The following is a 42,905-nucleotide window of genomic DNA, read 5'->3' as shown; positions in this document are numbered from 1 at the left end:
AAATTCACTTAGCCGTAGATAGTGGTGGCCTGCCGATTTGCTTTGATTTATCAGAGGGACAACGCCACGATATAGTGCATGCCGAAAGCTTAGTTGAGCAACTCGATGAAGTTAATACCATCGTTTGTGATAAAGGATATGACAGCGAACCTTTCCGTACTTTTGTTAAGGAACGTGGCGGAGAAACGGTAATTGCTAAACGCAATTACGGACAAGATATAGACAAAGACAGTATGGATTGGTGTTTATACAAGTATCGTCACTTGGTCGAAAATGCCTTTGGGAGAATTAAGCATTATCGAGCTATTTCAAGTAGATATGACAAGCTAGAAAGGAATTATGCCAGCATGTTATCGCTGGCATTCATGTTAATGTGGCTACCGATGTATTGTTGAACGCGAAATGTACAGCAAAGATCAACACGCCCTAGTTAAGAAACACAAAATTGTTAAGCCAAGCGCTTGATAGTAAACCGCTTCATTGTTTTTCGCACCAAGTTGATTACCCACCAAAACAGCTGCCGCATTCGAAAGGCCAATCAATAAACTCAATGAGATAGATTCAACCGGCGTCATGACCGATAGCGCAGCCAGACCTTGAACGCCCGATTGCCCCATGATCGCGTGGTAAGCAAACAAACCACCCGCCCATGCTAAGAAGTTAAACGTGGTCGGCAGAGACAGCTTCAAGAAGCGAACCACCTTATCAATCGAAGCTGCCGCTTTAATATCGCAAAACTTAAATGCTAATAAATGCTTAGAGAAATAGAGATAACCAAACAAAGTCGCGACTTCTCAATCGCGCCACTCAGTACCGTCGCAATCGCCGCACCTTTGATTCCAAGCGCAGGAAAGCCTAAGTTACCGAAGATCAGCACCCAGTTTAAGAACACGTTAGACAGGATGCCGATACCGCTGAAAAATGTACTTAGCCCGGGTTTGTGCATCGCTCTCAAACCCACAGCCATACTGCTGACACACGATACCGCTAGCATGCTAAATGACGTAATTACGATGTATTCAACGCCTAAGTTGATGACCTCTTGAGAGTCGGTCGTCACGCCCATGATTTGTGCAGGAAATGAAACGAAAAACGCGATAGTCAGTAAAGCAAACAGTGTCGACACCAGCCACGTCAGCGCAGTGCTTTCTCTCACACCTTGTCTGTTACCCGCGCCCCAATATTGAGCAGTAAGAAGAGCACCGCCCGTGGTAACACCCACCAGCATAATGGTCGTCACGAACATCGCTCGGCTCGCCACCCCCACAGCTGCGATGTCTGCTTCGCCAAGTTGGCCCAACATCAATACATCCACCAAGCCTCGGCTTGAAAACATAATGCTCTGCAAGGTGATGGGCAGTGCAATCGCAATAAGCCTGCGAACAAAATCACCTCGTGTGTGATGAATAATTGAAGAGAGCAACATTGAGAGATACCTAAACGGAACGTATTGATGAATAAAGATAAATATCGCGCTATTATATCAATGTTCGGTTTTTAACCACAGATATAAATGGAGTAACAATGAAGAAAGTACTGGTTTTAGGCGCTTCTGGATATGTTGGTTCGCAACTCCTCCCTCTCCTGCTTGAGCAAGGCTATCAAGTCACGGCAGCAGCAAGGCATATCGACTATTTAAAGGCACGGACCGAGCCTCACGAAAGCTTATCGCTTGAGTATCTTGATCTGGCCGAGCAAGCTGCGACACAAGCCTTAGTCCCCGACTTTGATCTTATCTTCTTTCTCGTCCATGGCATGGCGGAAGGCCACGACTTTATCGATTATGAGCTGAACTTAGCCCGTAACTTTGTTTCTGCTCTTGGGCCAAAGAATCAACACGTCATCTACCTGAGTTCTTTACAGCCTCAGACTGGTGATTCAGAGCACCTTCAAGCGAGAAAGAAAACCGGCGAATTGCTTCGTAAAGGGCCTGTACCCGTTACCGAACTTCAAGCTGGCGTGATCATTGGCCCAGGATCTGCGGCATTCGAGATCATGCGAGATTTCGTGTACAACTTGCCGATTATGATTGCGCCAAAATGGGTTGACTCTAAAGCCAACCCGATTGCTTTGCAGAACCTGAACCACTATTTACTAAAACTCGCACAAGACACGCCTAGCGAAAGCCAAACCTTTGAGGTTGGCGGGCCGGATATTGTCTCTTACCGAAACCAATTTGCTCATATTGCTAAAACCGCCGATCGTCCACTCAAACTATGGGCGACATCGCTACTGACACCAAAGATTGCTTCATATTGGTTAGGTGTGGTGACTTCTGTACCGTCTAACATAGGTAGAGCACTACTTGCAGGCTTAAAGCACGACTTCATCGCCAGTTCGACCATCATTAGAGAAAAGTACCCTCAGAAGCTTATCTCGTTCGAAAATATGGTTGAACAAGCCATTCACGCTGAAGGAAACTTTGTCAAAAGCAATGTATGGGGCTTTGATAAAACCGCATTCAAACGCTGGCAAGCTGGGTATGGCTATTACCCGAAGAAAACAGGCGCAAGTATCACCTCAAGCGCTTCATTGGAATCGCTTTGGCATGTTGCTCAGCAAATCGGAAGCCCGAAGCAAGGTTACTTCTTTGCTAACACTTTATGGCGCACACGCGAATGGTTGGATGTTCTTTTCGGTGGCGGTGTACCGGTTCGACAAATGCCAGAAGGGCCCAACCTAAAAGTCGGTGACAAAATCGATTCATGGAAGGTCATTCGCTGTGAAGAGAATCAGTTTTTATCTCTGCTTTTCGGTATGAAAGGCCCCGGTTTAGGGCGACTCGAGATTACTGTCTCTGACCACGGTGACTCTCGCGAGCTGAATATCTCGGCTTGGTGGCATCCAAAGGGGTTTCTAGGGTTACTGTATTGGTTTGCTATGATGCCAGCCCACCTGTTTATTTTTAAAGGCATGGTGAAGGCAATTGAGAAGCAAGCTAAAGAACAGGATTAAAAGCAGATGCGGGATTCGAGTGACGAGATGCGAAAAGATTAAAAGCAGATGCGAGATTCGAGTGTCGAGATGAGAAAAGATTAAAAGCAGATGCGAGATTCGGGTAACGGGATGCGAAAAGATTAAAAGCAGATGCGGGATTCGAGTGTCGAGATGCGAAAAGACTAAAAGCAAATTAGCGACACGCGCTATGAGAGGCAAAAAAAGAGCGGATAATTCCGCTCTTCATATCTCTCATCTCGTATCCCGAATCCGTTACTAGCCAATAACGCTAATTGGGATCTCTGCAAGTTGGTTGCCTTGGTTAACAGGGTAAACGATGTATTCACCGTGATACTTCACCGCAGACTTATAGTCCGTTACTTTGTGAAGCATGAAACCCGCTTCCATCGCTGCTTGAATGAACTCAGCGTGGTTACCACGAACAAACCAGTTCATTGGCTTAACCATCAACTCACCGTCGAAAGAGTCGTCACACTGTTTGCCACACAAAGCAAAAGAGTGCTCACCATCGGTGAAGAATTGAATCTTGCCGCCAGTCGTTAGCTCATCTTCACTCGATACGCTCCAACCCATCTCGTACATTTTGTCCATGAATGCTTCAACATCACTGTCTTTAAGCACTTTAGGATCTTCGCCTTCAGGGAAAAAACGCCCGTAAAACGCAGAAATACGTTTAAAGGTAAAAGTTAAATCAGAGTTATTGCCTTTTGAGCGACCCTGTTTCTGCCAGCGAACCAAGTCAGGCACAATCACGCGATCATAAGCTTGGGATTTAATTGCCTTTGTTACCCAACGAACCAAATAAAGGTTGTTCGCGATAGGTGCATCAATGGCCTTGCCAGACTTATGTAGAGCATATAGCTCGCCTAGCGCATCATTCACTAACTTCTGAATTTCAATATAGTATTTTGACATTATGCCTTCTTTCCTAATGTCCAATATAGTAATGCTGACATTACTGCACATGCAGCCATTACCATAGCCATAGACCCAGCACTGTCACTTGGCAGCATCGCAACGATAGCCCCAACGACAGAACCAGTACCAAATCTTAATGTTCCCGCAAGCGATGAAGCCGTGCCTGCCATGTTTGGATAACCACTGAGCAATAGACCCATAGAGTTACTGCCGATAGTAGAGATGGTGCCAATAAATAGCATCACAAACGGCACGATTCCCCAAAGCCCGAGATCCAGCGCCCAACCGACAAGTAAACCTACGCCAGCCAGTAATTGGATGACCAACGCTGCCCTCAACATTGTATGAGAACCGACCTTCTTAACGATTCGACCATTGATTGTCGTCATCAGAATCATCGCAACAATGTTCAGACCAAATAGGTAACCAAACAGGTCAGGACGTACGCCATAGACATCAATGTAGACAAAAGAGCCTGCAGTTAAGAATGCAAACATCCCAGAGAACGAGAATGCACCCGAGAAAATCAAGCCCATAGCGGTCGGGTTTTTACATAAACGGGCGTAATTACGAATCGTGGTTTTAAAGCGCAATGGTTGTCGGTTTTCTGCAGGAAGCGTTTCTGGGATCTTCATCGATACCGCCAGAATCACGATCACCGCAAAAATAGCCAGAACCCAGAAAATTGAACGCCAACCGAACCACAACGCTAAGTAACCGCCAATCATCGGAGCAACCAATGGCGCAACTGTCATCACCAAAGTAACGAAAGACATGGTTCTTGCGAAATCTTCACGATCGAACATATCTCTTACCACCGCTTGGATGATAACGGCCGCCGCAGCACCAGCAAAACCTTGAGCGGTACGGATGTAAGTCAGCGCTTCAATGCCATGAGTTGTCGCACTCACCATAGAAGCGATAGCAAACAAGAACACACCAATAAGCAGTACAGGCTTGCGACCATAGCTATCCGCCAACGGGCCATGCAGCAACTGCCCCAGCGCGAAACCTGCGGTATAGGCTGTTAGCGTGATTTGTACCTCACCCGCCGTCACACCAAGATCTTTAGCAATGGTCGGCATCGCTGGCAGATACATATCAATGGCTAGCGGAGTAAGTGCACCAATCGCACCTAGAATCAAAAACAGCACTAAGCCTAATTGAGGTGTTTCTAGTTGGGAGCTTTGGCTCTGTGAGGTCGATGTTTGCATGGTTCTCCGAATGTTCAACTGATAGAGCTAGGGACTAGCGTGAGTACGCGAGTCAAAGATTGGCTGAGACTTTCCTAGTACCAGTCAACATCATCAGCCGACGCTATCCATGGTCGGCTTTACAACGAAAGGGCTATTTCCAGCAAAAGTGGTCTCTTGTTAAGAACAATTTCTTGTTAAGAGCAACTTCTAGCTAAGGACTACTTCCAGATTGAATCGACTTCTTCTTGCGTTAGGTAACGGTATTCACCTAACTCTAAAGATTCGTCCATCTCAATTTCGCCAATACGTTCACGGTGTAGTGCTTCTACCTTGTTACCAAGAGCAGCAAACATACGTTTAACTTGGTGGTATTTGCCTTCGTGAATCGTTAGCAGCACTTCACGCTCTGCACGAACTTCTAGGTGTGCAGGAAGTGTTAGGCCATCTTCGCTCTTAAGCTGGATGCCCTCTTTGAATTTTTCAACGTAATCGTCTTCAACAGGTTCAACCAACCACACACGGTACGTCTTCTCGCACTTGTGCTTTGGCGAAGTGATACGGTGAGACCACTTACCATCGTCTGTAATCAACACAAGACCTGTTGTATCAATATCTAGACGACCAGCAAAGTGCAGCTTGTCCATTTTGATTTCATCAAGTAATTCAAACGCGATACGATTTGCGCCATCTTCATGCGAACAAACAAAGCCTTCTGGCTTATAAAGCATGATGTAACGTGGGCCGTGAACATTCAGTTCATTGCCTTGCCATTCCACAACGCACTCTTCAGTTACCTTGAGTGAACCGCTTTTTTGAATGACATCATTTACTGTCACTGCCTTGGATTTTAATAAGTGTGTTGCTTCTCTTCGAGTGACGCCTAATGCATCGCACAGAAATTTATCTAAACGCATGAATACCTCAACTAATCTAAGTCGGGTATTATAGTCACCTTTGCTCAATTAGTTGAGCTATTTCACACTATTTGTTTTCCTTCTTACAAGACGCGATATGTATACACTCCGCCCGTACCAAGCTGATTCTGTAAAATCAGTGATTCATTACTTCAGAAAACACCAAACTCCGGCAGTGCTCGTGCTTCCGACAGGTGCAGGAAAAAGCCTTGTGATTGCAGAGTTAGCAAGGCTTGCGAAAGGTCGAGTGTTGGTGCTTGCTCACGTAAAAGAGTTGGTTGAACAGAACCATGAAAAGTATGAAGGTTACGGGCTGAAAGGCTCGATTTTCTCTGCGGGTTTAGGACGCAAAGAGACCGACCAACAAGTCGTGTTTGCTTCGGTGCAATCTGTGGTGCGAAATCTCGATTCATTCTCTAACCAATTTTCGCTGTTGGTTATCGACGAATGCCACCGTGTTCCCGATGAAAAGACCAGTAGTTATCAGAAAGTCATCACTCACTTACACGAGAATAATTCGGGCATCAAGGTGCTTGGATTAACAGCGACCCCATATCGTCTTGGGATGGGTTGGATTTATCAATACCACACTCGCGGTCAAGTGCGTTCAGATGAGCCACGTTTCTTCCGCGACTGTATCTTTGAGCTGCCGATTCGTTACCTGCTCGATGAAGGTTTCTTAACTCCTGCACGCATGATTGATGCACCCGTGTTGAGCTATGACTTTTCGCAGTTAAAGCCCGCGAGCACTGGTCGCTACAAAGAAGCAGAACTCGACATGGTGATCGAGCAATCGAAACGAGCGACCCCACAGATTGTCGATCAGATTATTCACCTAGCCCAAGATAAACTAGGCATCATGGTATTCGCTGCGACCGTTCGACACGCGCAAGAGATCCTCGGCTTATTGCCAGAAGGTGAAGCTTCAATTGTGATTGGTGATACACCAACTCTCGAACGTGACCAAATTATCAGCGACTTCAAAGAACGTAAAATCAAGTTTTTGGTTAACGTATCGGTATTAACCACAGGTTTTGATGCGCCACACGTCGATTTAATCGCGATTTTGCGCCCGACAGAATCCATCAGTTTGTATCAACAAATCGTTGGCCGTGGCTTACGCCTATCTCCGGGTAAAAAAGAGTGTTTGGTGCTCGACTATGCGGGCAACAGTTACGACCTCTACCAACCTGAGGTTGGCGACCCTAAACCCGATTCAGACAGTGAAATCATCACCATCCCTTGCCCTGCGTGCGGCTTCAATAATAACTTTTGGGGCAAGCTAGACAGCAATGGCTTCTTGCTTGAGCACTTTGGGCGCAAATGCCAAGGCTACTTTACCGATGAAGACACGGGCGAGCGCGAGCACTGTAATTATCGCTTCCGAGCGAAATATTGCGGTGAATGTGGTGCTGATAATGACATTGCTGCGCGCATTTGTCATGAGTGCGATGCAACCTTAGTCGACCCAGACAAAAAGCTAAAAGAAGCACTGAACCTAAAAGATGCCTTGGTATTTGAATGCTTGGAAATGGACCTCAACGTGCTTAAAGACGAGAAAGGTAAATCACAACTTAAGGTCACCTATCGCGGAGAAAACCAAGCGCAAGTGCATGAGTTTTGGTCATTAACCAGCAAAAAGCAGAAGCAGAACTTCAAAGACCAGTTTGTTCGCCCTCACCTTGCAGACAGACATCGCCCTTTCGAAGAAGCCTCACCGACGAAAGTGGTTGCTCACCAACATAGATTCCGCCCACCTCAATTCGTGATTGCCCGTAAAGTCGGACGCTTTTGGAAAATGAGAGACAAGATATTCGAAGACGAACTACAGCAGCGTTAAGGTTAAGAATAAAAGTAAGTCTTACGTTCTTAACACTCGGCAATTAATCTTATGTATTAAAGCCTGCGCCATTTAAGCGTTAAGTTTTTCGGTATCAAATTCTCATTATTAATCAGGTTCACTTTCTGTTCAGAATTACTTTTTTATACTGAACGCTATCAACCTTCTCTAGGATTCGCTATGTTTAGTAAAGCTATGATTTCTTTGTTTTCTATAAGCTTAGGCTTATTTGTTTCTGCTGGCGCATGGGCTGACTCACATCATAATGGTCATGAATTAGTGCAGGACGTTCATAAAGCAGGAACCCGTATCGAATTTGAAGAAGATCAAGACGAAGTCTACGAAGCTGTACGCGAAGGCTATATTCGCCCTTTCTCAGAAATGTATGCGGCCGTTGAAAACGATCTTCATGGCAGAATCATTAAAGTAGAGCTAGAAGAAGATGACGACATTTGGGTGTATGAACTAAAAATCAATTACCAAAACAACATCATCAAAGTCGAATACAACGCTGAGACGTTAGAAATGCTTATGATCAAAGGCCGCAACTTTAAAGACGCAATTAAACACGGCGACTAGTTACGTACGACGAAGAGCTAAGCACGACGAACAGTCATTAGAAGAAATTAGAAGAACAATTATGAAAATTTTAGTCGTTGAAGATGAGCCTCGTTTGGGCCAACAAATTATTGAAACACTTGAGGGGGCCGACTGGGTTCCAGAGCTCTCTCAAGATGGTATCGACGCACTCTACCGTGCAACGTCAGAAGAATGGGACGCGATTGTCCTCGATTTAGGTTTACCTAAGCTTGACGGCCTAACGGTATTAAAAGGCATTCGAGACGAAAACATCAACACGCCAGTGATTATCTTAAGTGCTCGTGACACGCTAACTCAACGTGTTGAGGGCTTGAACGCCGGTGCTGATGACTACCTAACTAAGCCATTTGAGATGGTCGAGCTGATTGCCCGTATCCGAGCTCAACTGCGCCGAGCATCAGGCAGTGCTGCTCCGATACTTCAAATCGGTGATCTAAGCCTAGACACACGCAGTTCTAAAGTGTTGTGGCAAGGTCAAGCAGTTAGCCTCACGGCGCTGGAATATAAAGTTGTCGCGTACTTCATGCATAACCAAAACAAGGTTATCTCGCGCACTGAGTTGGTTGAGCATATCTACAAGCAAGACTTCGACCGAGACTCAAACACGGTTGAAGTGTTCATCGGTCGTATTCGTAAGAAAATCGCACCAAAGATCATCAAAACCGTTCGTGGCCTTGGCTACCAACTGAATGCTGAATAGCTCAGTCGTCAATCACGCCAAGAGCAACCATTAATTAAGTGGACAGCCTGTTCTGATCATCGCAATACGATAAGTTACGATGAGCAAAGGCAGGTTGGAAATGCATGAATCTAAAGAAACGAACACTTAAAAACATCAGTTTAAAAAGCCGCTTGCTCCTTGCTGCGGCTTTTTGGCTAGGTGCGATGATATTAGCGGCTGGTGTCGGGATTCCGAAACTGGTTAACGACTACCTCGTCGATGACATGAAGCAGCAGCTTGGCTTAACCATGGATGAGTTAACCGCCAATATCGAAACCAATGACAGTGGTAACCTGATCATGGCAGAGCGTCTGTCTGATCCTAGGTTCAACCAGCCCTACAGTGGTATTTATTGGCGCGCCGCTACCCAAGAGCAGATCATTCGATCTCGCTCGCTATGGGATAAAGACCTCACCATCAAGCGTTCACCGATTCACACATCAGTCAAAGGGCCAGAGAAAGAAAAGTTGATTTACATCGAGCAAGATATCTACCTGCCTGAACTGAGCGACCCTGTCACGATCACCATTGGTATTGATGAAGATCCATTAGAATCCACACTGACAGAGCTTACTGGTCAAGTCTGGTTGATCCTAATGTTGCTGTTTGTTGGCGTGCTGATGTTGATCGGTATTCAAGTCAGTTGGTCGTTATTACCGCTCAGCAAGATGCAACGCGAACTGGTAATGCTAAGAAACGGCGAGCAAGAAGGGTTAAGCGATAACTACCCGAAAGAGGTTTCTCCATTAGTCTCTGACCTCAATGCCCTGCTCTTTCACTATCAAGAGTTATTAGAACGAGCTCGTAACCACGCGGGTAACTTATCTCATGCGTTGAAAACACCGCTTTCAGTTCTAAAAAATGAGATAGAGCGACTTCCAGAGGATGACAAGGCACTGCTGCAACAGCCCATTCATCAGATTCAAAGCCAAATTGATTATCACCTTGGCCGCGCTCGTATGGCAGGTGCAATGAACATTCTTTCGGTGAAGTCTTCACCTTGTGAGCGTGTCGAAGCTATCTCAATGGCGTTTGATAAAGTCTACGCTGCCAATGAAGTCACCATGATTAACGAGCTAGACTCTGAGATTGAAGTGGCAGTAGAAAAAACCGACCTTGATGAAATGGTCGGCAACCTACTCGAGAACAGTTACAAGTGGGCGGGCAGCATTATTCGCGTCCATGCAAATGAACTCGACGATGGCAACATAGAGTTGGTGATTGAAGATGATGGCCAAGGCATTCCTGAAGAGAAGCTTGAGCAAGTGACCAAACGTGGCGTCCGACTTGATGAAACCACACCAGGAACAGGCTTAGGGCTTAATATCGTAAATGAAATGGCACACAGTTACCGAGGCAGCCTAACGCTCAGCAAGAGCTCAATGGGCGGCTTAAAAGCTTCTCTGGTGCTTAAAGTAAGTAAAGGCTGAACAAGCTAAGTAAAAGTTAAACACAATAAGCCCTAACGTAATGCTAGGGCTTAATTCTATCGACCTTATATACAACTCTATATATCGTTCACAGCAACATCCAAAGCTTGTGAATCATCACGGTAGGTTGCTACTCCGATCATCAAGATCCTGCCATCAGTATAATAGTCATGATCGTCATCGATCACTTCCACCGTTGCTAATGGGTACTTGTCTAACTCGATGTCTGGTAGTAACGTTCGTATCTGATTAGCAAGCCGATCTCGCTCTTCATCAACATTAGGGTCAATGTTATGAAGCACGGTCACAATGCCTGAGTAAGGCGTGACTTTAAGGCCATCATCATAGCTAATTGCGCCTAACCACTGAGGCTGGTTAGTTTTAATATCAACACCTGCACGCCACCAACGAATATGGCTGCGCTTCATCAGGTTACCCGGCAATTGAAAAGCCATATCTTGCGGCTTGTCTCGCCAATATAAATCAGACACTGGCGGCGTTTTTTCTCTAAGCAATGCGAGATAACCAACCCATTCAATCTCATTTCGAGAGAAGGTTTGATTCTCTATCCAGCCTAATTGCTTCATTAAGTCTCTTGGGGTTGCTCCAACATAAATTACGTTGATCGCTTGCGCCGAGTAGAACGAAGATTTACCGGGGAACGCTTTATAGGTAACCGAGTTCCAGTCGACTTTGTTTATTTGAGCCGTCTCTGGTTGATTCTGAAAGTCATCCGCTTTCCAGAAAAAGTGAGCGTAGTTCGCAAACAATACCCACGCCAACAACAGCGCACTAGACTTAAGTACTAAGCATCGCCACTTCATTCGGTAACCGATAATGGTGAAGACTAATACCGCGAACACACCAACGATCAAGCTATTATGCTCCGAGATAAATATCTTAAGGCTATTAAGCCACGGAAAGTTCTCAACGCCATGCGCTAGTAGCATGCCCCAAGCAATAAACTGCCCACCACCAAGAACCAAGCCTATAAAGGCCAATAAACTGAAATTACGCCACGGTACACGATGCGAGCCAGCTATAAATGGCACGACCCAAGCGATTGGCCCTAATAGGCGAGCAAAAATAATGATGTATGTGCTTTTTCGAGCAACCAGATAACGACAACGCGCAATCAATCTTTTGGTTTTAGGACGAAACTTAATGAGTCTTCGTTGCGCTTTGGCACCGTATTTATAGCCTATAAAATAACTGAGTTGATCACCAAGCAAGCCACCTAGCATCACCATCACCAAAGCCATCCATACACCCGAATACAGTTGAAAGCCCGCCGCGATATAAAAGGGCTCTCCCGGTACAAATAGGTTTGGGCCAATGAGAGCATCACCCAATGCTCCCAGAAACAGCCCTAGTCCATCAAACATAACAACCTCAATGCTTACTGTTCTTTGTAATGACCGAACTTGTAGTTCATCTCGTTGTTACGCATTTCGCCTTTAAAGAAGCGTCTTACATTGGCTTTAAGATAAGTAGAGCCTGTCTTCACAACGCCATCTTGATCTAATCGACGTGGGTCAAAGCCAAAGGTCATATTTAGGAATCTAAATCGCCATGTTTTGCTCGCACGTTTTACATAATCACAGTCCTCACAAAGGACAATCTCTTCATCGAAACCACCGATCTCTTCATGTGCTCTTTTGGTTGAGAAAATACACGCGCCAATCGCGGTTGGGAAAAAGAACTGCGTCGCAAATAAGCCCGCATTAAACAGCCCATAACCGAGTTTATGAACCAGTTGCAGCCCTTTTGAACTCATGTACACACCCGCCACTTCAAGCTTCTTCTCTTCTAGTTCATAAAGCGCTTTCGCAAGGAAGTTTCGAGGCAAGCTCACGTCAGCATCTAAGAAAAGGATTCGGTTGTATTGCGCCAATGAAGCACCCGTGTTTCGGCCAAGGCTCACACCACGGTTTTCCATGTGATGCACCGTTAATTTTGGCAACGCGTTTTCATAAGCTTGCGCCACTTCTCTGGTGTTATCTTCACTGTTCGAGTCGACAACAATCACTTCAAACTCTTGGTGGGTTTGCACGCTCAACTCTTCCATTAAGCGGCTAATGCGTTTCTCTTCGTTTAGCGTAATTACGACAATGCTTACCGGTTTCATATTTTCACCTATTCATTCTGCTGTTTAATTAACACTAAGATTAACGAACTAAGACTTAACCAAGTCTTAGGCAAACATTCATTTTCCGTTCATTAACTTGATGATTTAGCAGTGATATAAATAGATAAGGATTGCGATGTAAAAGGGAGTAAAATGCGCTAAACAAGCGTTAGCGAACGTTTTATCTCCAAACGAACCCATTATCGAAGGAAATTCACTTTGAGATGGGCTTCTGACTTGCTCATATTGGAATGTGATGTTAGTATCCGCGCTCGCTTAAGCATGAACTTTTATGTTTAAGCATTACCACACACTCAAGGTCGCATTGAGGTGTGAAGTTAATTTTTACTAATTTGAGAGTAAAACTATGAAATTTGAAGCAGTAGTACGTACTGAACTAGGTAAAGGTGCGAGCCGCCGCCTACGTCACGCTGGTAAATTCCCAGCTGTAATCTACGGTGGCGAAGCTGAAGCTGTAGCTATCGAACTTGTTCACGCTGACGTGATCAACCAAATGGACAAGCCTGAATTCTACGAAGCAATCACTCTACTGATTGACGGCGCAGAAGTTAAGGTTAAGCCACAAGACGTTCAACGTCACGCGTTCAAGCCAAAAGTTGAGCACATGGACTTCATCCGCATCTAATTCCCTACCAAGGAATAAGATTGGATTAATCCAGCCTTCTGCATAGAAAAGATAATCGATCTTACCAGTCGAGAAATCTAGAAATTCGAAACCCCGATGCTACCAACATCGGGGTTTCACCGTTTTTGAGCCCTCAAAAAACGTCCAAAACATCTTATCGAATCCAAACTAAAGATACCTACCCACGCGCTCTACTTCTTTCAAAGCAATACCATCGGCTGCTATACCAACAGGAGCTGAACCTAGTGAATACCACTTAACATCATCAGTCTCTTGAGCGGTGATATCTCCTTTCCAGTCACTCACGATAAAATAATGAATCAACTGAAGTTCCTTCGTAGGATGGTAAAGCGAACACAAGTATTGGTAATCAATCGGAACAACATTAAGTTCTTCATCAAGTTCACGAAACAGCGCCTGAACCTGGTTTTCACCGTGTTCAATATGGCCGCCAGGTATAGTGATTAAACCGGGATCGGTCTCCCTAGACTCACTACGCTTTTCTAGTAATACCTGCGATTCCTTCAGCATGATAAAAGAAACACACTCGTGGACATCCATCTAATTTTCCTAAAGCCGTTACAAAGGTAGTTAAGTTTGTTGTTCTAGCTTGTGTTAATGCTTAATTTACAACAAGCTTTTTACTCAGCCTTTCATACAATTCAAAAGCTTCTGTTTTAGATATCAAATTTCCGAGAGCGTATTGATGAGCTAGCTCAATATCGTCGCTTTGATTGGAGTAATAGCGCTTGGCGACTGCAGCGCACTGGCTCAGATTGGTGTACCAACTGCCGTCTTGCTCAGCCACAAAATAATACGCCGCTCGCACTAACTTTTTACCAATTACCTTAACGATATCCGCATCAGTCATTGTTTTGAAACTCGAGGGCATTTGCTTAAGAAAAGTCGATAAATCGCCATTAAGAGCTTGGGCTATTTCATTGCTGGGCTTATATCGTGGAAACTTTATAGATAGATCATTCCCCCAAATACAACAGCAACAATGCTTGAGCCAAAACTGCCAATGGAATTCTTCGTTGGGTTGCAGAACATCCCGCAGGAAGCCAGGATCGATATCAAGCTTGGTCACTTGCGGATAGGTTTGGGGTATGGTGTCGGAAAGTAGGTTAAATACTTCCTTTTCTCTCTGACCAACAGGCGTAGCGAGTACGATAGAAACATCCAAATCAGAGCGACCAACAATGGCCGTTCCTCTAGGCACGCTTCCATACAAGTAGATACCATCAACTTGACTTGGAAGTTCTCTTAGCAACGAATCAACGACTGCTGACACCACGTCTTGAAATTCAGGCGCAATGTTCTTTGGCGAATAAAGATTTTGAATGAACCCTTCTCTATCGAGCCCTCTATCTAGCTTCTGCATACCACTTTCCATCACTAAGCCTTTTTCCAATCAGAACGTAGAACCGCCAACACAACTGTATCCCACCATTGACCTTTGAAGAATCGATGAGCTTTAAAACACGCTTCTTGTTTCATTCCCAGTGACTTACATAATTTAATCGCAGCCAAGTTCTTGCTGATGGTTTCGGCGTAGATACGGTGTATGCCTAACTCTGAGAAACCAAAATCAGCGAGGGCTTCAGATGCTTCTATAGAAAGCCCTTTTCCCTGAGTTTCCCTCGATAAAGCACAGCCCATTGAAGCTTGTTTATCGCGTTCAAGACGTAAACAAACGGTTCCAATAAACTTCCCCGAATCTTTGCTTTCAACCGCTAGCTGATAGGACTGGCGTGGTACTTCCAAAGCCTGTGCAACAAACAACTGAGTTAGCTCTCGATATTTGTTAGGTTCACAATCACTTTCATCATAGAAACGCTGATACTTTGCGTCTTGAGAGATCGCAACAAAGGCACACTCGTCTTCGATACTCATATCTCGAAGAATCAACCTGTCAGTTTCCAGCTTAAACATCAAAATTCCTTTTTATCTTATAGCCTTGAGGGAAAAGTCTCGGAGGTGTTTACTCGTATACTTTCCCGTTATGCTTCAACCAACCATGAGTGTGATGATTACGAGGGTCTTTGTGCGTCCAGTGCATTGCGCCACCTTTCTTGTTCCACAATCAAATGTCATTTGGGCTGACTAAATAAGTCCCTATCTAGCGGTGCTTGTATTGAGTCGGACAATAACCTCTCGAAACGTCCGAACTGCGTAGTTTTACATGCTTGGTCGAGCGCCCAGAAACACGTGAACGCCACAGCTTAAAACTGCCAAGCTTGAGATGGCTACGCATAAAACGAATCACTTCCGATTCATTTAAACCAAATTGCAGTTCTATTGCTTCAAACGGCGTTCTGTCTTCCCACGCCATTTCGATAATTCTTGATTCATTCTCTTTAGATAGCATCATGCATACTCTTCCTTAATAAACTGGAAGAAATACGCCCGTCTTAGATTTAAAGATCACAAGTGACTACTTTGAACTCCACGACTTATAAAGTTCAGTAAAACAACAAGCTAACTCAAATTATGGCTATTTGCTTTCCAGCCACTCAGAACGCAATAGACCATACTTAATCGAGTCATAATACTCGCCTTGGTAATAACGCACTTTTCTTAGCCTAGCTTCTTGCTGGAAGCCTAATTTAAGAGCTAGTGACATCATCCGCGGATTACCCGACCAAGTGGTTAAACCGACACGCTCTATCTGCTTGTTTTCGAATAGGTAAGATACCCAAAGAGGAAGAGCTAACGCAGCAATACCCTTCCCCCAATAGTCGGAGTTGTAAATGACTACTCCGACTTCAAGCCAACGTGTCTCTTCACACTCCCAATAACAACTGACGGTTCCTACAGGCACATCGTCTACAACCACCAACTGTAAGTCGGATCCATTGAGTAACCGTTGAAACGAACGGCTTTCAAACTCTTCTAGTGATGGCGGTGAGTATGGAAAATAAGGGCCGTTAAACTTCGTCCACTCATCGTTTGAGATAACCAAGGAATAAATGGCTGCCAATTCGCTTGGCATGGCGGGCCTAATACTTACCTGCATTTTCTCTCCTTGGTTTGGTGCTTAGGTATGGTTCTTGGTCTAAGTTCTAGAGGGATTAGTCGCGACCACAGCAGTCATTAATCTCATAATAACCATTAATAATAAAGTAACTAAATCGGATGACTACCAATCTAGCAGCTAGGCAATCATGGGGTTAAATAAGCTTGTGCGAACTCTCTAAGCACTCTCGCATTATTGTGGTATTTGCTATCCCCGCACTTTGTGCCATCTACTCTGATGTCCGGGCTGGAATATGCAGGTATAACATCTCGCTCATAAGACATCACTGTGCCTCTGTCAGCACAAATTGTACCGAAGGAATATTGAGGAGCTCTTGGATACGTTCCAGAAATGTAACTTTCTATACTATCAAAATCTTTCAATAACGTTTTATAGTCATGATTAGCACCACTTAAATGGCCAATTTCATGCTCCATTAAGTAATCAGGGCAGTTTATCGCTAAAGAAAAAAAGTAGGATACCGAAGAAGACATACCACAATAATCAGACTCAAAGCTAAAATTATAATTAGAAAATACTATCCCAGTAAAAATGGGGACGCCGTCTTCTGTTGTTTCTGGAATCGGTTCTTCCATCGAGAGTTTTAATAACCTCTCTGCTGCGCCCAAATCTTGAAACCAAAGGCTGTCGATTTCAGACGTATAAGTCACCTTAGTGACTTTTCTCTTCATAGGGACGCAGGAGTTTTTTAACACCAGATTCGAATAGCTTTCCCATGTCGCTATTTTAGAGGCTATAAATGCTTTGGAATATTCATCTAACACCGATTCATCAACATAAAGGTGGATTTCTGTATTCAAAACCTCGCTCTGTACACAAGTAGGAAACTCGATGCTTTGAGCATTGGAGAGTCGACTATTGCTCAACACTATAATCAAAATACAACCAACTAACTGGATGAGCCTTTTAAAAGAACTCTCACTGACTCGTGTATTCATTTCCACCCTCTCCCTATATTCAAAACCACAAAGAGCATCAAAAACGCCGTGACTTAAGATTCATATCAACCCCCATTACACATATAAGCATTGGCCTCTCAAAGTAACCTGCACTACCTGTGTTTTTCAGAAAATAAAAAGCTCGCCATACAATGACGAGCCTTGTTGATTATGGGAGCTTAACGCTTATAAGACCTTAACCTTAACAGATCTAGCCACTAAGACAGCTGATCGCGTAAAGCCAATTCAACGTTTTTCAATACTTTGAACTCTTCTCGAGTACAACCGCGCGCCACGGAAACCCAATGGTCGCCAGTTTCATCGGCCCCTTTAAACTCTGCACGCAACTCATATCGTCGCCATGTAACAAACGCCAAAATAAAGGTCAGTGCAAGCATTGGTAAACCGAACTGAGGAACAAATGCCCAAGTCGCCGCCGAGAGGACTAAAGCCAACGAAACGATATTGATTGCGTTTTCTTTAAGACCCAATTGACGAATTTCTAACTGTTTGATTTTACGTAAGCTATACACATCTTTTTTAACTCGGAGTTCATCAGAACCCACCAGAAAGTCTGATGCTTTGTATGATCTACGAAGTCGCACTAAATTCGCTAACCTGTTGCGTGTTTGGTTCTTATTCATCGCCTTTCTCCATGTTATTTAAAGGTTAGTAAAAACTAATATAATCATGAAGTTAATGAACGAATGCTTGTTTTATAAATCAAACCAATATTAAAATCAAGCCTATGCAATTAATAACAATTATAACAACACCACTTAGCATATAAAATTCAAATAAAAAGAAGGCTTATTGAGGAGTCTACTCATCGTAAATCGATGTACTTTAGTTAAGTGAGATATAGGCCGATAATATTTCCAATAACCGACCAAACATACCAAACGGCGGGCATAATTCCTCCTGCTTTGTAACCACTTATTTCAACGCGATTTTTGCGACAAACTTCGTGTTCAAGGAATGCTGAACAGTGGTCACATAACGCTCCACTTGTCATAGGTCGCATAACTCCCTTGCCCACTATCCATCCGGCTTTTAAATACCTGAATCACTCAATTGAACATATCAATATAGCTTATCGATTAAGCAATTGATCTCATAATGTAGAGTCTGTACGCTTACACTATGCACACGGTTACCTAATGAAGATCACGATGAACGAACTACTGACATGCGGTATGGAACAGAAACAACGAACAACGGTGACGAGTTTATTCGCAAGAAATGGATTTAAGATCGCAACGACTGACTTTGATGATGTGACTTTCGAACGTGAAAATGTGTTGGTCAACGTTCGATTTGATTCCTCTTCAAACGTTGAATCGATTTCAATTCTAAACAACTAACGAGATCACTAGCAGGCCGCTAAAATGATTGAATAACCAACATTCGAGTCATTTTAGCGTATCTTGCGACCAGTTCTTTTCTACGTCATCCCATCCTCTTCTCTTCCAAAAGCCTCCGAGTGACAATTAGATCAATAACTCGCAATTCCATCAGCTTGGCTTATATTTATTAATACCCTTTGAACAAAAATTCGAAATGATGCCTATGTTCCTAACTCGGTTAATTTATGTCAGTACGCTTTCCGAATGTTGTGATTCCAAAGCATTGGAGGAGATACTCGCTATCTCGCGAGATCATAATCGGCAAAGCCATTTAACGGGGCTCCTCAGCCATAATCAAAAGTACTTTCTTCAATGTATTGAAGGATCTAGAGAGGCCGTTAACCACACGTACAATCATATTCTTAACGACGAGAGACACAATCACGTCGCAATACTTTATTTTAAAGAGATTGATAGCAGAGAATTTGGAGATTGGTCGATGGGAGACATTCCGCAGTCCAATTTAACCGAGCTGTTGAACTTACAGTTTTCAACATCTGATCAATTTAACCCCTACGAAATGTCTGGCGAAAGTGCTTACCGAATGCTTTTAGAGTTAAAGCAAAATTTGCCATCTGAATAGATCTTCGACCCGACTTAATCCCTAGAGTTAGCAACAAAAAGCCCCAACGTGTGGGGCTTTTTGCGTTTTATTGTAGAGGCGTCTATTCGTTATTCTTCGGTGATCTCTAATCGCTCTCGCTGCTCGACGTCTCTTGTTCACTGCCAGCAAGAGCTTGCTGTTCGGCGGTAATATCAGATTCTTTGAACACAATGAACGCGCGACGGTTTAATGCATCGGCTTTTTCAGAGCGTTCATTAATCGCAGGCTGCAACTTACCAAATGACTTCACTTCCCAGATGAACTGCTTAGGGTCGAGTTTGGTTTTAAGGTATTCAACCACCGTTTCTGCGCGGCGCTCAGCCAGCTTTTCATTGTAAGAAAGTGAACCCGCTTGGTCGGTGTGCCCTGCTACCATAATGCTGCCTTGCAAGCCGCTCAACTTCGTTGTGAAGCCATCTAACTGAGTTAGATCTTCTTGCTTAAGTACTGATTTGTCGAAATCGAAGTGTGGCGTCATTGCCATATAAACTTTACGTTCTGGTTTTGGTGGCTCACAGAAAGGCATCTCTTCGTACTTCTGAGCTTCTTCAAACACAATAAATGCACGGCGGTTCTCCGCTCGGTCTTTATCTGTCTTACCAAACAGAAGAGGTTGAGTCTCACCAAGGTGTTTCACTTCCCAGTCATATTGCGTTGGGTCTAGTTGCCCTTTCAAATAATCTGCGACCGATTTAGCACGGCGCTGTGAAAGGCGCTCATTATATTCGAGAGAGCCCTTGAAATCAGTATGGCCTACAATCGTGATGCGCCCTTTTAAGCCTCTGATCTCTTTAACAAAGGTATCTAAGTTGATCTTGTCGAGGTCGCGTAATTGATATCTATCAAAGGCAAAATGTTCTGCGATGGCAATATGCACCTCACGCTCTGGCGCCAAACACTCGCTGATTAAAAACTTAGACACATCGATGCCAGCAAACTTGTCTCGGTTCTCCTGACTCACGAACGTGGCGGTTGCACAGCCGGACAGCAACAAAGTACTCATCACTGCGCTTATTAGGAAAATAATTGTTTTCATCTTACTCTTAACTGTCACTTTGAATTCTCAACTCTTAACTTTCGACCCACTTGGGCAGGCTTAGATCTTACCGACTAAGTTAATGAACACGCCGGATGCGTCGTAGTCATCATCATTGGTTAAGTCACTATCAAACGCAGAGAAGTTATAACCAATCCCCATTTTGAAGTTCTCGCCGATGTGCTTGTTCACCGAAACTAATGCACCGTGTTCTAGCTCATCGTTGAGAGTGTCTGTTTTCCAGTGGTATTCACCCGTCACATCCCACTCTTTCATCACGCGGTAAGAAGCACTTAATCCGTATAGGTCGATATCGCTTTTGACCAACTCATTCGAACCAGACGCTCGTTCAAAAGCTTGCTGTTTGTCTTTATGGGCGTACTTAGTACCGACGTCCCAGTGTTGGTCGATTGAATAGATCGCTTCAACTTCAATGATCTGGCTGGTTTCATCTTGATAATCCACATCGCGATCCAGTTGATCGAAATCTGCAATGTAGGTGTAGCGGCTCAGTAAGTTGAGTCGATCGTTGTAGATCGGACGATACGCTAGTCCACCGGTCGCTTCAGTGAATTGCGCCATGGTTTCGCCCGTTGTTTCACTTTCGGTGATGGAGTAGTTGTACTTGCCGAACAATGTGTACTCTTCCGTTAAGTGATGCGTGTAACGGTTGGTCGTCACGATTTGTTGCAGCTCTCGCTGAGCGATGTCAGGGTCGTCTTCACTCTTATCCACTCGATATTCAAATTTGTGGCTTAGGGTGATGTCATCTAGGTCAATTGAAGCATTGAAGCTGATGGACTCACGCTCTGTGGTGATGCTCTGGTCATCTTCAATTTCCCCAAGCTGATAACCGATCCCCATCTCGACATCTTCCGTCACGTCGTAACCAAAGCCGTACGAGTCGATACGGCCATGACCGTCGTTTTCATCAACAAACTGGTTCTCTTGGTAAAAATCGACACTGCTGGTGAGGTCTGCACGCTGACCAACAATCACGTTGTTTTGACCTTCGTAGTTATCATCTACATAAGTTACGTAGGTTGAGTGGTCATCGGTTACATCGTAAGTCACAGTCGCTTCTGCTACTTGGCCTCGGTCGCCATCGGTGTATTCGCCGCCAAGAGACAAGTCTTCCAACACTTGGAATTCAGCGCCAATCGACGCGCTGTCGTTTTCATCATAGTCATCCGACTGATCGACGGTCTTTTGCCCTTTAACGTAAACGCTGTTCTCGCTGTCCCACATGTATTCCAAACGCACGCCCGCTAAGGTCGCATCGCTGTGCTCGTCGTTTTGGTTAAGCTCTTCAGTTTGTTGCCCTGCCGCCGAAACTTTGATGTGCTCGGTGATTTTGACTTGAGTCTCGATCTCAATCGTTTCAGTATCTGTTTCTAGATTACCATCGACATCGCGCTCTTCATTGGTCGAGAAGCGAGAGAGAACCGCCAAGCGATCAGTAGCTTGTAAACGAACTTCAGCACCGTATGCCTCTTGCTCTAGATCATCGCTGCTGCTCGCGTAGCTGTATCCCGCGTCTTTGTCTCGGTACCAAAGCTTAAGGTCATTGCCAACGGCACCAAAGATGGTTGGAGCAAGATCGTAAAGGCTAGTCACAGCCGTTATTTGGATACTGTCACCCTCGCGATCTTCTAACGTATCGCCAATGGGCGTAAAGGTTAAACCACCATCGGTAGAGACGAAATTCGACTCGGTTTGCCTGCCTTCACTGTGTGCAAACTCAGCCTTAATGTAGGTACCTTCTGTTGCACGCAACGTTAAGTCCGTACCGTAAGACTCGTAGTCTTGGTTGTCCTTTTCTTGAGTCGCATACGTCACGCCAACACCAACGTAATCGTTGATCCAACCTTTAGCACGACCACCGTAAGACATCGCATCTAATGAATCTGAACCTTGTGGGACGTACTCATAGTCTACAACCAGAAAGTTTTCGTAATCGTCTCCGTTTTCAATCACGCTGCCAAAGCTGTCGGATAGGATGTTGTCGAGTGGCTTGGTCAAAATAATTCGACCTTGGTACGGGTCAAAGTCATAGTCGACGCCCGGCTCAAGTGGGATTTCATTCTGCACTAGGCCAGATTCATCTTTTACTTTGACGTAAACTTTGTCACTTCCCGGTACCGCTTCACCATGACGAAGGAAGTACAGAGAGCCGCCTGTACCCAAGAACTCATCGTGTGCATACAAGGAATCAGCTTCTGCGGTAAAACCGACCATGTTCAGACGATCTTCACCGTATTGTGTAGTATCGCGAGTGCGATAATCAGCTTTGAAACCATAGAGGCTACGGTTGTAATCGTTGTTCTCAGTGCCTGTTAAACCCGTGTTGTAGTTACCCCACAAGTATTGAGACTTATCGTATTCAACATTGAGGTAAACCTTGCCCTTGGTGTTGACCACTTTTTCGATGTTTGAGCTGTCACCATAGTTACCGTAATAAAGCTCATCGTCGTCTTCGAGGATATCGAACACATCCGAATCGTCTGAGGCGAACGGATGTTTGAACATGTCTTTGATTTCACTTTCTCGCGTATCAAAGTGAGTTGTTACACGAAGTTTGTCGCCAAATTTACCCTGACCAAAGTACGCTAAACGACCTTGGTTATAGATGTCATTTTGATACTGGTCATCGACACTTAATGCATCGCTATTACCAGACACATTATTCTTACCAACATAAAGATCAGCCAAACCGGTTTGTGCGTAGTACGTATCTGGAATACGAACGTACAGCTTGTAACGACGTTCATCACCGTTATCAAACACAACCTTGGTAGGGAAAATGTAGGAGTCTGTTGGTAAGTACTGCTCTGCATATAAGTTGCCATCTTCGACATCAAATTCATCTTCACCGATGATGACTTTATCTACGCCTTTCAAGCCAGTGCCGATGAACTTCGCTAAACCCGCATTGGTCGGGATGTTGTGACGCATCAGCTTTGCCTGTCCGTAACTTTTACCTTTGCTCTCTTCATCGTCGTTATCGTTTCGGTCGATATCGACTTCAGAGTCCGGCTTAACTAAGTCAGTCACACCAACGGTGGTCACATCCATGTTGCCATCTTTGTCCCACGCTTTTAGGCGGAACATCAGCTGCTCACCGACCTCAAACTGATAATCAACATCAGTTTGACCATCCCAATTGATGTCAGAGTCGTTCGCCAGTTTATCGCCTTCAAGCACAGCGATTGGCTCAGACAGACCAAAGTCACCCACTCGGTACACTTCCAACTGGTACTTTTTGATGTAGTAACCGTAGTTGGTGGTAATGGTGAAACCGACGCTGTCACGCAGTGTGCCTTGTTCGACTTCTAATTCATCGCTGACACTGACATCTAATACTGGGTCAAAGCGAGTGATGTCACGGCTTGCCCAAATAGCGCCTTGCTCTAAGTAAATACGCGAGCTGTCTTGGTCTTGGTTCGGCTTGGTGATTTCAATGCCAGTCGTCTCAGAACCGAGTTTTTCAAGCTTACCTGTGTCTTTCGCTACCGCCATCACAGGAATGGCCGTTAACACACACGTCGCTAAACGAGACTTACTAAATACTTTCATACAATTTCCAGTTACGGTTCCAATGGCTTACTTCTGTTCACTTTGTTGGTCTTTGCGATGAACGCTAAAGTTGAACTTGGTGAGCTTGTTCGGGGTAATTCGCAACACTTTTGGGTTTTCGCTCACCACTTCCATGGAGGTGGAGAGCGAATCAGTGTCCAACTTCACGAGGAAGTTCTTACCTTTCTTATTGAGTACCCATTGGTCGGGCACGTGGTAACGACCGTACTGGTCTGTGTAAATAACGATTCCCTCAACCGTCATCAACTTAACGCCCGGAATACCATCTTCGTAAATACCTTTGTTCTCGATAACGATTTCCCACAGGTAATCCTCGCCATCGCGATACAGGTTTCTGGTTACGTTGAGGTTTTCCGCGCTCAGTCCCTTTTTCTTGTCCGATTCATGCTTAAACTGAATCTGACCTTGTGCGTCGAACTCGATACGAGAGCCCGCATCGGTTGTGACGTAGAAATCAAAGCTTTGCTGTGTGCGAGTTTTAAATTGAATCACCACTTTGCTGGTTTCTGGCAGTGTTCGGTTCACTGAATGTCCCCAAAGGTCACCAAGCTCCAAACCTTGTTCAAGTGCAGTGGTTATCGCACCATCTTGAATAGCAACGTCTTGACCATCACGAATGATGTGCGTCGAATCAGCGATGTAGCCTTGTGTTGCTAAGTTCGCAGTTAGCTCAACATCAAACGCGGTTGCATCAGCTTGGAATCCATCTTTGTTATGATCTTCAAAAACTTTACCGATGATCGATGAGGTATCGAACACCTTGTCCGGCTCAATGGTCACTTTGGCGGTGTCTTCATTAGAAACAGCCGAGCCATCAACCTTCGCTACTGCGGTGTTGATGTAATCACCAAAAGTGGCACCTACCGAGACACGCAATAAGTAACGAATACGCAGCTTCTCGCCCGGATCAAAGTTCAACGATGTGAACATTAACTTGCCCGTATCTGATGGATCTTGAGAGATAACCTGATCGTCTTCCGTACCGAACTCACCATCAATGCCGCTTAGCACAACTTCTGATGTATCCACGATGTATTTCAGACCACCTGGGTAACGGTCTTCCACAGTCACGTTCTTAAAGTAAGATTCATTGTTGTTCTCAACGATGATCTCGTACTCAACCGCATCACCCACTTGCGCGGTATCTTGCAGTGCAGACTTGGTTAGCTCCAACTCTCCAGAATTATCAGGAATCTTCTTGATATGAGTAGTTACACTGTCGCTGGTTTCGGTACCGTCAGATTCGGTCGCCGTAAAGGTATTGGTAATGTCGTCATCCAAGCCCTTACCTAGCGTACCCACGACCTCAAACGCGTAAGCATTTCGTTTGTTGGATTTCAGGTTAACGGTAGTGTCTAAGTCTTTATTCGACGGGAAAGAATGACGCTGAATAACCGCGCCCGAGTCGTCGACTTCCACACCTTCAATTGTCCAATCGATAAAGACTTTATTACCTGTGCTGTTTTGTAGTCCACTGATCTCATCGGTTAGACGAACATTAGCCGCGTTACCTTGACCGTTGTTGGTCACGGCTAAGTAATAAGTGACACTGTCGTCATCTTCGGTGTATTCAGGCTTATCAGAACGTTTTTCAACAACCAGATCAGCACCCACTGGCGGCAAATCCAAAGCAGATACTTGATCTGCCACTGCCTGCATCGAGGTTTCAGAGGCCAACATGCCTTTAGAACGAGCGCGCATCGCTGGGCTACCAGTTAAGTCGAGGTAGTATCCAAGCACATCGATATTAGTCAGCATGTCTTCGTTGACCGTCAATGTGAACGTGTAATCAATCTTGCCGCCCGGCGATATGTCGACCAAGGTGAACAGGTCTTTGTCGTCATCAAAGGTGCCAGGTTGAGTTTCAGCCCCTTCTGATGTTGCCGTTAGTGTCCATTCATCAAACGCATTACTAAAATTACCATCAATATGATCACCCATGGATTCAGAGAACTGGGTGTAAAGCGCGACATCTTTGGCTATACCTCGGCCTATGTTTTGCACCACTAAGTGATACTCAACCTGCTCTCCCGGCACGTAATACGGGGCATCGGTAAACAGCTCAGCTTGAACCACAGCCGCAACTGTTTGAACTGGAGGACTGATAACATCGCCGCCATCTACTTGCGCAGTATTAATGATGTGTCCGGTCGCGGTATCGACTACGGTGCCTTTTGAGCGGAACACAACTGTGCCGTGCGGTGCAATATCCACACTGTACTCAATCGGGCTAATTTGCTCCGTCGTCGTTCCTACCGTGGTTGACTCAACAACCAAAGAAGTGGTTCCAGCAACAAAAGCAGGCCCAGTGGTACCATCGTAATAGCCCACCTCTATCGTGCTCATGTCATCGACAACACTTAAATCGCTGATGTAGTTGTTAGAGGTGTTTTCAATGGTAATCAAGAATTCCAGCTCACCACCCGGCTCATACTCGGTTTGTACGTTAGTTTTCGTCGCAACAAACTCAGAGTCTTTCGGTGTCATGACTACCGTTGAGTCTTGTGGTGTTCCGTTATAAGTGATGGTTGCCGTGTTACTGATATCGCCAATCGCCGTCGTACGAATCAACGCCTTAACATGGAATGTCACGGTACTTTGTGGCGCCACATCCATACTCACATCGATATCTTCACTCAAGTCGAACGTCTTGGGAGTGACAACAGAGCGATCATCCGAGGCGCCAAAGCTCACTTCCCATAGTAGGAATGCCGACTCTTGTTTATCCGCGGTCGTGTCGACTTGAATGTCACTGATGATGTCTTGAAGTTGAACACCAGATGCAAACGCATCAGAGCTGTTGGTTACGGTGATGTCGTAGTTAATCAGCTTGGTTACTTCATACGATGGCGTATCAACCGTCTTCTTGACCGAAACCGTCGCCAACACTGGTGTACTGGTAGCACTGTCATCAAATGTTGTGCCGTCAAAGGTCGCTGATGCGATGTTAGTAATATCGCCTGTCGCCAACGGATTAGTCGCAACTTGAATAGTGAAAACAATACTGTCTTGAGGCGCAATATCGAGCGTCTCATGAAGGTCTTCACCACGGGTTGCATCCGGTACTGGGGTTTCACCGGTTGTCGATACCGCCGATATTTGGATTGAAGCAGGGTCAAAAGCTTGTTCAGTCGTACCACCTGCAATCGTGGTTTCAACCGACTTCAGCGCATCTTCAATAGCAACATCTTCAGCCCAACCTAAGCCGTTATTCTTAACGGTCACGGTGTACTGAAGTGTTTCTCCCGGAAGGTACTCTGCTTTATCGACATCTTTAGTGATCTCAACTTGCGCATCTTCTGGAATGTAGGTCGCGTCTGCAGAGTGCTCACCGTCGTCGCTATCAACTTTAACGACGTTAGTGATCTCGCCTTTGGCCTTATCATTAACAGTGTTGGTCACGACAAATGAATAACTGTCACCCGGGTGAATGCTGTAAGTCGCACTATAACCCTGTGCGTTATTAACCACATCTTTGCGAGCGTTCAGTGCTGGATCGCCACTGCCATCAAGCTGTTCGTCACTAATGACCCAATTACCTGTCAACGCTTGCTCTTGATCTGGGCTGTTAGCCACCTCTGTCATGATGGTATCGATGCGATCCGTCAGGACTTGATCGACAAGGTAACCTTCACCTGTGTTAGCCACGGTGATCTTGTATGAGATAGGTTGACCCGGTTGATACTTAGCATCAGGTTCTGCAATTGGCGTCGTTTCTTTGGTTAGAACCAATTGACCCGACTTCGGAGTGATAAAGCCTTCTCGTAAGCGAGCGATCTTCGAATCGTCCAAACCATGTCGTAGATAAGCCGTATTGGTAAAGCGCCCAATCGCATCATCACGAACCTTACCTTGAACGTGAATACGGACAGCTGTGTACTTATCACCACCGCCCGTACCAGCATCGTCACGCCCTGCCATCTTGATCGATTCGACAGGTAAATCGATGTCTGGACTGTTTTGAGCAACTAGCTTATCTAGCTCTGAAAAATCATTAGCGTCAGGGTCTGACGGCGCCGAGTTATAAAGCACATCGTAATCAACCGTCCATTCTGTCAATGCCGTTTTCATTGAGCCATCAACGGTTTCGACTTCAAAGCTTCTGATGATGTCACGAATCGAAAACAGGCCAGAATCCACATCGTCATTGGTGATGTCGATGTAGTAATTCACTGTTCCTCCCGGCACGTACTCAGGCGTATCCGTCCATTTATCAATTAGGATATTCGAGCGACCCGGATCAAGTACGATGTCGTTGGTGTTATCACCGTTCACTTGCGCCGTGTTGGTAATAGTGCCTGTCGCTGAAGTCGACACGGTGCCTTTCACATCAAACACAATACGCTCGCCAGGACGAAGATCGACAGTTGCATTCAATGGGACGCTACCGTTGTAGTTACCTTGCACGTCATAAGTGCCTGCAGGTTCAACCGCTATAGCCGTTGTCCAGCTAGAGAACGCATCATCACCATCTTCGGTTTTGATGGTGTGAATCGCATCAATAACGCTCACATCATTTGCGATGCTATCGCCTGTGTTATCTAACGTAACTTGATACTCAACATCACCACGTGGTGCGTAAGTACAACCGCTGCCATCGTTTGAAGGAACAGAACACCCTGCCGATTCACCATCGGTATACACCAAGGTTTTGAAGTAATCGAGCTCGGCATCTTTAGGGGGGATCACTTGCGACGTTGCAGAGTCACTTCCTGCGGTCACTTGGTTCGCATCAATCGTGCCCAAAGCGTCGTCACGAACGACACCGGTTAAGTTAAAGGTCAGCACTTCTCCCGCTGCAATATCGGTTTCAATATCAAGGTTGCCACTGGTGTTGTAGCTTGGTACATAGGTATCAATGTTGGCATCAATACCATTGCTGACTTCATGGATTATATCGCCAGAAACAAAAGCGGATTCCGTTTTACCGCCAATCACTTCGACTTGAATGTCTGTGATTGTGTCTTTGATCTGAATATCATTCGCCCAACCGTTTTCAGGGTTTGTGACTACAAATTCATACTCAACTTCGTCACCCGGAAGATAGGTATCACCATCATTGAACGGGTTGCCGTTGATCGACACCACACGTTTTTCAACACTGGTATTATTTTCAAGCGGCATTAAATTCGCTGTTCGAGCACTACCGTCATACGTCGCTTTATTTTGAATGTCACCCAATGCATCTTCACGAATTTGAGCATGAATAGTGAACGTTAGGCTTTCTTGAGGCGCGATAACAATTTCGTTATCAATATTGATGTTATTGCCCGGAACAAAGTCAATCGCGTCGGTAATAGAGCCTGTCGCAGCCGTTTTATCTAGGCTAACTTCCCAGCCAGCCAAGAACGGTTGTCCAACAGGATCACCACCTGAAGTGGTGCTGTCTTCTGCAATACGAGTTTGAATTTCCGAAATCGCATCTTCTAGGCGAGAACCATATTCTATACCATCCCCCGCATTCTTAATCTCAACGCGGTAATAAACCTCACTCTCACCAGAAGCTTGAGAATATTCAGTTTTTTGCGAAGAGAAGCCTGCATCATAAAACGCTTTTTTAGAGAACGTGACTTCAGGATCTGCCATCGTTGATGGTGGCGATACCGCGATCAACTCATTGCCATTGTCTTCATCGATGTAAGCTTTATTAGTAAAAGAACCTACCGCTTTCGGACTGATCTTGGCTTTTATGACATAGCGGACAAACGCTGACGATGCAGCTCGGCCAAAGTTGTCTGCCGAGATATCGAAGTGAGTATCAATCGGCTTATTGCCTTGGATTGAGTTATCAACATCTGGGTTGGAAATACCTGAGCTATCAGTGAATGTTTCAATCGTCCAGCTATCAAAGGCAGGGCCACGCGTTCCATCAAAGTATTGAGTGTTAATTTGGTCGATGTCATCACGCAAGCTCATATCATCAACGTGGGCGCTCGCAATGTTCTCAATTAAAATTTCATACTCAACATAACCACCTGGCATGTAGTTAGTTGCGCCAACCAGTTCGTTTTCATCCGTGTCGTAATACGCCAGAATGTTCTTTTCAAAATCAACTTTTCGAGCTTCTTGACGAATATCATGAGATATCGTGTCACCATCAACGGTTAGAACGTTAACAACATCACCATTGGCTTTGTCATTGATGGTCGCGACAACTTGGTACTCAAGCTTAGCGCCCATCGGAATATCGGCTTCAACATTTAGGTTACTGTTGGTTGATGTGTAAACATTGCCAGCACCTGCGCCCGCATCCACATACTCAGAATCAGTTCCAGTTGCGATCGATGTGATGGTCCAATCTGAATACGCTGGTCCTGTATTACCATCCACTAAGCTGACCGTAATATCTTCGAGGTTATCGACGATTGGAATATCGTGAGCGTTACCTTTGCCGTCATTCTCAATCACTAAGTGATAGGTCACGGTTTGAGCGGGCTCGTACACCGCTTCATCAGTCGTTTTATCAAAATCTAAATGGTAGTCATCGGGAATCACGACGGTATCTCGATAATGAATATCACCGACCGCATCCGGTCTTACGGTACCTGTTACTGTGTAAGTCACGTCTTCGCCAGCATCGATATCAATCGAGGTTACGATGTCAGTGTCGTTCGCAACATCACCGTCTTTGGTACCATCTGTTGTACCCGCGTTCGCAGGATCGCTCTTAGCAACCGCCACCGTAAACTTGTTTGAACCTACCGAATCATTGAAAAATGGATTACCTGAATTGCCATCTTGTAGCTCCACTGATATGTCATTAATCAGTTCGTTAACGTCTACGTTGTTTCGATAACCATGTCCATCTTGAGAGTTGTACCTAATGGTATAAGTCAACTCATCTCCCGGAGAGTAGCGGTTAATGTTAGTAGTGCGAACAACGCCGCCGTTATTATGTACCTGATGGTTTTCAGCCACGGCACGTTTGGCATACTCACAATCGTCAGTACAACCGGCATTATCATCATGAATCAGCACGGCTTCGTTGCGGATTATGCCGCCGTCTCTGTCCGCTACACCGTTAGATACCGCATTGTCTTTGACATGCGCCTTAATACGCACCGTGACAAAGTCTTTGGCCGGAATTGAAACTGGGAACTCCACATCTTCAGTCGTTTGAGGGCCGAAACCAGAGCCAGTATCAACAGACCAATAGTCAAACGGGTTTTGATTAAGAACATCTTCTACTTCACCATCTTTATCATTCGCTAGCGTAGTAGTGATCTCACTCAGGCGATCCATGAAGATAAGATCGGTCTCATCAGTGTCGCTGTTATTGCCAATAACGATGGTGTAGGTGAGATCTTCACCCGGCGTGTAGCGGACAACATCGGTCGTTTTGGCTAATGAAACATTGATGTCATAGGTACTGTGTGAGTTATCTATTTGAGCGGAAGAGCTGTGGTCACGGTCTGTAATAGGATCGTAAACATCAACACGGTTCGATACTTGTTCTTCTTCATAGTCAGACTTAACAATGCCGCTCACCTCATAGTGAACCCACCCTCCGGGAGTGATATCAACGTCGGTATCGATGTCAGTGTCGTTAGCAATGTCACCGTAACGAGAACCCGGTTTATCTGTGTTGGTCGAACCTACAATTGTCCAACTATTAAAGAAGTTAAGCGCTGAAATACTATCTTGTACCGTTGCGTCATTTGCATAGCCAACACCGCGGTTATAGATATAAATATCGAACGTAGCGCGCTCACCTACAACAAAGTCGGTATTTTGAGCGGTCTTAGCGACTACAAGATTCGGCTCGCTAGGATAGGTACGTACCGTATCCGATAGATTAGTATCTGGTCCCGTCACTGTTGCGGTATTGGTGAATGCTCCCCAAAGAATCTCACTGTCGACACTGCGATCGAGTGTCCCAACAATGGTATAAGTAATCGTCGCACCTGGCGGGATCTGAGCGGTGGCATCCAGATCATTGTTATCCGAGAACGATCCAGGGTCAGTCACGGCTTTCACCCACGGGGAGTCTGCCTCTCTTTCTGCACTGATCGTCCACGAAGAGAACACGGGCTTGGTTTCACCCGGCTCGTGAAGTAACTCTGCTTCTATGGTACTGATTTCATCTTTAACATTGATGTTAGAGGCGAAACCGTTCCCTGCTGGGTTGGTAATGCTGATCGTATAAGTGACAGTATTGGTGGTGTCGGTATACGCGTTTTGTTCGTTATGGCCATCAACACGCTTATCCAATACTAAGTAGTAATCTCGTGGGTATGAGCCTCTGTCGGAATAAAGCACGCTGTCGACTGTCACTTCATTACGGATTTCATCATCGGCAATGGGGTTTACGATCGCCGCAATGCTATAAACGATCTTATCGTGTGGGGCCAACTTAGCCTTCTCGTCCAAGATAAGTTTATTGCTTTGATTACCTTCAATTTGACCAGTAAAGCCGGGATCACTGTTTGTCGAAATTGAGCCGTCAGAGGCATAGGATTTCGCAGTAATAACCCAGCTCAAATATGCTTTAGTCGGTGTATCGTTAATAGACTGAGTCATGACAGAGACTAAATCATCATAAACCGGTATATCAATCGCATAGCCGTCACCGTTATTCTCTACCGTGATGTCGTAGTTCAGGGTACCGCCAGCTGAGTAGTAACGAGAATCCACTTCCTTTTGGACCTTTAATTTCGAGTTTGGCATTTGGACGCCAGAACCCGACTCGCCTAAGTTATCCCCTAAGCACAAGCCGGCATCGGTACCATCATCAACAATCTGCCCCACACTGGTGTCTGCCACTTTTGCGGTCAGCTTATAATGAACGAAGCCCTCAGGTGCGAGGTCGACTTTCAAATTGATGTCGTTTGTTGTCCAAGTATTGTAATTAAATGAACCATAATTCGATCCTTCACCACTTCTATCAGCGACTTCAAGCTTCCACTCGGAAAATGCTGAAGCATTAGAGCCATCCGCTTGCTCTGTCACGATACAAGCAAATTTATCGACAACTTCGATATCGTTGGCGAAGAACTCTGTGTCCTTGTTAGAAATAACAATGTCATAGACCACTTCGTTATCACCGACTATCCCCGGAACATAAGTCGTATCTGTGGTGTTCTTATTACGTGTAATTTGACTTGATGACGTCGTCAGAACGTCTTTCGAATCGAGAATATTGGCCAAAGCATCGCCAGAATCTGCGTGGCCATCAGCATCAACCACTCGGGCTGCAACTTGGGGAATTTGACCAATAGACACAGGGCTAACGTCCACCACAACGGAATAAACAATCTGCTCACCGGGATAGATAGACACTTTGTCTTCTAGTGACTTGTTGGACTCCTTTCCAGATGCATTGAGTTCAGAAAGGCTATTAGAACCGATCGAGGTCACTTCATTGGTCCAAAAATCGTAAGGGTTACCAACCGTGTCAGTTGCGTTCTTTTCGTTGCTGACATCGTTGCCTAGATCGGTTTCAAGATCCGCAAGAAACTGCTGAACCGAATAATAGTACGCGATACCAGTGTTTGCTTGATTAGCAACCGTGACCGTATAGGAAAACTCATCGTCGACTAGGTAGTTATCCGATTGGTTCAAGGTATGTGTCAGGGTGATACTAGGCTCAGTGGGTGGAGTGATAACCTCATCAACTGTGACCAAGTCATCGCGTGTTTCAGCGATTATACCGTCATTAACGATGTCGCCGACTAAATTGTCGGCAACGGTCGCTTGAATTTCGTAAGTCACAGAACCGCCTATATCAATCGACGCATCACTTACTGATAAGTCCCCTGATTCGGCGAAGGTGCCTGGATCGCTTTTGCTGCCTTCAACCTTGGTGGCAGAGTTAACGTTGTCAGTAAAAGCTTGTTGCAAAGCCCCTTCAATATTGAGTGCCTTTATATCTGAAATGATATCTTGAACGTCGAGCGCCTGAATAAACGTATCGCCAGTATTCGAAACCTTAATCTTATAGGTGAGTTTGTTATTGAGTTGATAGTTCGCTTTATCGACCGAAACAACAACATCATGTTGATACACACCACGCTGAATGGATTCTGTATTTGATTCAACAGCATCCAATAGTCCAGTGCTCGCACTTGCGAAGTTATCAATCGTACCGGCTGCGTTAGCAGAAACGGTGGCGACCATGGTGTAGGTCACTGACCCGCCAGCCGCAATACGCACACCTGATGCATCTAAGTTTCCGAAGCGACTGTAATCACCTGGAGATGACAGGAAGGAGGATTGCGCTTGAGTCGAGACTTGCGAGAACGCGCTGACATTATTCCCTTGGTCATCTGTCGTTAAGATATTTAACAGCTCATCCTTAACGTCCAACTCAGCAATAGCTTTATCCGACTCATTCGTTAAAACAAGCGTATAAGCCACCTCTTGGTCGTTGTCATAAGACGCACTGTCAACAGACAGATCCATAACAAGACCCGTTGTGTCCGCATAGGAGGCAAATGGAATCAATAAAATAGATAAGAAAAAGGCAAGGTTGTATCTGAACATTAACGCGCACTTCACAGTAGATTGACAAGTGTCTAGGCAAAAAGCCATAGATTTGACGTCACTAATTTGGCACTTAGCCTATTAGGGACATGCGCAACATACAGTTCAAATAATCCGAACAATTAACATCTGTAAAAAACAAATTACTGAAGATGTTAAATAGAGAATCTGATGTCTAAATTAGAATCAAGACATTGAGTTAATTATCAGAAGGTTAATGTTTTAATGAGTGAGTTTTCACAGTTGTTACGTAACTTCAGAAAGGAACTTCAATTTACACAAACAGAGTTTGCAACCTACTTAAATCAGCTGGACGACGAGTTTAATGCGGTTGACGTCGTAACGATAAATCGTTGGGAAAACAGTAAGGTAAAGCCTAGTACATACAAAGCACTCAAGATCTTACAGTACCTTGGCGGAGATTTGTTTGAGACAATAAAGAGCTTTAAATCCGAACAAAAAGACACACTAATCGAACTGTTTTTAAACGAATCCTATGGCTCATTTCAAAGTAGAATTTCAGCTCTATCAGGCCTGAATCAACAACAAGGCAAACGCAACTTTAAGTCACGGCCTTTAATGTTAGAGCCTTGTGACACTGGCGTTATCGACAGAATCAAACTACTTTCTAAATTCACAAAAGTCGATATTTCGCCATTGGACCAAATTGATTTATATCTCTACTACTGTGAGAAAAAAGCACATGGTCACAAGCTGATCAATGTTGATGGCGACATTGTGAGTCACAACGTAGGCTTTTTCTTTGAAGACCATCAATTTGAAACATTAAAAACTCAAGAGCTAGATCTAAGAATGGCCTGCTCTTTAAATTCAAGCAAAAGCATAAATTATTTTAATATAAGCTCACACTCAGAGACAAAAGATCATGTTATTGAGCATATAGTTTCAGATATACAGTTACTTTCTCAGAACAAAAACATTAAAAAATATTCTGTTTTAGTAAAAGACCCCAATATGATGAGACTCTTGAAGAGTGTGGGGTTTGAAGTATTTAAATTTTCAGAGCCTTCTGCTAAAAAATGTAATATCACATTCAAAAATAAACATTATAGCTACTGTATATTAACGATTGATAAAATAGACTATCTGACGAATCGGAACGTAATGTCACTAATCAAAGATGAATATTCTACCATGATGAAATTTCCGCAATTACTGCGCGAAGCGCGCAAGAAATTGAAGTTAACGCAAAAGGATTTTGCGGCATACATTAATCACTTAGATGATGAATTCAGCTCTGTAGATGTCGTAACGATAAATCGATGGGAAAATAGCAAAGTAAAGCCAAGTAATTACAAAGCCCTAAAGCTACTGGACTGCCTTGGTCTGGACTTGTATACAACGTTGAAATCCTTTGATTCAGAAGATAACGAAGACAGTGCATTACTTGAAGACTTCCTTCGTGAGAGGTTCTTTTCGTTTCAAAGCCGAATATCGTCTATCACTAAAGGGGAAATAGAAGAAGGCTGCGACTGTCAGATCATGCCACTAATGACAGATCAGAATGACAAATCAGTAATAGATAGAATAAAGCTGATTTCACAATATACAAAGGTGGATCCTTCAGCTCTTGATACTATCGACCTGTTTCTCTATTGCAGTGAAAAAAAGGCGCATGGCAGAAAAATGGTCGATGTTAATGGCGATATTGTTAGTCATAGCCTAGGTTTTTTCTTCAACGAAGAGGTATTCGAGCAATACCAAAATAAACATCTACATATTAAGCAAGCCTGCTCTTTAGATTCTAATCATAACTTAAATTACATTGTGGTTAGCGGTCACTCTGAGAAGCGTGAACAATCTATTGCGAACCTGATTTCCGATATGAAGCTTCTTGCAAGAAATACTAAGATTAAAAAGTATTCCATGATCATAAAGAACCCAAGTGCATTGGAACTTATGAAGAACATCGGATTTGAAATATGGAAGTTTTCAGAACCAACAGAACAAAAGTCGAACATCACCTTCAAAAACAAAAACTACCGCTATTGCGTACTGACTATCGACAAGATCGAATTACTGAGTAATAAACATGTTATTTCTTTTATTAGTAAATATGGTTAAGCACCGGATTTTACCAACGATAGAAAGCTTATACTAAATTCTGCTTAAGCTTTTCTTCCAACGCTTGGATACACAGCTTGATGGCGATAGGCGTATTTGAAGCAAATGGGTTTAGCGCATAAACCGTGTTGGTGGGTAATTCAAAGCTTGGCAGCACGTCGACAACATCACCAAATAACTGAGGAATGCAGAAATCTGGAATCACACCGATACCAACACCTGATTTAATCAGTGCAAGGCAACTGTGGAACGAATTGGTGACGCAACTAGCTTGCTGTTGGTAGACAAAGTCCTGCTCAGTTTGAGAACTAAAATGATGAGTCACCTGCTTTCCCTGCCAAGAGTTTGCAATGTAAGGAATCGATTCAAGCTCACGTTCACGCATGCTTTCAACGCCACATAACACATCTTTAAACTCACCTAACCTCTTCTGCTTTAAGTTACTGTCACGAGAACTGCCCACTCGTACCGCGAGATCAATATCGTGCTCCATGAAGTCTAAATGCTGATCGTCGCTTATCAGTTCTGGCTTTAACTTCGGATATTGTTTCATCAGTTCGGCAATAACAGGCGCTACCAATAAATCCATCAAGGCATTCGGAGCTGTGATACGAATCCGGCCTTGTGGCTCTTCTAGCTCAGCTTTTGCCATATCCCAAGCCGATTCAGCGATCACATTGATGTCTTTGCAACTCAAATAAAAGCGCTCACCCATGCTTGTCAGAGTTTGTCTTCGTGTAGTGCGTTTAAGAAGTGAAGCACCTAACTCTTGTTCTAGAATTTTGAGATGTTGACTGACGACAGATTTAGACAACTCTAGCTTTTCAGCCGCAGCCGAGACTGAACCCTGCTCTACGATATGAGCGAAAATCGACATTTGCTTTAGCTTACTCATCTTATTGTTCTCTTTTTACAAACAGTATTTTCTATTATCTCTGTTTTTCAAATCAATTTCCAAGACTAAACTCAATTCAACTTATCGAGATACCAAATCAAAAAGACAGTGCCCGACACAATACTGTTATGGAGAAAGACAATGTTAGACAACCAAATTTTAGAAGCATGTAAGCAAGGCATTAACGCGTGGCAGAAAGCATTCAACAGCCAAGACGCAAAAGGTTGTGCCGATCAATATACTGAAAGCTGTGTAATGGAAGCGCGTCCATTTGGTACTTTTGAAGGTCATGAAGCGATTCAAGCATTTTGGCAAAACATCATCGACCAAGGTTTCAAAGACGTTGATTACACCGATGTAAAATGGGAAGAGCACCCAGACGGCGGTTACATTCTTACCGCGAGTTGGACAATGAACAAAGCGTTTGGCGTTGTACATCATGAACACTGGGCACTTGAAGCCGATGGCTGCGCTCGCTTAGTCAGCGACAACTTCGAAGTTCAAGGCGAACGCTAGAGCTGTAATTAACAGCTAGAAGCTCAAAAATAGAAACAGAAAACAAAAAGCCAGCAATCCAAATGGACTGCTGGCTTTATAATGTTCACTCTTGTCGCCCTTTCACTTGGTTTGAAGGTGATTGAGTGACTCTACACAATCACTCAACACGCTCATCATTTCAAATCAAAAGTCTGGTAAGACAGAGCAAATACAAGTCAACGTTACAGTGCTGCTTTCTTCGCTTCTGTAATCCAACCATCGAACGTGCTTTGGTTCGCTTTGATCCAACCATTTACGTGCGCTTCGATATCCGCAGAGCTGTTCTTACCTTTACTCATCATCATGTTCTGAGCACTTACATCATTGATGTTAAGCTTGATTATTTCGAAAAGCTTCGCTGCTGATGGGTTGTTCTTAGCAAACTCTTTGTTCGCAATAATGCGCATTGAGTTCATTTCGAAGCCGTAGTTTTTGCCGTTAGATAACGTCGTATCCACGTTCGAACGCTCGCCAGGAAGTGCTGAGAATGGCACTTCTAACCAAACTACATCTTCGTTAGGCACCAATACGCCACTTACCCAGTAAGGTGTCCACGTGTAGTAAAGGATTGATTCACCTTTTTGGTAACGAGAAATCGTATCTGCAATGATTGCAGCGTAGTTACCTTGGTTGTGAGTCACCGTATCGTCGAGTTTGAACGCTGAAAGTTGGTGTTCAATCACCATCTCACAACCCCAACCTGGGTTACAGCCTGTTAGGTCTGCTTTGCCATCACCGTCCGCATCAAACAGCTTCGCGATTTTTGGATCCGTTAATTGACCAATGTTAGTGATGTTGTACTTTTCAGCCGTTTTCTTATCAATAAGGTACCCCTGAGCAGCGCCGCTTACATATTGGCCTTCACGGTAGAATTTCTCATCACCACCAGCCATTGTGTATTTGTCAGCATGAAGCGGGAACCAACCTACCGTTAGGAACGTTGCGTCACCCTTTGCAATCGAGGTGTAACCTACGTTGTAGTCCACTTCTTGAGTTGATTTCACATCATAACCCAGTTCTTCTAAAGCACGGTTAACGATCAATGTTTGGAACGTCTCTTCCGCTACAGACGATTGAACAGGCTGAACTGATACGCCCTCACCCGGTAGGCTTGCTGCCCACACGTTAGTCGATACCGCTAATGTCGAAACGATGCTTACTGCGAGTTTACTCTTCCATGAATTATTCATTGGTGTTTTTCCTTAATTGAAGTTCTGATTTGTTACCGCGATTAAGTACATTCAGTACAAGGGAAACAGGTCCCATGCGATACCAGCGTAATTTTGTATTACCAGCATTGACACCCAGTACTTGGGTGATTCTGTCTAATAAGATGGCTAAGATAACGATGCCTAAACCACCAACAGCGGCCAGTCCCATATCCAAACGGCCAATACCTCTCAGTACCATTTGACCTAAACCACCTACCGCAATCATTGATGCGATAACCACCATAGATAGCGACAACATCAGTGTTTGGTTCACGCCCGCCATGATAGTTGGTAATGCAAGTGGCAGTTGAATTCGGTAAAGCATCTGCTTTTTGCTTGCACCGAATGAGTGACCCGCTTCGATCAATTCTTCCGGAACTTGCTGAATACCCAAGATGGTCAAACGAACAACAGGAGGAAGTGCGAATATGATGGTCACCACGACACCCGGAACGTTACCGATACCAAACAACATGACGATCGGTACTAAATAAACGAAGGCTGGTGTGGTTTGCATAGCATCCAAAATTGGGCGCACGAATTTAGCCGCCGTGTTACTTCGAGCGAGCCATATCCCCATGGGTAAGCCAATCAATAGGCAGAAGAATACGGATGTCATGACCAGTGACAATGTGGTCATTGCTTCAGACCAAGCGCCAATCAAGCCAATGAAAGTCAAAGATACGGCCGTTGTAACGCCAAGCTTCAAGTTTGAAAACTGCCATGCCACTAGAAACAAGATGATCAACATGAATGGTGCTGGCGTAGACACCAACGCCGTTTCAAATGAACTTAGGATAAAATCGATAGGCACACGGATTGCCTGGAATAATGGGCGTCCGTGCTCAACTAACCAATTCAGTCCAGACTCAACCCAAGTGTCAACAGGCAGCACAGCCTCTGCAAAAGGGTCAAGTGGATCAAAAGGTGTCGTTTCAACGGTTTCGCTGCTTAACCAATCCGCTGACGGTGAGGTATCAGCGGATTGACCCCAAGGATCACTTGCAGGTTGAGCTGGAGGAGCCGATTGAGACCATGGGTCATTATTTGTTTGTTCAGACGACATGATCTACCCCTTATCCAATGTTTGTAACAGTCGTGACTTAGTCACCACGCCAAAGTAATTACCTTGCTCATCCACAACAGGCACTGAGTAAGGCACACCACCAACTAGGCCAAGCACATCATTGATTGGTAAATCAGGGTTCAGCGTTAGTCCATCATCGAGCTGTGCGCTGATGAGTGATTTGTTCTCTTTGTGGGCTTTACGAAGCGAGTCGATAGAGACAATGCCGGAGTAACGGCTGCTCTTCTCAACTACGATGCCGTACTCGCGGTCGTTATCCATCAAAATTTGTAGAGCGGACGCTGGGCCATCGTGTTCTGATTTTTTAAATACCGCAGCTGGCTTCTTACGCGCAATGTCTTTCACAGTAAGTACGCTTGCTACGTTCACACCACGGAAGAAAGCTTCGACATAATCATTCGCTGGGTTACTAAGAATATCGTCTGGAGTACCGACTTGAACCACTTCGCCATTTTGCATAATCGCAATTCGGTCACCGATACGCATCGCTTCATCCAAATCATGCGAGATAAAAACAATGGTTCGTTTATCGTCATTTTGAAGGCGAATAAGCTCATCTTGCATTTCAGTACGAATCAAAGGATCGAGCGCCGAGAACGCTTCGTCCATCAACAAGATATCTGGGTCACATGCTAGTGCACGAGCCAAACCAACACGCTGCTTCATACCACCAGATAGTTCATCTGGGTAAGATTCTGAATATGCGCCAAGGCCAACACGTTCAAGTGCTTCAAGTGCTGATTGCTTTCGTTGTTCAACTTCAACACCCGCAAGCTCTAGACCAAACGCGGCATTCTCGATAACCGTCATATGCGGCATCAAAGCGAAATTTTGGAAAACCATGGAGATGTTGTTGCGGCGAACTTCGCGGAGTTCATCTTCTGAGATGTGGGCAATGTCTTTGCCTCGAAGAAGCACATTGCCTTTGGTAGGTTCGATCAAGCGGTTAAGAAGGCGTACTAGGGTTGATTTGCCAGATCCTGACAGTCCCATTATGACGAAAATCTCGCCTTCTTGAATACTAAGAGAAACATCGTTAACGCCGATCGTTAGCCCTGTTTCTTCGAAAACTTTATCTTTATTTGCGCCTTCATTAATCATTGTAAAAGCACGGTCGGTGTCTTCACCAAACACCTTGTACAGTCCCTTAACTTCCAGTATGGGATCCATGTAATCTAATCCTTTATCAGTTATTTAAACTTAAATTGGTTATTTAAACCCGAAAAACAATTAGCACTCTAAGTAATTGGTACGTGTAAATCAAGGTTCTTCGTTCGGTAAAACAAGGAAACAGACTGAAACCAGACCAGCAACAACAAGACCAAAAATAAGCAAAAACAAAGCAAGCTACTGATAATAAAAGGGATAAATTAGATAAGCGTACGGCCAATATTATGTATTACGTAGTCGTAGATTATTGAATATTAATTTTACATTAGCGTGATTAATAGGCTGAATGAACCAACAAAAGCCATAATTAGTTCGTGCACAAATAATTCGAGTACGAACTATTTATTAAGCTTTCATGATGTTTCCGAGGCGAAAGTTCGCTCGGTAAAAAATATAAGATCAACTCTCAATCTCTACCTAAAAACCAAAGGTCAACCGGCTAAAGTCAGCGAGTTGAAATCAACCTTTTCAACCAAGAATTTTAATACGTCACACCAACTGTGATACTTGCTGCAAACTGTCAATTGGTGATTATCTAAGCTGAACTTCAACTTGTAGAGTGCTCATTGCTGAGCCATTCTTTATAAAAGAAATAAGCATTTTCCCGTGACGAAATAGAGAAAAAGACAAGGAATTCGAATGATAAAAATGTTGGTGTGTGACTTTGACGGTACGCTTGATGGAGGCTCATCTCACGGTGTTAACCAGCTATTTGATTACCTCACAGAACAACCTGATATTCGCTTTATCATCGCGACAGGAAGAACATTACCTTCGATTCGAATGGGTTTAGAATCGGATAACTACCCGAAGCCACACAGTATTATTAGCGATGTGGGCACCAAAATTCATCATGTTCATTCCCAAAAACCAGACCATGTTTGGCATAACCAACTGGAAGCTTCTTGGAACAAATCAAGGGTAGAGACGGCTCTCGCCCCCCTTGATTTTATGGGTGATCGCATAGAAAACCATCAAGGCGATTACAAGATCACCTTTGAAGGAAAGCTTTCAGAGCCTCAACACGAACTGATTGAATCTAGCTTGGAGATGCACGGATTAGATGTTCACCTGACTTACTCTCATGATTGGTACTTAGATATCACACCAAAAGGCGTTAACAAGGCGACTGCGATTCACCACCTACTCGAACAACACGATTTGAGCGTTGCAGAAGTGTGCGTCGCAGGTGACTCAGCTAACGACACCTCAATGCTCACCATTGAAGGCGTAAACTCGATACTGGTTGCTAACCATTACCCAGAGGTTGCTCACCTATCGGATAGAGACAACGTATACACGAGTAGAGCAACACATGCTGAGGGTGTCTTAGAAGGCCTTAAATACTGGCAAGGACGTGCGTCGAGTATCCGATAAACGCCAGTTCGCCATTAACAACAGATTAGAATCAAACAGGCTTCTAGCCCTACTTCCAGCCTGGGAGCCAATTTTGATTATCAGTAAGC

At 44.5% G+C, this 42,905-nt stretch carries 32 protein-coding genes and 2 pseudogenes (1 of these 34 cut by a window edge); 12 read left to right on the top strand and 22 right to left on the bottom strand.

Translation table 11 applies throughout. From position 1 onward, the window contains the following. The coding region (locus tag AB6E51_RS01550; protein ID WP_372050426.1) for an IS5 family transposase at positions 1-395 on the top strand (395 nt) is incomplete at its 5' end. A 33-nt stretch (positions 396-428) separates the two neighbouring features. Here the strand turns inward: AB6E51_RS01550 and AB6E51_RS01545 are convergent. Then, positions 429-1,426: pseudogene (locus AB6E51_RS01545) on the bottom strand (MATE family efflux transporter); the annotation flags it as partial. A 98-nt stretch (positions 1,427-1,524) separates the two neighbouring features. Here AB6E51_RS01545 and AB6E51_RS01540 point away from each other — a divergent pair. Continuing rightward, positions 1,525-2,955, top strand: a complete 1,431-nt coding sequence (locus AB6E51_RS01540; protein WP_102333194.1) for a DUF2867 domain-containing protein — start codon at positions 1,525-1,527, stop codon at positions 2,953-2,955. Positions 2,956-3,213: 258 nt separating this feature from the next. Here the strand turns inward: AB6E51_RS01540 and AB6E51_RS01535 are convergent, their stop codons facing one another. The 3 genes from AB6E51_RS01535 to rsuA all read right to left on the bottom strand — a co-directional run bounded on the left by AB6E51_RS01535 (position 3,214) and on the right by rsuA (position 5,986). Continuing rightward, entirely contained in the window at positions 3,214-3,873 is a 660-nt protein-coding gene (locus tag AB6E51_RS01535; RefSeq protein WP_102333193.1) for a DUF2913 family protein, read from the bottom strand. Next, the gene (locus AB6E51_RS01530; protein ID WP_102333192.1) at positions 3,873-5,090 is read right to left on the bottom strand and encodes a Bcr/CflA family multidrug efflux MFS transporter; all 1,218 of its coding nucleotides are present in this window, start codon (positions 5,088-5,090) and stop codon (positions 3,873-3,875) included. Before AB6E51_RS01530 ends, AB6E51_RS01535 begins: the two co-directional genes overlap by 1 nt. Positions 5,091-5,290: 200 nt before the next feature. Then, a complete protein-coding gene (gene rsuA / locus AB6E51_RS01525) occupies positions 5,291-5,986 on the bottom strand; it encodes a 16S rRNA pseudouridine(516) synthase RsuA (RefSeq protein ID WP_017060380.1) in 696 nt (231 codons plus the stop codon). A 97-nt stretch (positions 5,987-6,083) separates the two neighbouring features. On the opposite strand from rsuA, the gene AB6E51_RS01520 reads away from it, so the two are divergent. The 4 genes from AB6E51_RS01520 (at position 6,084) to AB6E51_RS01505 (ending at position 10,577) form a co-directional block, all read left to right on the top strand. After that, positions 6,084-7,826: a DEAD/DEAH box helicase gene (locus AB6E51_RS01520; protein WP_102320610.1), complete on the top strand. Its 1,743-nt coding sequence runs from the start codon at positions 6,084-6,086 to the stop codon at positions 7,824-7,826. Between the two features lie 180 nt (positions 7,827-8,006). Next, a complete protein-coding gene (locus AB6E51_RS01515; protein ID WP_372058835.1) occupies positions 8,007-8,405 on the top strand; it encodes a PepSY domain-containing protein in 399 nt (132 codons plus the stop codon). A gap of 61 nt (positions 8,406-8,466) precedes the next feature. Beyond that, positions 8,467-9,126 (top strand): response regulator transcription factor, encoded by a 660-nt coding sequence (locus AB6E51_RS01510; RefSeq protein ID WP_017060377.1) that lies wholly within the window; start codon positions 8,467-8,469, stop codon positions 9,124-9,126. Between the two features lie 104 nt (positions 9,127-9,230). Further along, positions 9,231-10,577, top strand: coding sequence for an ATP-binding protein (locus tag AB6E51_RS01505; protein WP_017066077.1), 1,347 nt, complete (start codon positions 9,231-9,233; stop codon positions 10,575-10,577). A gap of 77 nt (positions 10,578-10,654) precedes the next feature. Here the strand turns inward: AB6E51_RS01505 and AB6E51_RS01500 are convergent, their stop codons facing one another. After that, positions 10,655-11,962, bottom strand: coding sequence for an LssY C-terminal domain-containing protein (locus AB6E51_RS01500; RefSeq protein WP_372058834.1), 1,308 nt, complete (start codon positions 11,960-11,962; stop codon positions 10,655-10,657). 14 nt (positions 11,963-11,976) lie between these two features. Next, complete coding sequence (locus tag AB6E51_RS01495; protein WP_372058832.1) at positions 11,977-12,705, bottom strand: glycosyltransferase family 2 protein; 729 nt, start codon at positions 12,703-12,705, stop codon at positions 11,977-11,979. Between the two features lie 367 nt (positions 12,706-13,072). Here AB6E51_RS01495 and rplY point away from each other — a divergent pair, with 367 nt between their 5' ends. Then, positions 13,073-13,351, top strand: coding sequence for a 50S ribosomal protein L25 (gene rplY / locus AB6E51_RS01490; protein ID WP_017060373.1), 279 nt, complete (start codon positions 13,073-13,075; stop codon positions 13,349-13,351). Between the two features lie 168 nt (positions 13,352-13,519). Here the strand turns inward: rplY and AB6E51_RS01485 are convergent, their stop codons facing one another. The 8 genes and pseudogenes from AB6E51_RS01485 to AB6E51_RS01450 form a co-directional block, all read right to left on the bottom strand. Beyond that, complete coding sequence (locus tag AB6E51_RS01485) at positions 13,520-13,912, bottom strand: NUDIX hydrolase (protein ID WP_017060354.1); 393 nt, start codon at positions 13,910-13,912, stop codon at positions 13,520-13,522. Between the two features lie 61 nt (positions 13,913-13,973). Further along, entirely contained in the window at positions 13,974-14,735 is a 762-nt protein-coding gene (locus tag AB6E51_RS01480) for a nucleotidyltransferase domain-containing protein (protein WP_372058830.1), read from the bottom strand. 14 nt (positions 14,736-14,749) lie between these two features. Continuing rightward, positions 14,750-15,286 carry a GNAT family N-acetyltransferase gene (locus AB6E51_RS01475; protein WP_372058829.1) on the bottom strand — a complete coding sequence of 179 codons (537 nt, stop codon included), beginning with the start codon at positions 15,284-15,286 and terminating at the stop codon, positions 14,750-14,752. 49 nt (positions 15,287-15,335) lie between these two features. Beyond that, a pseudogene (locus tag AB6E51_RS01470) lies at positions 15,336-15,434 on the bottom strand (DUF3465 domain-containing protein); the annotation flags it as partial. Between the two features lie 39 nt (positions 15,435-15,473). After that, positions 15,474-15,725, bottom strand: a complete 252-nt coding sequence (locus AB6E51_RS01465; protein ID WP_017065384.1) for a TIGR03643 family protein — start codon at positions 15,723-15,725, stop codon at positions 15,474-15,476. A 123-nt stretch (positions 15,726-15,848) separates the two neighbouring features. After that, positions 15,849-16,370 carry a GNAT family N-acetyltransferase gene (locus AB6E51_RS01460; RefSeq protein ID WP_017065383.1) on the bottom strand — a complete coding sequence of 174 codons (522 nt, stop codon included), beginning with the start codon at positions 16,368-16,370 and terminating at the stop codon, positions 15,849-15,851. A gap of 146 nt (positions 16,371-16,516) precedes the next feature. After that, positions 16,517-17,329: a hypothetical protein gene (locus AB6E51_RS01455; protein ID WP_372058827.1), complete on the bottom strand. Its 813-nt coding sequence runs from the start codon at positions 17,327-17,329 to the stop codon at positions 16,517-16,519. Positions 17,330-17,547: 218 nt separating this feature from the next. Continuing rightward, positions 17,548-17,973, bottom strand: coding sequence for a hypothetical protein (locus tag AB6E51_RS01450; protein WP_017065381.1), 426 nt, complete (start codon positions 17,971-17,973; stop codon positions 17,548-17,550). Between the two features lie 528 nt (positions 17,974-18,501). On the opposite strand from AB6E51_RS01450, the gene AB6E51_RS01445 reads away from it, so the two are divergent. Next, the gene (locus tag AB6E51_RS01445; RefSeq protein ID WP_372058825.1) at positions 18,502-18,693 is read left to right on the top strand and encodes a hypothetical protein; all 192 of its coding nucleotides are present in this window, start codon (positions 18,502-18,504) and stop codon (positions 18,691-18,693) included. A 205-nt stretch (positions 18,694-18,898) separates the two neighbouring features. After that, positions 18,899-19,318 carry a BLUF domain-containing protein gene (locus AB6E51_RS01440; RefSeq protein WP_017079037.1) on the top strand — a complete coding sequence of 140 codons (420 nt, stop codon included), beginning with the start codon at positions 18,899-18,901 and terminating at the stop codon, positions 19,316-19,318. 106 nt (positions 19,319-19,424) lie between these two features. On the opposite strand, the gene AB6E51_RS01435 is transcribed toward AB6E51_RS01440, so the two are convergent. Genes AB6E51_RS01435 through AB6E51_RS01425 form a run of 3 tightly spaced genes read right to left on the bottom strand, consistent with a single transcriptional unit; the run spans position 19,425 to position 34,373 of the window. Beyond that, on the bottom strand, positions 19,425-20,375 hold the full coding sequence (locus AB6E51_RS01435) for an OmpA family protein (RefSeq protein WP_102429186.1): 951 nt from the start codon (positions 20,373-20,375) through the stop codon (positions 19,425-19,427). A 60-nt stretch (positions 20,376-20,435) separates the two neighbouring features. After that, the gene (locus tag AB6E51_RS01430; RefSeq protein WP_372058824.1) at positions 20,436-23,951 is read right to left on the bottom strand and encodes a hypothetical protein; all 3,516 of its coding nucleotides are present in this window, start codon (positions 23,949-23,951) and stop codon (positions 20,436-20,438) included. Between the two features lie 27 nt (positions 23,952-23,978). Beyond that, positions 23,979-34,373 carry a hypothetical protein gene (locus tag AB6E51_RS01425; protein WP_372058836.1) on the bottom strand — a complete coding sequence of 3,465 codons (10,395 nt, stop codon included), beginning with the start codon at positions 34,371-34,373 and terminating at the stop codon, positions 23,979-23,981. 306 nt (positions 34,374-34,679) lie between these two features. Here AB6E51_RS01425 and AB6E51_RS01420 point away from each other — a divergent pair, with 306 nt between their 5' ends. Continuing rightward, a complete protein-coding gene (locus tag AB6E51_RS01420; RefSeq protein ID WP_372058822.1) occupies positions 34,680-36,539 on the top strand; it encodes a helix-turn-helix domain-containing protein in 1,860 nt (619 codons plus the stop codon). A 28-nt stretch (positions 36,540-36,567) separates the two neighbouring features. Here AB6E51_RS01420 and AB6E51_RS01415 read toward each other — a convergent pair whose 3' ends face one another. Continuing rightward, positions 36,568-37,434, bottom strand: a complete 867-nt coding sequence (locus AB6E51_RS01415; protein ID WP_372058820.1) for a LysR family transcriptional regulator — start codon at positions 37,432-37,434, stop codon at positions 36,568-36,570. A 141-nt stretch (positions 37,435-37,575) separates the two neighbouring features. Here AB6E51_RS01415 and AB6E51_RS01410 point away from each other — a divergent pair, with 141 nt between their 5' ends. Further along, positions 37,576-37,950: a nuclear transport factor 2 family protein gene (locus tag AB6E51_RS01410; protein ID WP_372058818.1), complete on the top strand. Its 375-nt coding sequence runs from the start codon at positions 37,576-37,578 to the stop codon at positions 37,948-37,950. A gap of 203 nt (positions 37,951-38,153) precedes the next feature. Here AB6E51_RS01410 and proX read toward each other — a convergent pair whose 3' ends face one another. From proX to proV, 3 genes are read right to left on the bottom strand one after another with little or no spacing between them, the layout of a single operon-like run. Beyond that, positions 38,154-39,161 (bottom strand): glycine betaine/L-proline ABC transporter substrate-binding protein ProX, encoded by a 1,008-nt coding sequence (gene proX, locus AB6E51_RS01405; protein ID WP_017065372.1) that lies wholly within the window; start codon positions 39,159-39,161, stop codon positions 38,154-38,156. Beyond that, positions 39,154-40,248, bottom strand: a complete 1,095-nt coding sequence (proW, locus tag AB6E51_RS01400) for a glycine betaine/L-proline ABC transporter permease ProW (protein WP_372058817.1) — start codon at positions 40,246-40,248, stop codon at positions 39,154-39,156. The genes proX and proW overlap by 8 nt, the downstream gene beginning before the upstream one ends. Positions 40,249-40,251: 3 nt before the next feature. Then, on the bottom strand, positions 40,252-41,439 hold the full coding sequence (gene proV / locus AB6E51_RS01395; protein WP_017067805.1) for a glycine betaine/L-proline ABC transporter ATP-binding protein ProV: 1,188 nt from the start codon (positions 41,437-41,439) through the stop codon (positions 40,252-40,254). A gap of 639 nt (positions 41,440-42,078) precedes the next feature. On the opposite strand from proV, the gene AB6E51_RS01390 reads away from it, so the two are divergent. Then, positions 42,079-42,816: an HAD-IIB family hydrolase gene (locus AB6E51_RS01390; protein ID WP_372056736.1), complete on the top strand. Its 738-nt coding sequence runs from the start codon at positions 42,079-42,081 to the stop codon at positions 42,814-42,816. A gap of 49 nt (positions 42,817-42,865) precedes the next feature. Here AB6E51_RS01390 and AB6E51_RS01385 read toward each other — a convergent pair whose 3' ends face one another. Further along, on the bottom strand, positions 42,866-42,905 hold the 3' end of the coding sequence (locus tag AB6E51_RS01385; protein WP_017065368.1) for a TIGR02450 family Trp-rich protein. Its footprint extends 173 nt past the window's final position; 40 of the gene's 213 nt are visible here — the last part of the coding sequence; its start codon lies off the right edge, out of view; it ends in the stop codon at positions 42,866-42,868.

Origin of the sequence: Vibrio sp. 10N.247.311.47, from assembly GCF_041467535.1 — a bacterium.
Lineage (GTDB): Bacteria > Pseudomonadota > Gammaproteobacteria > Enterobacterales > Vibrionaceae > Vibrio > Vibrio crassostreae_C.
This window is presented reverse-complemented; position numbering and strand designations above follow the sequence as displayed.

Excerpts from the sequence above, each read along its gene's own strand:
- AB6E51_RS01540 (WP_102333194.1), top strand. The coding sequence starts at position 1,525 with ATGAAGAAAGTACTGGTTTTAGGCGCTTCTGGATATGTTGGTTCGCAA.
- AB6E51_RS01535 (WP_102333193.1), bottom strand. The coding sequence starts at position 3,873 with ATGTCAAAATACTATATTGAAATTCAGAAGTTAGTGAATGATGCGCTA.
- AB6E51_RS01530 (WP_102333192.1), bottom strand. The coding sequence starts at position 5,090 with ATGCAAACATCGACCTCACAGAGCCAAAGCTCCCAACTAGAAACACCT.
- rsuA (WP_017060380.1), bottom strand. The coding sequence starts at position 5,986 with ATGCGTTTAGATAAATTTCTGTGCGATGCATTAGGCGTCACTCGAAGA.
- AB6E51_RS01520 (WP_102320610.1), top strand. The coding sequence starts at position 6,084 with ATGTATACACTCCGCCCGTACCAAGCTGATTCTGTAAAATCAGTGATT.
- AB6E51_RS01515 (WP_372058835.1), top strand. The coding sequence starts at position 8,007 with ATGTTTAGTAAAGCTATGATTTCTTTGTTTTCTATAAGCTTAGGCTTA.
- AB6E51_RS01510 (WP_017060377.1), top strand. The coding sequence starts at position 8,467 with ATGAAAATTTTAGTCGTTGAAGATGAGCCTCGTTTGGGCCAACAAATT.
- AB6E51_RS01505 (WP_017066077.1), top strand. The coding sequence starts at position 9,231 with ATGAATCTAAAGAAACGAACACTTAAAAACATCAGTTTAAAAAGCCGC.
- AB6E51_RS01500 (WP_372058834.1), bottom strand. The coding sequence starts at position 11,962 with ATGTTTGATGGACTAGGGCTGTTTCTGGGAGCATTGGGTGATGCTCTC.
- AB6E51_RS01495 (WP_372058832.1), bottom strand. The coding sequence starts at position 12,705 with ATGAAACCGGTAAGCATTGTCGTAATTACGCTAAACGAAGAGAAACGC.
- rplY (WP_017060373.1), top strand. The coding sequence starts at position 13,073 with ATGAAATTTGAAGCAGTAGTACGTACTGAACTAGGTAAAGGTGCGAGC.
- AB6E51_RS01485 (WP_017060354.1), bottom strand. The coding sequence starts at position 13,912 with ATGGATGTCCACGAGTGTGTTTCTTTTATCATGCTGAAGGAATCGCAG.
- AB6E51_RS01480 (WP_372058830.1), bottom strand. The coding sequence starts at position 14,735 with ATGCAGAAGCTAGATAGAGGGCTCGATAGAGAAGGGTTCATTCAAAAT.
- AB6E51_RS01475 (WP_372058829.1), bottom strand. The coding sequence starts at position 15,286 with ATGTTTAAGCTGGAAACTGACAGGTTGATTCTTCGAGATATGAGTATC.
- AB6E51_RS01465 (WP_017065384.1), bottom strand. The coding sequence starts at position 15,725 with ATGATGCTATCTAAAGAGAATGAATCAAGAATTATCGAAATGGCGTGG.
- AB6E51_RS01460 (WP_017065383.1), bottom strand. The coding sequence starts at position 16,370 with ATGCAGGTAAGTATTAGGCCCGCCATGCCAAGCGAATTGGCAGCCATT.
- AB6E51_RS01455 (WP_372058827.1), bottom strand. The coding sequence starts at position 17,329 with ATGAATACACGAGTCAGTGAGAGTTCTTTTAAAAGGCTCATCCAGTTA.
- AB6E51_RS01450 (WP_017065381.1), bottom strand. The coding sequence starts at position 17,973 with ATGAATAAGAACCAAACACGCAACAGGTTAGCGAATTTAGTGCGACTT.
- AB6E51_RS01445 (WP_372058825.1), top strand. The coding sequence starts at position 18,502 with ATGAACGAACTACTGACATGCGGTATGGAACAGAAACAACGAACAACG.
- AB6E51_RS01440 (WP_017079037.1), top strand. The coding sequence starts at position 18,899 with ATGTTCCTAACTCGGTTAATTTATGTCAGTACGCTTTCCGAATGTTGT.
- AB6E51_RS01435 (WP_102429186.1), bottom strand. The coding sequence starts at position 20,375 with ATGAAAACAATTATTTTCCTAATAAGCGCAGTGATGAGTACTTTGTTG.
- AB6E51_RS01430 (WP_372058824.1), bottom strand. The coding sequence starts at position 23,951 with ATGAAAGTATTTAGTAAGTCTCGTTTAGCGACGTGTGTGTTAACGGCC.
- AB6E51_RS01425 (WP_372058836.1), bottom strand. The coding sequence starts at position 34,373 with ATGGATCTGTCTGTTGACAGTGCGTCTTATGACAACGACCAAGAGGTG.
- AB6E51_RS01420 (WP_372058822.1), top strand. The coding sequence starts at position 34,680 with ATGAGTGAGTTTTCACAGTTGTTACGTAACTTCAGAAAGGAACTTCAA.
- AB6E51_RS01415 (WP_372058820.1), bottom strand. The coding sequence starts at position 37,434 with ATGAGTAAGCTAAAGCAAATGTCGATTTTCGCTCATATCGTAGAGCAG.
- AB6E51_RS01410 (WP_372058818.1), top strand. The coding sequence starts at position 37,576 with ATGTTAGACAACCAAATTTTAGAAGCATGTAAGCAAGGCATTAACGCG.
- proX (WP_017065372.1), bottom strand. The coding sequence starts at position 39,161 with ATGAATAATTCATGGAAGAGTAAACTCGCAGTAAGCATCGTTTCGACA.
- proW (WP_372058817.1), bottom strand. The coding sequence starts at position 40,248 with ATGTCGTCTGAACAAACAAATAATGACCCATGGTCTCAATCGGCTCCT.
- proV (WP_017067805.1), bottom strand. The coding sequence starts at position 41,439 with ATGGATCCCATACTGGAAGTTAAGGGACTGTACAAGGTGTTTGGTGAA.
- AB6E51_RS01390 (WP_372056736.1), top strand. The coding sequence starts at position 42,079 with ATGATAAAAATGTTGGTGTGTGACTTTGACGGTACGCTTGATGGAGGC.